Here is a 56,596-nt window from a genome sequence, read left to right on the forward strand (position 1 = left end):
GGGTGTTGACATGGGTCGGTTGCTCTGAGATCGGTCGGTTGATTGACCGATCTCAGAGCAACGGACCGAAGTCGCGCAGCCGGGCCAGCAAAGGACCGAACTCAGCACCTGCTCACCCGCTCCGCGTCAGTCGCGGTGCCGGCGCCAGGCCTCCCACAGCCGGGCGTAGCTGCCGCCCGAGGCCAGGAGCTCCGCGTGCGTGCCCTCCTCCGCGATGCGGCCGCGCTCCATCACGACCACCCGGTCCGCCGCGGCGGCCTGGCTCAGCCGGTGCGCGACGACGAGGGCAGTACGCCCGTCGATCACCGCCTGGGCAGCACGCTCGAGGCGGCCGGCGTCGCTCGAGCCCGCCTCGGCAGTGGCCTCGTCGAGGACCACGACGCCAGGATCGGCCAGCAGCACCCGGGCAAGGGCGAGCTGCTGCGCCTCGGCCGGAGTGAGCACCGAACCGTCGAGGCGGGTGTCGAGTCCGTCCGGGAGCCGGTCCACGAGCGGCTGCGCGCCCACGACGCCGAGGGCTTGCCGCAGCGCCGCGTCGTCGGCGTCCGCCCGCGCGAGCGTGAGGTTGTCGCGCAGGCTGGCGTCGAACACGTGCACCTCCTGCGTGACGAGCACTACGCCGTCCGGGGTCTCGACGATGCCCGACGTCGCATCGTGCACTCCCGCCGCGAGCGCCGCGAGCGTGCTCTTGCCCGCACCCGAGGCGCCGACGACGGCGACCGTCTCGCCCGGCGCGACCTGGAGGTCGACGTCGACGAGGACCGGGTGGTCGGCCGAGTACGAGTGACCGACGCCGCGCAGGCCGATCCCGGCGTCGTCCGATGCGCGACGCCACGACCGGGCGCCGTCCTCGCCCGAGTCCTCGCCCGCGGTCCCGCGCCCGGCCCCGACGACACCGGTGATCCGCGCGAGCGACGCCAGTGCCGACTGCATGTCGTCGATCACGAACAGCAGCTGGCCGATGGGGTTGAACAGGCGCAGGAACAGCAGCATCGCCGCCGTCGTGCCGCCGATGGTGCCCCCACCGTCCCGCACGACGAAGAACCCCACGACGAGGAGCGCGGTCATGCCCGCGAGCTCTGCGGCGTTGATCCGCCCTGAGAACGCGTTCTGCACGGCGCGGGCGTGCATGGTCCACCGCACCACCGCCCAGGACGCCGCACGGATCCGCACCAGGTGCCGGCCGGACAGGTCGAAGGCGCGCACCGTCTCGATCCCGCGGAGCGAGTCGAGCAGGTGCTGCGCGCGGTGCGCCATGGCGGCGCGCTCGCCCGCGTACAGCCGCGGGGCCCCGCGCAGGTACCGGCGCACCGCGAACGCGTGCACGGGCAGGATGACCAGCAGCGCCAGCGCGTAGCGCGGGTCGATCACCGCCATCCCGCCGAACGTGACGACGATCGTGAAGAACGATCCGGTGAGCGCGGGTACGACGGCGGGGATCGCCTCGGCGACCTCGGCGACGTCGTCCCCCGCACGGGAGATGAGGTCGCCCGTCCCGGCGCGCTCGACCTGCGACTGGGGCAGCCTCAGCGCGGCCGTGACCATGTCCTCGCGCATGCGGGCGAGCATCCCCTCGAGCAGGCGGGACGCCCCGATCATGCCGACGGCGGCGAGCACCGCGCCGGCCACCACGGAGCCGGCCATGATCGCGCCGGCGACCCAGACGGTACGCGCCTCCCCGCCGGCGGTGACGGCGTCGACCAACTCGCCGATCGCGAGCGACGGCAGGACCCCGGCCGCCGCAGTGGCGAGGAAGACGACCACCAGTCCGGCCATGCGCCAGCCGCGGCGGTCCAGGGCGCGCCACATCTCGCGCAGCACCGTGCGCCCGTCGGCGATGGGCAGGCTGTGGTCGGTACTCATCGGTGCTCCCCCGCTGCTGCGTGCTCTCTGGGCTCTACGGGCTCCACCACCCGGTCGGCGACCTGCAGCAACGCCGGGGACCGCGTGAAGATCACGGTCCGCCGGCCCCCGCGCACGCGGCGCAGCCCGTCGGCGATGGCGGCCTCGGTGACGGCGTCGACGGCGGTCGTCGGATCGTGCAGGACGAGCAGCGGGGCGTCCGCGGCGAGCGCGCGGGCGAGCGCCACCCGCTGGCGTTGTCCGCCGGAGAGGGATGCGCCGCCCTCGCCCACCGGGGTGTCCCAGCCGTCCGGCAGGATCTCGGCGAGCTCCCCGCATCCCGCGGCGTCGAGCGCGGCGGTGACCCGGGCGACGTCGGCTCCGGGGAGCGCGACGTTCTCGCGCACCGTGCCGGCGAACAGGTGCGCCTCGTGCGGCACGACGAGCGCGTCGGGCCGTGCGGCGCGGATCGTGTCGAGCAGGGCTCGGGCGGTACGCGCGTCGGCGGCTACGACGACGAGCTCCCCGCCGGGCACGTCCTGGGCGAGCTCAGCGAGCAGGCTCTCGGCAACCTGGCGGTCGGCACCGGCCGGGGCAGCGACGTCGTCCCGCTGCGCCGGTCTGGGCTCCTCCCGCAGCAGATCGAGAAGCCGTGCGGCCGACGCGTTGGCCGACGCCCACAGCGTGCCCGCGTTGCGGGCGAGCGACTGCAGCGGCTCCAGGAGGAACTGCGTGAGCCCGACGACCGTGACCAGCTCGACGATCCCGATGGCGCCCCGCACGGCAAGGATGCCGGCGGCCACCGTGATCGCCGTGACGAACAGCCCGGTGGTGAGGTCCATCGTGCCGACGAACAGCCCCTCGGCCCGGCGCGCCCGCAGGGTGCTCCCGAGCGCCACGCCGCTCGCGCGCCGGTAGCGGCGCCCTGCCTCGGCCTCCGCGTGGACACCCTTGAGCACCCGGTAGCCGGACATGAGGTCGGCGGCCTCGCCCGCGGCGGCGGCAGCGGCCTCCTGCTCGTCGCCGCTGCGGCGGCGCAGCGACCCGCCGGTCCGGTCGGTGAGCCACAGGACCGCCGGTGCGCCGAGCAGGACGGCGAGGCCGAGCGGCCACGAGATGACGAGCAGCACCGTCCCGCCGAAGACGACCGCGGCGAGCTGCCCCACCGGGTACACGCCGATCGCCACCGCGGACGAGAGCCGGCTCACGTCGGAGGTCGCCAGCGAGAGCGCGACGCCGGGTGACGCCGACGCGCCGCGCGACGGCGCCCGGGTGAGCAGGTGCGCGCTCACCATCGAGCGCAGCTGGTGCTGCACGACCAGCGTGCCGAGCTCGGCGAGGCGGGAGCCGAACCGCCAGGAGAACGACAGCAGCGCGAAGTCCGCGGCGAGCAGCGCGACCCACAGCACGAGCTGCGCGACGTCGCCGGTGCTGACCGCCCGCTCGATGGCGACCCCCATGAGCACCGGGACGAGCGCCTCGCCGAGCTGATGGGTGACGCTCAGCGCCGCGGCGGGCACCGTGTAACGGCGCGCGCCGGTCATGACGCGCAGGGTGAGACGGCGGGGCGTGGTGCGCTCGTCGACCCGGATGTCGCGCGTGCGCACGGGTTCGGCGGGCGTCTGCAGCCAGGTCCGGCCCCGGCCGGTGCGGCGGCTCATCGGGCAGTCGGCCCCGTCGAAGCTGCGGGGGCACGGTGGGAAGGCTTGAGGTTCATGAGATCTTTCGGCCGTCAGAGCAGGTGGAGCGTGCCATATTAGGCTTACCTAACCTACACGTTCCGGCACTGGAGGGTGCACGCGCGACTGCACGACGGTGAGCAGCTTCATCGCCGCGTTCCGACGACGGTTCGGTGTGCCTCCCGCGCGGTATGCCGCGGACCTGAGCCGTCCGACCCCCAGTGGCTACGACCGAACCGTGAGGACCCCCTGCCTCACCTCAACAGACGTTCCGGAACTGCGAGATCCTCATGGAGCGACAGCTGGGCGATCGCCGTCGCATCGCCCTGAGCGCAGGTCTCGGCCAGCGTGTCGATGAGCTGGTCGTAGTCGGGACCGGTCTTGCCGGCGTAGGCGTCGGTCATGCGGCCCCACTCGTCCCAGGGCAGCATCTCCTGGTTGCGCAGCGCACCAAGATCGCGGACGGCGTTGCCGCTGATCTCGGCCGGCCCCCAGGCATGGTCCGTGCCCACGACGCCGAACATCTGCGCGTCGACCAGACCGCCCCGGAACCGGGCCCACGCCTCACCGCCGGTCAGGAATTCGTCCGGGGCGAGATCCTCAGGGTGCTCGACATAGCCCTTGCCGAGATGCTCGGTGTCGACGCGCACCCAGCGGTTCTCATCGGCCGCCCAGTACTCGGTGACCCAGTGATCGAAGCCCCGCCCTTCGACGAAGTACGTGCCGAAGCCGCAGCGTGCCCGAGCGGGTATGCCCCGCGCCCGCAAGAACGCACAGGCGAGGACCGTGAAATGCCGGCACGTCCCGACCACCCGCTCTGCGGGCTTTCTGGCGTGGTGCAGCGGAGAGTCGTCGAGAGCCGCGAGCACGGCGACCAGGCCGCTCGCCGTGCGGATGTCCTTCTCCGCGATGCGGTCCGCGCCGAGGCCTGCCGAGGTGGCGTCATGAGGCTGGATCACGAGCCCCTGGGCGACAGCGCAGATCCCGACAGGATCGTCGGGCAAGCCGTCGAGCAGCCGGAGCTGCACCGCATCGAGGGTGGTGAAGAGCCCAGGACGGGAGTAGTCGAGCACGCCATCGGCCATGATCCGGATGCTACGCGGGACCACTGACAGTCGATGTGCTGGTGAGCTGCGGGGCCTTGGCCCGATGAGATGAGCGTTCCACGCCGGGGACCAAAGGGGCGATCATGCGTCGGTGCTGCAGGATCGAGTGGCTGATCCACCGCCCCCACCCGCTGCGCAACCCAGCCGGTCGAGTCCGGACGCATCTACGGATCAGAAGGGTGGCTCGTCGGGGTGGGCCTGAGACGTCGGGGCGGTCGGACTCGCCGGCTCGACCTGGTTGATCAGGTTGGTCGGCCGGTCCGGTTGGGTGGGTACGGTGCCGGGTTCGGTGGTGGTGTAGGCGCGGGGTAGACGTTGTCCGGTCAGGGCTTGGAGGGACAGGTCGTGGCTGGTGTCGGGGTCGATCTCGTCGAGGTCGATGTGGGTGTCCAGGACAGTGGGTGGTCGGGTGTGGGTGCGGCCGGTGGGTGTGGTCCAGGTCGTGATCCCGGTGTGTGGGTCGCGGACGATGTTCCAGTCGGCGTGGGTCTTGAGCAGGTGGTGCTTGCGGCACAGGGCGTGCAGGTTGAGGGCGTTGGTCTGCCCCGGTCCGGCGGTCGCGCTCCCCTTAACGCTGTTGGTGTTCTCGCGGTCATGGTCGAAGGGTTGGATGTGGTCGAGATCGCACCGCTCGGCCGGGATGTCGCAGCAGGGGAATGTGCACGCGACATCTCTGGCCTCGATTCCGCCGCGCAGGGTCTTGCCGGGCTGGTAGGCGGTGGTCGAGTAGTCGGTCAGGATCCCGGTGGCGGGGTCGGTCAGCAGGCGTTGCCAGGTCGCGTCAGCCGCGATGATCCGTGCGGTCTCGGCGGGGACCGGCCCGAATCCTGCGAGCTCGCCGGGCGCGTTGTCCAGGCCGAGCAGCGCGGTGGCCGGGATCGTGACCCGGAGCACGGGGCGGGTCGGGACGATCCGCACCGGCCGCACGACCTCCTGCACCACAACCTCCTGGACAACCTGCTGCACCGGCGCGCGGCCGCCACACGTGCACACGGGCTCCGGGTCTCTTTCAGTGGCTCCGGTGGTCGCCGTGCTCTCGTTGGTCGCGGTGTTCCCGGTGGTCGTCACGTCGACTCGCATGCCAGTGTCCGCGTCCGCGTTTCCAGCAGTCGCCGTGCCAGTCGCCGTGCCAGTCGCCGTGCCAGGATCTGTGTCGGAGTCGGTGTCCGAGTCGGTGTCCGAGCCGGTGTCCGAGTCGGTGTCCGAGCCGGTGTCCGAGCCGGTGTCTGTGTACCGGTCCGCGGGGAGTAGCCGGCCGGTGACGATCCCGGTCAAGGAGTCGGCACGTAGCTGGCTCAGTGTGCGCTCCTCGCCCGTGACATGGCGTAGCCGGTGGGCCATGTCGTCCACCACGCCCCACACCGCTGCGGCATCCACGGCCGGCAGGTACGCGGACAACCAGCCCATGTCGTTCTCCGCCCGGTCCACCTGCACCGAGCGGCGTTGCGCTTCGGCCTGAGCGGTGACGGAGGCGCCGTGCAGGTTCTTCGCGAACGCGAGCATCCGGGCCTGCAACCACTTCCACGTCCGCGCCGGCGCCTGGGGCAGGAACCGGCGGATCGCCTCGGCGCGCTCCGCGACCGTCAGCCGGGACGCGGAACGCAGCAGCGTGTGCGCCTTGCGGGTGTCGATCCTGCCCTTCAGCAGGGCAGCGATCACCGTCGGGTGCTGGCTCCCGGACTCAGCGCGCACCACCACCTCGGTCGCCTCCGGTGCCGTCACCACCAGTTCACCCGTGACCTGCCCGACCAACGAGTTGTGCGCCAGCGGGTGCGACTCCCGCGCAGCACGTTCCGCCACGACCCGGGCCTGCACACCCGCTACCCACGACTGCAGCCGGCCACACGCGACAACCACGTCGGCCAGAGCCTCGTCCGACAGGTCGGCCAGCACACTGAAACCCACACCCACGCTCGGGTCCCGGTCCGGGTCCGCGGCGACGGGCATACCGACCTCCAGGTTCCCGTCCACGTCGACCGCCTCAGCGACCACCCGAGCCAGACGCGCACCGGGCGCGTCCTGCAAGGCTCGGCGCAGGACGTCCTCCGGCCAGAACGCGACCGGCACGACCTCCGGAGGCCATTCCGGTGCGAAGTCCTCCGAGACGTCAGGCGGCATGGCAGGCGGCACTTCCTGCCTGTCGCTCGGCGTCTTCACCGGCGGCACCGCATCCGGGTACGCCCCGGGCATGCGGTCGTTGAACAGCCCTTCGAACATTCCAGCCCACCCCCTGTGGCTCATTGCTCAAGAAGAGTAAACTCAAGCCGCCATCCATTCGGACCTTTGTTCGATTCTATGTGCAGCCACTGACACGGGCTCGTTCTTCTGCCGTCTGCGTAGAACGCGCAGACGCGCCCCATGACTCCCACCACAAGACGTAGCGCAAAGGACCAGGGCAAAGGACCAGCCCAGAGACCCAGCCAATCCCCAGCTGCCCACCGACAGCTCCCGCTCAGAACGCCCGGTAGTCCGCGATCGGCAGCTTCGGCCCGCGACGCGGCGCCTTGGCCCGCCCGTCGATCATGAGCAGCCGGACCACCCTGTGCCGGTGCGGGGCGTACGGCGCCAGCAGCCGCAGCATCCCGGCGTCGTCGGTGCGTTCGCCGGACAGCGCCCAGCCGACCGCCGCGGGCAGGTGGAAGTCGCCCACGGAGACGGCGTCCGCGTCGCCGAACGCACGCTGCGCCACCTCCGCCGAGGTCCACACCCCCACGCCCTGCACCTTCTCGAGCCGTGCACGAGCCTCGGCGGGCGCCATCGCACACGCCTCCTCGAGGCGCGGCGCCACCAGGGCACACCGCATCACCGTGCGCGCACGTCCGGGGTCGACGCCGGCGCGATGCCAGTCCCACACCGGCACCCGCGTCCAGGTCTGCGCGTCCGGGACCACCCGCAGCCCGCCCCGCAGCCCCTCGGGCGCCGGCCCGGGGGCCCGCGTGCCGTACCGCCGCACGAGCCAGTTCCATGCCCGGTGCGCCGTCACAGTCTGCACACGCTGCTCCAGGACGGCGGGCACGAGGGCCTCCAGCACCCGGCCGCTGCGCACCATCCGCATCCCGGCCGCCCGGCGGTGGGCGTCGCGGACCTGCGTCGGCGGCTCGAAGCCCGTGACGTCGTCGTCCTCGCCGAGCAGCGTAGGGAGCGTCTCGGCGGCCTCCCTCGCCCCGTCACCCCAGAGCTGCACCACCACCTCGTGCGGGCCCGCGGGCACGAATCGCTGCGTCACCGGGCCCGTAGCCAGGAGCGACGTCCGCCAGACCGCGCCGTCCGCCGCCCGGTGGAACGTCGGGTCCGCGGGCCCGTGCCCCAGCGGTCCGAGCGTCAGGGCGACGTCGGTCCGGCGCGGCGAGCTGTGGCGGACGGTGAGCACATCCCAGTTGACCACGGGCGCCCCGGCGAACCGGAATCGCGCGCCAGGACCGCACGCCGGTTCACCCGCGCCAGGACGCCAGAGCCCGGCTCACCGGACCGCATGCTCGGACTCCACCCGCGCCACCTCGCGCACCACGGTCCTCACGAGCAGGGGGTGTCCCAGCGGCCGGAAGTGCCCCGACAGCGGCAGCTCGAGGTTCCGCGCGCCCTCCAGGCGACCCGTCTCGGGGATGTGCGGGTCGAACCGCGGGTAGACGGCGGTGATGCACTCGTTGACGAGCAGCTCCCCGGCGAGCGCCAGCAGCACCGGGTCGCGGGGGTCGAACGAGCGCAGGGACCGCGAGAGCATGTACCGCGCCCAGCGGGAGCCGGTGAACGGTGTGGCGATCGCGACCATGCCGAGCACCCGGTCGCTCACCCCGGAGAGCAGGACGCGCTTGCCGATCAGGCCTCCCTTGCTGTGCGCCACGAGCACGACGCCGCTCAGCCCGGTGCGCTCAAGGTGCTCGACCACGACGTCGGCCGACTCCGGGACCGGCCGGGCGTTGTACCCGAGGCCGGGGACCGTGTGGATCGGGTGGCCCACGCGGGCGAGCGCCGTGGCCACGGGCTGAAGGAACTCCCACGTCTCGTAGATGCCGGGCAGGAGCAGGACGGGCGCCCGCGATCCCGCCGCCGTGCCAGGCAGGCGTGGCGGTCGGACGAGGTGACGCAGCTGCCGCTCGGTGGCCCATGCGTAGTCGGCACCCCACGCCGCGAGCCGGGCGAGCGCTCCGCCGGGCGAGCGCCGTCGTTCGCTCACCCGATGCCCCGTTCCGCCGCCAGCCAGGCCTCGAGCACTGTCTCGGCGACACCCGCGGGGTCCGCGTCCATGGCGTGGTGCCTGCCGCGCACCGTGCGGTGCGCCCCGAACGGGGCGCGCGCCGCGAGCATCTCCACCCAGTGCGCCGGTGCGACGGGGTCGCGCGCCCCGCGCACCACGACGACCGGGACGGTGGTGCGGGGCAGCACGTCCTCCAGCCGGTAGTCGACGACGTGCCGCAGCTGCCCCAGGTAGTACGGGACGCTGCACCGCACCAGGGCGTCGACGATCAGCACGCCGATGGTGCGCGGCGGCTCGCCCACGGCGTCCACCGCGAGACGCACCGCCTGCCGCGGGATGGTGCGTGTGCCGGGCTCCGCCGTCGGGCCCACGAGGACGCCCGCGGTGGCGACGTCGGGGTGGTCCGCGAGCATCTGCCCCACCACCTGGGCACCCATCGAGTGGCCGACGACGACCGGCGCGGGCAGACCCGCGTCGAGCACGTACTGGCGGATGTACCGCGCGACGGCGCTCGCGTGCTCGCGGACCGTGACGTCCCGGCGCAGGTGCGGTGAGGCGCCGAAGCCCGGCAGGTCCACCGCGTGCACCTCGCCCTGTTCCACGAGATGTCCGGCGAGCTTGGCGTAGGCGCGCGACGAGGAACCCACGCCGTGCACGAGCACGACGGCCCGGGCCGCGCCGGGCGGCGCCCACACGTGCCCGACGACGGTCAGGTCGCCGTCCTCTGACCGGTTCGTCCGTTGCGAGATGGTGTCGGGCATACCGTCAGCATGGTCGAACACCCGTCGACACGCGAGGCGCACAGCGCCGTCGGATGCGAGTATCCCCGCCGGGTGTGACGGTGATCTCATGCGTGTAGTCGTCGTGGGAGCCACAGGGAACGCCGGGACCGCGCTGCTGCGGGCGCTGCACGCCGAGCCGCGGGTCACGTCCGTGCTCGGCATGGCCCGGCGGTTGCCCGACCGGAACGCCGAACCGTACCGGTACGCCGAGTGGGCGCCGGTCGACCTCTCGGCCGAGGACAGCGCGGCGGACGGCGCCGAGGCGGTCGTCGACCAGCTCACCGAGCACTTCCGCGGCGCCGACGCCGTGGTCCACCTCGCGTGGCTCGTCCAGCCCAACCGCGAGCGCGACCTGCTGCGCCGCACCAACGTGGAGGGCACCCGCCGGGTGGCCGAGGCCGTCGCGAGGGCGGGCGTACCGCACCTGGTGGTCGCGTCGTCGGTGGGTGCGTACTCCCCGGCAGACGACGACGGTCCGCGCAGCGAGGACTGGTCCACCGGCGGCATACCGACGTCGCACTACAGCGTGGACAAGGCGGCGCAGGAGCGGGTGCTGGACGAGCTGGAGGCCGAGCACCCCGAGGTCACCGTGGCACGCCTGCGCCCCGCACTGATCTTCCAGGCGGACGCCGCCCAGTCGGTGGTGCGCTACTTCCTGGGCCCGCTCGTGCCGACGCAGCTGCTGCGGCACGGCCGGCTGCCCGCACTGCCGCTGCCCGCGGGCCTGCGCCTGCAGGCGGTGCACGCGGACGACATCGCCGATGCCTACCGGCGCGTCGTCGTCGAGCGGGCCCGCGGCGCGTTCAACGTCGCGGCGGACGACGTGCTGCGCGGCGCGGACCTCGCACGGATCGTCGGCCACGGGCGGCTGGTCGAGGTGCCGCCCGCCGTCGTCCGCGCGGCGCTGGCCGCCGCCTACGACGGCCGGATCGTCCGCGCCGACCCCGGCTGGCTCGACATGGCGATGACCGTGCCGGTGCTGGACACGTCCCGGATCAGGGCCGAGCTGGGCTGGGCGCCACGCCGCACGGCGGCACAGGCCGTGGAGGACCTGCTCGACGGCATGGCGGCCGGGCAGGGTGCGGGCTCGGCCCCCCTGCGCCCTGCGAGCCCTCGGCCGGCGGGGGCGTCGGTGCTGCCGCTACGGACCCGGGGCGACCTGCGGATCCCGGACACGATGGACCGCTACCTGTTCGGCCTCTACCTCTCCGAGCACTTCACCGCCTCCACGGCCGGTCTGGGGCGCCTGGAGCGTATGACCCGCGCCTTCCGGGACACGCCCTTCCACGCCGAGCTGGCCGAGGTCACCGAGCAGCTGCGCGGCGAGCGGGAGCTCTACCGCGACCTGCTGGACCGGCTGGAGGTGCCGCGCCGCCGGTACCGCCAGGTCGCGGCGTGGGCGGGCGAGAAGGCGGGCCGGCTCAAGCTGAACGGCCGGATGGTCGAGCAGTCCCCGATGACCATGGTGTTCGAGCCCGAGGTGATGCGGGCGGGAGTCCTCGCCAAGATCGGTGGCTGGCAGACGCTGCTCGAGCACGCCGACGAGATCGGCCTGGACCCCGCGCAGCTCGACGAGCTGATCGCCCAGGCGCACCAGCAGATCGACGTCCTGGCGCGGTTCCACGCCTACGCGCGCGAGCGGGCGTTCCGGGTCCAGCGCTAGTCCGTCGAGCGGTAGCCGTTCACCTTGTGCGTCCCGTCGCACCACGGTGCGATGGCGGTGCCGCCGCAGCGGCACAGCGCCACGGTGGCCCGACGGCGCTCCACGGGCTCGCCGTCCGGACCGAGGATCGTCGCCGGACCGCGCAGCAGCAGCGGGCCGTCAGGGCAGGCCGTGACCGTGACCTCCGGGGCGGCGCCGCCGGTCGCCTCCTCCGTGCGGACTGTCAGGGACTCGTCGAACGTCGTCATGCGGTCCCCCTCAGGCTGGGTGGTCGGTGCGGTCGTCGGTGCGCTGATTCCTGCTCGCGCCGTTCTTGTCAGTGCCCTCCTTGTCAGCCCCGTCCCGTTCGGCGGCGAGCCGCAGCTCCCGGCCGCGCTCGACCTCCTTGAGATGCTTCGCCTCCCGCTTCTCGCTCGCGCGGGCGTCCTTGGGCGGCAGCTGCACCGTCTCCTCGGCGGCGATGCCGCCCTGGAGCTCGCGTCCCCGCTCGAGCTCGGCGTCCAGCTCCGCGCCGAACAGCAGCGCGAGGTTGGTGATCCAGAGCCACAGGAGGAACACGATGATGCCGGCGAGCGACCCGTACGTGGCGTCGTAGTTCGAGAACGTCGCCACGTACAGCGCGAACGCGGCGGACGCGAGCACCCACACGAGGATCGCGACGAACGCACCGACACTGAGCCAGCGCATCCTGGGCTGCCGCACGTTCGGGGTGACGTGGTAGAGGATCGCCACGAGCACGACGACCAGCAACAGCACCACCGGCCACTTGGCGATGCTCCAGACGGTCACGGCGGTCGAACCGAGGCCGACGGCGTCACCGACCGCCTGCGCGACCGGCCCGCTGAGCGCCACCGCCGCCACGATCAGCGCCGCTATGACGACGGCCACGAGGGTGACCAGCAGCATCACGGGGCGGAGCTTCCAGACCGGCCGGCCCTCGTCGATCTCGTAGATCCGGTTCATCGCCCGCCCGAAGGCGCCGACATACCCGGAGGCGGACCACAGGGCCAGCACCACACCGAGGAGCAGAGCGAACCCGGCCTTGCCGCCACCACCGGCGGCGTTCTGGACGAGCGGTTCGACCACGGACAGCACGTCGGGCGGCAGCACGCCGTCCATCGTGCCGATCACGCGCTCGACCGCCTGGCCCCCGTTGCCCACGAGACCGAGCACCGAGACCAGCGCGAGCAGCGCCGGCGCCGCCGCGAGCACCGCGTAGTAGGTCAGCGCCGCGGCCAGGTCCGTGCACTGGTCACGCGAGAACTGCCGCACGCTGTTCCGCAGGACGTACGTCCACGTCCTGCCGTGCAGCGACGGCGGGGACTCCGGCTTGCGCCGGTCGTCGGGCGCCGGAGCGGCGGTTCGCTCCGCCGTGTCGGTCCGTTCTGCCGGGTCGGTCCGAGATACCGCGTCGTTGGTGTCGCTCATGTCATCTCCCAGGACGAGGGCCGGCCGGTGCCGACCGGCAGCACCGGCCGGCACCGACCGTCAGCAGGGTCAGCCGTTGCCGGTCGCCCGCGAGCGGACGTCGGAGACGGCCTCCCGTCCGTGCTCGCCGACCGCCTGCGCCGCATCCTTCGCGGCGTCCCTGACGGCCTCCATGCTCTCCCTCGCCGGCTCCTCGAGGTCGTGCACGACCTCGCTCGCCGTCGACTTGATGTCGTCGACCAGCGGCGCCGCCTTCTCCTTCGCCGCAGTTGCCGCGCGCTGCTCGGCGCGGGTCGTAGGAAGCAGCGACGCGACCACGAGCCCGACGCCGAAGGCCACCAGGCCCACGGCGAGCGGGTTGCCCTGCGTCCGCTCCCGCACCGCACGCGGCGCCGACCGGACGGAGTCGGCGGCGGACGAGGCGGTGTGCCGGGCCGAGTCGGCGACCGATGCCGCCTTCTCACGCCCCCGGTCCGCCAGGTCGTGCGTCGTGCCACCCGCGGAGTCCATGGTGTCGTGCGCCTTGCCCATCACCCGCTCCTTGACGTCGGTCACGCGCTCGCGCACCTTCTCCTTCTGCCGCTCCACGACGTGACTGGGCGTCACCCGGTCGCCGAGCGTGTCGACGTCATGGCTCAGCTCCGCGCGCGTGCGCTCGATGTTCTCCCGGATCTCGTCGGGGTCGCTGGTGCTCATGAGTTCCTCTCCTCGTGTCCTCGAAGTGCGTCGGGGATCTTCTTGACCGAGTCAGCGGTCTGCGGCAGCCCCTCCACCGCCTTGATCTCGCGGCGCCCGCGCGCGGCGAGCACCGCGGCGACCACTGCCCAGAGGGCGGCGACGATCAGTCCGGACCAGCCCCCGCCCATCACGGTGCCGAGCGCCCACCACAGGGCGAGCGACAGGAACAGCAGGACCATGTGGCCCGCCACCCCCGCGCCGCCGAACATCCCGGCGCCCTTCCCCGCACGCTTGGCGGACTGCGTCGCCTCGGCCTTCGCGAGCTCGATCTCCTGCCGGATCAGCGTCGAGAGGTCACGGCTGACCTCGCCGACCAGCTCGCCGACGCTCCGGTCGTCCCGGCCGGTGGTGGCCTGCGGTGCCACGCTGGACGCGGCGAACGGGTCACGGGAACTCGACATCGCGCTCACCCCCGAGGGTCTGCGGACGGGTGGCCTGCGGGTGGACGCCCTCGGCGGCCGGCGACGCGAAGGCCGGCGGCGGCTCGCTCACGTTCGTGGCGGGCGACTGGCCGACGTTGTACTCGGCCGCCGCACCGGCACTGCCGGTCGCGGCGCCACCGGGCGCCTCACCGCTGGACGCATCGCTGCTCGGCGCGTCCTTCGCACCGCGCAGGAACCTCCCGACGAGCAGGCCGGCGCCTGCCGCCATCAGGATGAACATGCCCGGCCGGCGCCTGGCGAAGTCCTCGACCTCGTGCAGGATGTCGCCCGGCTCCCGCTCCTCGAACCACTGCGCGACGTGGCCGGTGGCCTCCCCGGCGCGCTGCACCAGGTCCGTCGCGTAGCCCGGGTCCTGGGTCCCGCTGGACATCTGGCTCAGCTCGTCGCCCAGCGCGCGGAGCCCGCCCGCGAGGTGCTGCTGCTGCGACGCCACCTGGGAGCCGAGCTCGTTCCTGGTGCGGTCGACCAGCCCACGCGTCCGGTCGCCCGCCTCGTGGGCGACGTCGCGCGCCCGCTCCTTCGCGTCACGAACCGTCTCGCGGCCCGCCTCACCCAGCTGAGACGCTGCCGCGCCGGCCCGTTCCTTGACGCCTGACGTCTCCGTGCTGGTCGGCTCCGTGCCGGTGCTGCTCTCCTCGCGACCTGGCTCCCAGGTTCGCTGCGAACCAGCCCCTGTACCGTACGGAATGTCCGTTCCACTCATGTCGGACTCCTGTCGTCGTCCTCCTCGCCCGGAGTGCGTCCGGGCGAGGCGAGCACGAGCCTCGGCGGGTCCGTGCTCGACCGGTGCGGCCTCTTCCTGACCTCGGCCCCAACGTAGGACGGTGAGTCGCACTCGCAACCCGAAGCCCGTCCGGGTGCACACCTCGCGAGTCGGCAGCATCATGCGCACTATGGGCGCGGCGTCGAGGAGAGGCGCGGCCGGTGCACGACGAGGAGCCTCGACATGACCTCTACCCCCGTGCGGGACCACACGAACACGAACGACGCCGGCCGGCATGCGGCGCATGCCACGTCCGAGCCGCCTGCGCAGCCTGCCGCACGCACGGCCGGCCGCCTCCGCCTCCCGCGGCCGCGCGGCCCGGTGAGCTCCGCGCTGATCGCCACGCTCGTCGCGGGACCGCCCGCCGACGACGCCCACGCCCAGCTGGAGCCGCTGCGCGCCGCGGCCGCCGACGCGCTGCTGGACGCCGAGCGCACCGACCCCGCCGACGAGCTCGCCGTCCTGCACGACGGGGACCTGCAGCTCGCCCTCACCGTCATGTACGAGCTGCACCACCGCGGCGTCGGCGGCGTCGACGACGCGTGGGAGTGGGAGCCGGCGCTGCTCGCGGTGCGCCAGTCGCTCGAGCGGCCGTTCGAGGCGGCGGTCCGGGCGCGCGCCGGGCGGCCCGTCTGCGACGAGACCGACGCCGCAGGCGTCGCCAAGCGACTGTTCGAGCTCGCGGAGGCCGACGACGGCCCCAGCCTCTCGCGGTACCTCGCCAGGCGCGCCACCGCCGAGCAGGCCCTCGAGTTCCTGGCCCTGCGGTCGATCTACCAGCTGATGGAGGCCGACCCGCACACCTGGGCGATCCCTCGGCTGTACGGCGCGCCCAAGGCCGCGCTCGTGGAGATCCAGTCCGACGAGTACGGCGGCGGCCGGCCGGGCTACCTGCACTCCGAGCTCTTCGCCGCCACCATGCGCCGCGCCGGGCTCGACGACACCTACGGCGCCTACCTCGACGTCGTGCCGACGCCGGTGCTCGTCTCGGTGAACACCATGTCGCTCTTCGCGCTGCACCGGCGGCTCCGGGGCGCGATCGTCGGCCACCTCGCCGCGTACGAGATCACGTCGTCCATCCCCAGCCGCCTGTACAGCACCGGCTTCCGGCGCCTCGGGCACGACACCGACACGACGCGGTACTTCGACGAGCACGTGGAGGCCGACGCGGTGCACGAGCAGATCGCCGCGCGTGACCTCGCGGGCAGGCTCGTCGAGCAGGACCCCGCGATCCGCGACGACGTCCTCCTCGGAGCCGCCGCCTGCCTTGCCATCGAGGGAGACGTCGGCGCGTACGCGCTCGGCCACTGGGAGGAAGGTACGTCCGCCCTGCTCGCACCCCTGGAGAACATGCCCTCAACAGGGGCCTGACCTGCGGTTTCGGTAGGAACCTAGAGGCCTCGACTGTCCGAATCGTCCGAACCCCTCTATACTCTGGGACACGGGGTCATGAAGCGGCTCCAGATCCGCAGGGGATCTGGGAGGTTCATATGTCAACCGTCACTCAGCTCGAGACGGACTTCGCCGAAGAGGCCGGGAACGACGCCGGAGCCAGCACGCAGGGCTTTTCCGCGGCAGATCTGACTCGCGCCCTCGGCCTGGGAACCAATCTTCTGGTCGGCCGGTACAGCGTCGACCTCGCCTCGGGTACCTGGTGGTGGTCCGACGAGATCTACACCATGCACGGATGGAAGCGGAACGAGGTCGAGCCGGGCCTCGAGGCTCTGGGTTCCCGCAAGCACCCCGACGACCGTGCCCGCGTGGTCCGGGCGGCCGGGGAGGCCCTTCGACTCGGCAAGCCCTTCGCGTGCGCGCACCGGATCGTGGACCGGAGCGGCCGGACCCGATCCGTGGTCGTCACCGGTCAGGGCTCGCAGAGCGCCCGCAGCCGGTCGCCACAGCTGGTCGGTTACGTCGTCGACGTCACGCCGGTCCAGAAGGAGGCGCTCGACCGCCGGTCGGAGTCCGTGGTGAACCGCGCCTTCGTCAGCCAGGCCACGATCGAGCAGGTCAAGGGTGTCATCGTGGCGGTGCGGGGGGTCGACGAGACCAAGGCCACGGAGATCCTGGTCGGCGCAGCACGAGACGCCGGTGTGTCACTGCGCCTGGCGGCCGAGCAGGTCATGACGGCGCTCCAGGCCCGGAAGGACGGCGCGGGCACGACACCGGACGTCCTGGACGAGGCGTTCGCCACCATCCACCCCGTCAGCCGGCCGCGGGGTCACGACCCCCTGCTGACCCGGCGGCCGCGCAAGACCTCGAGCAAGACCCAGAGCTGACCCGGCCTTTCTGCCGAGCTCTCGCAGGCAACCGGCCCGCCGCCTTGATGGGTGGCGGGCCGGACTTGCCCGCAGCGCAAGGAAGGGCCGTGAGGAGAGCCGCCCAAAACACCGCGATCACACTCAGGACGCGTCGGCGAGCAGATCACGAAGCCGCGCGGAGTGGAACGAGTACCGCGCGACCTCACCCAGCCAGGGGCGGTAGTCGGCTGCAGGCCTCGGCACCACGTTCCTCCTCAGCAGGGCCTCGATCTCCGTGCCCAGCCGGTCCAGGTCGGCGCACGGGCCACACCGCTCAGGCCCCTTGAGATCGTGCTCGTCCTCGGAGCGGTGGCGGGCTTCGGCCGCGGCGAGAGCCTCCGGCAGCGTGCCCTGACCGGAGGACAGGGCGGCCAGCAGCCTGGTAGCGGCCGCCGGCATACCGACGACGGCCGCCAGGAGCAGCGCGACGGCGCGGCCCGCGCCGAGCCATGGGTCGGCGAACTCAGGATCGGCGAGCGCCTGCGGCCCCACCCGGACGAGCCGGTACAGGTTGACCAGCTTCTTCACGCCCCGCGGAGTGCGCACGACAGCGGATACTGCGGCCAGGAGGCGCTCCTCGCTGGGGACGAGACGCATGCTCCTGCCACCGAGGTCGGGCTCGTTGTCTTCTTCGTCCGACGCACCGGAGGTTCGCTCGACGGAGTCGTCCGACGGAGCATTCTCCGCCGCGTTCTCCCGTCCCCCGGTAACGCCGTCAGCCGTGTTCTCCGGTGTCCCTTCGACGAGCGCCTGCACCAGTCTGGCGGCACCCTTCCGTCCCATGGGTGGCAGCGAGTACGGAATCTGGAAGATCTTGTCGAGGTAGTCGAGCGGATCGCCCACCCGCGCGCCCAGCACGCTCGAACCGTCACCGAACATTGCGCGGTCATGAAATGCGAGGGACCTGCGCAGCCACTGCGCGTCCACGCCCACCACTGCCACGAACAGTGGCAGTACCTGCAGCAGGTTCACCGCATGGAGCACCTCGACGACCCGTTCCGGTGCGCACCGGTCCAGGTCGTCGACGTACAGCACGATGCGGTCGATCGAGGCAGCCGACCTCCGCTCTTCGCCGTTCCGTGCGCGCTGTCGGACGTCCTCGGCGATCTTCTCTGCCAGCACCTCGAGGTTCCGATACACAAGGCCGACCGCACCGCGATAGCTCTCGTACTGCGCGCTGTCTCGTTGCTGATCGAGGAAACCAGCCAGACGCGCCGTAGCGTCTGCTTCCAGGTACGCGCGCTCCGCGTCGTCCCGCTCATGGCGCAAGGAGGCGACCCTCTGCTTCAGAGCGGTGGCGGCTTCCTTCTTCACCGACGCTTGCCACGTCCGGTACCCAGCCAGCCAGCCTTCAGTCGTCTTGATCGCGCCCAAGACACCGAGGCCCGCAGCCATGACCCACCGGGCGATCTCCGCGCCCCTTTCGGGTAGCCAAGCGAAGACCAGTTCGCCCTGCCACGCTACGAGGAGTGCGACGAACACAACGAGCAACCACCCGAGGCGTGGCCGACCTCGGCGCCCCGAGGTAACGATCGACCACAGAGAACGTCGCACGCCCTTGTCGGCCGCCTGCTCGTACCACTCTGCCCACTTCAGATCGTGCGCGGCAGCGTCTCTGGCCGCCCGTAACCTTGCGATCTCAGCCTGGGAGCGACGTCGCATGCGCACACAACACGCGGGCCAGCCGATCGACCTCGCCACCGATGCCAATCGTGTCCGTCGTGGTGGCGCTGTCGGTGGTGGCGCTACCGACTTCCGACGGGCCAGTCCCTCGTGGCACCTGACTATCGGGATCGAGACGGGCCGTCGGCTCAAAGGCCGAGGATGAATCGTCCGATCTCGCGGAACTGGAGGTCCGACCTGACTGCTCGCGCGGTTCGGAGAACGCTCTTGGGTTGTTGAGGTCATTGAATATGGCGCTGCCGTGATACGAGCCGGGAACGTAGTCGGTCTCGTTCACACGCTCCTGCAGGAGGCCGAGCCTGGTCACGGCGTCGCGATTCCCGTCGGCTGCCGCTCTCTCGAACCATTGGCGAGCTGCTGGCAGGTCACCGGCCGACTCCTCCAGCTCCGCGAGGCGGAACATGGCGTCGGAGTCGCCCGACAACGCGGCCTTCAGGTACCGGTCGCGGACGGCCTCGACATCGTCCGGTTGAACCTCCGACATCAAATCCACCTCAAGCCAGAGCGGGTACGTCTACGTGACCGTACCGGGAACGAACGAGGACCACGCGGGCTGGGTGCGGGTGAACATGCCTCGTTACTGCCGCGGCCGGAGGCGGCGCGCCAGAACCAGGGACAGCACCACCAGCACCAGTCCCGCCACCGGCGCCTGCACGAGTGCTCCCGACGGGCCCCAGGCGTCAGCGGCCCGTCCCGCCAGGGCCGCCGCGAGCGCCGACCCCGCAGCGCTCGCGGAGTTGTTCCAGGTGAAGGCCTGGGTGAGCATCGTGGGCCGGACGGCCCGCTCGGTCAGGACGGTCAGCAGCACCAGGGTGGGCGGGATCGCGGCCTCCGTGAGCACCACGCCGACCCCGAGCCAGAGCGCGGACGGCGCGAGGGGTAGCAGCGCTGCCGTCGCCGTCAGGTAGATCGTGGCGAGCACGAGCTGGCGGTGTGCCGGGGTGGGGTGTTTGCGCAGCCCGTAGAGCCAGCCGGTGAGCAGTCCGCTGAGGCTCGCGGCGGCGATGATCGGCGTCGCCACGGCGGGGGTGCCCTGGCCGACGGCGAACGCGGTGACCGCAACGCCCATGGTGCCGAAGTAGAGCCCGATCGCGAGGTTGAGCAGGGCGAGGAGAAGGAACGCGGGTCGCAGCAGGGCGGACCGTCCGCGCGACTCCCCCTCGGCGTTCCCACGAGCTGGAGGCGGCGCGGTACCGCGTTGGAGGGCCAGCGCCGCTCCCCCGCCGAGAATCAGTGCGGCGGCGATGGCGGTGGCCAGCGCCGGGTGCCCTGCCGCGCCGAGCGCGGTGACCAGCACCGGGCCGACGAGGAACGCTGTCGCGTTGGCCAGCGACTCCAGGGAGAAGGCGCTGGGCAGCTCGTCGGCCCGCTCGGCCCGCAGCAGGTGCGCCCAGCGCGCGGCGGACAGCGCGCCGAGCTGTGGCACCGCGGCGCCGGCGCAGGTGGCCGCGACGACGGTGGCGGCGGGCGTCGTCGACAGGAGCAGGCTGGCTACCGCCGCGCCGTGTCCGAGGAGGTAGAGGGGCAGCATCCGGGTCTGGCCGAACCGGTCGACCAGGCGTGCCAGGTGCGGGCCGACCAGGCCCTCGGCCAGGGCGAACCCGGCGGCGGCGAGGCCCGCCGTCGCATAGGAGCCGGTGCGGTCGTGCAGCAGCCAGACGAGGCCGAGGCCCGTCATGGCGATGCCGACGCGGCCGAACGCGGCGGTGAGATAGAAGGCGGCTGCGCCGGGTGTGCGCAGCAGGGGGCCGTAGCCGGTGGCGGCTCGGGGCATGAGGTGTCCTCAGCGCCGCCCGGCGGGGACGGGCCACCGAGGTGGCCGGCGTCTGACTGCCGCACCGAGCGGGGTGACGCGGCCCAGGACAAGGCGGACCTGGACGAGTTCCTTGAACGTAGCAGGGCCGTGGGCTGGGCGTCGAGGTCGACCCAGAGCGGGTCGAGGAGCTCCACGAGCGTTTCGTACGGTCGGGCCGCGGTGCGCGGAACGACGGCGGCTACATGTGCCGTCGGGACCCTGCGTTCACGGACGCGCTGCCGCGGTACTGAGCGCGCGCCGGCGCGCCCGGCAGGTGCCGGGCGCGCCTTCAGCTCACGCTGCTAGCTGATGTGGTCGAACATCCCCCAGCCGTTGCCGATCTGGCGCGCTTCACCGTAGGGGTCACCGTTGTCGCGCTCGATGTTGTTCGCGTACAACCACAGGGTGCCGTCGGTCCTACGACCCACGAGGTCGGTGTAACCGTCGCCCGTGACATCCGCCCCGACGATCGCGTTGATCGTGTTCCAGCCGTTGCCGATCTGGCGGGCCTCGCCGTAGGGGTCTCCGTTGTCACGCTCGATGTTGTTCGGGTACAGCCAGAGGGTGCCGTCGGTCCTGCGTCCGACAAGGTCGGTGTAGCCGTCCCCGGTGACGTCGGCTCCGACGATCTGGTTGATCGTGTTCCACCCGTTGCCGATCTGGCGGGCCTCGCCGTAGGGGTCACCGTTGTCACGCTCGATGTTGTTCGCGTACAACCACAGGGTGCCGTCGGTCCTACGGCCGACAAGGTCGGTGTAGCCGTCCCCGGTGACGTCGGCTCCGACGATCGCGTTGATCGTGTTCCACCCGTTGCCGATCTGGCGGGCCTCACCGTAGGGGTCACCGTTGTCACGCTCGATGTTGTTCGGATACAGCCAGAGAGTTCCGTCGGTCCTACGGCCGACGAGGTCCGTGTAGCCGTCCCCGGTGACATCGGCGTTGACGATCGCGTTGATCGTGTTCCACCCGTTCCCGATCTGGCGCGCAGCGTTGTAGGGCGCGCCGTCGTCACGGACGAAGTTGTTCGCATAGAGCCACAGGGTGCCGTCCGGCTTGCGGGCCACGAGGTCTGCGTACGAGTCGCCCGTGACGCTGTGCCGGCCGCGGGGTTCCTCCTCGTCGTCGACGCCCGCAGGAGACGTGTACCCGACGATGTCACCGTTCGTGCGGGCGTAGTCGCGTCGGCTCACCGTGTCGCTCTGGTTGCCGCCGATCGTGTAGACGCGGGTGCTGGTGACGCTCGTGACGATGGCGACGTGATCGATCGGGCGGGAACCGCCGTCGCCATCCCAGTCGAAGACGATGGCGTCACCAGGCTGGGGCGTGTAGCCGCTGCCGCTGGAGTGGTAGAGACCCCGCTCCTGCCCGTACGTCGTGAACGACTGGGCCCAGCCGTCCAGGCCGCTCCGGTCGGTCACACCGGCCTGGGCCCATACCCAGCGGGCAAACTCCGCGCACCACTCCATGTCGCAACTGTTGAAGTAGCCCGGGTTGCACTCCGTGCCGCCGATCTCGGCAGCGGCGATCGCCACGATGCGCTCTCGCGTCGTGGCGGCAGTCGCAGGGGGCGCCGTCAGGGAAAAGGCGCTCATCATGGCAAGCACGGCGACGAGTGCCGTGCGGCCGAGCCTCCGCCATCCGACCTTTGCGGGTACCGCGGTCGGGGCAGCAAGCACCCCGCCCGGCTTCCCACGGTGGATCTCCAGCCTGTTCATGCGATCTCCTCAGCTCAGGTGTGAACGGCGACCCGGTCCGGCCGGGTGCCGCGCACTGAACCTAGGGAGATGCGATTGCAAGATTCTTGAGAAATCCTTGAATGAATTTCGGTAGAACGGTAGGTGAATTCAGACTACTAGCCGTGCTGAGCGAGACGGGCGCCGCTCAGTCCCGCCGCCGCGAGATCGTCCGGCCCAGCCAGACCAAGGGGTCGTACCGCCGGTCCGCGACGCGCTCCTTCATCGGGATCAGCGCGTTGTCGGTGATGTGGATGCCCTCCGGGCAGACGTCGGTGCAGCACTTCGTGATGTTGCACCGGCCCAGCCCGTGCTCCTCCTGCGCCGCGGGCACCCGGTCGGCGACGTCGAGCGGGTGCATCTCCAGCTCGGCGATCCGCATCAGGAAGCGCGGCCCGGCGAACGACTCCTTGTTCTCCTCGTGGTCGCGCACCACATGGCAGGTGTCCTGGCACAGGAAGCACTCGATGCACTTGCGGAACTCCTGCGAGCGCCCGACGTCGACCTGCGCCATCCGGTACTCGCCCGGCGCCAGGTCGGCCGGCGGCGCGAACGACGGGATCTCGCGCGCCTTGGCGTAGTTGAACGACACGTCGGTCACGAGGTCGCGGATCACCGGGAACGTCCGCATCGGCGTGATGGTCACCACGTCGTTCCGCTCGAACACCGACATGCGCGTCATGCACAGCAGGCGCGGCTTCCCGTTGATCTCCGCGGAGCACGACCCGCACTTGCCCGCCTTACAGTTCCACCGCACCGCGAGGTCGGGGGTCTGCGTGGCCTGCAGCCGGTGGAGGACGTCGAGCACCACCTCGCCCTCGTTGACCTCCACCTCGAAGTCGGCCAGCGCGCCGCCGTCGGCGTCACCCCGCCAGACCCGGAACGTCCCCGTGTAGCTCATGCGGTGCCTCCCAGTGGATCTGGATCTGGACCTGCCGGTTGCCCGGGGTGCGCCGCCAGCTCGGCCGGCGTGTAGTACTTCTGGAGCTCGGCGAGGTCGAAGAGCGCGAGCAGGTCCTCGCGCATGGGCACCCGTTCGGCGGGCTCGACGACGACGCGCGGCACCACCTCGTTGCTGTCGGCGCAGCGCGTCACCAGCACCCGGTGGCGCCACTCGGCGTCGAGCCCCGGATGGTCCTCGCGGGTGTGCCCGCCGCGGCTCTCGGTGCGCAGCAGGGCCGACGCTGCCACAGCCTCGCTGACCATGAGCATGTTGCGCAGGTCGAGCGCCAGGTGCCAGCCGGGGTTGTACTGCCGGTGGCCCTCGACGAACACCTGCCGGATCCGTGCGCGGAGCTCGCCGAGCCGCCGCTGCGCCTCGGCCACCTCCGACTCCGTACGGATGATGCCCACCAGGTCGTTCATCATCCGCTGGAGCTCGGCGTGCAGGGTGTAGGGGTTCTCGGCCCCGCCCTGAGCGTCCGACGGCGGGTCGAACGGGGCGAGCGTCATCTCCGCCGCCGCGTCGACGTCGGCCGCGCGCACGGCGGGCCTGCTCGCCAGGCCGCCGACGTAGTCGGCCGCGCCGAGCCCCGCTCGCCTGCCGAACACCAGCAGGTCGGAGAGCGAGTTGCCGCCGAGCCGGTTCGAGCCGTGCATGCCGCCCGCGCACTCCCCCGCCGCGAACAGGCCAGGAACGCTCGACTGCCCGGTGTCGGGGTCGACCTGGATCCCGCCCATCACGTAGTGGCACGTGGGGCCGACCTCCATCGGCTCGGCGGTGATGTCGACGTCGGCCAGCTCCTTGAACTGGTGGTACATCGAGGGCAGACGCCGCTGGATCTCCTCCGCGGGCATGCGGCTCGCGATGTCGAGGTAGACGCCGCCGTGCGGCGAGCCGCGCCCCTCCTTGACCTCGGTGTTGATGGCGCGGGCCACCTCGTCGCGCGGCAGCAGGTCAGGTGTGCGGCGGTTCTTCTCCTGGTCGTCGTACCAGCGGTCCGCCTCCTCCTCGGTGTCGGCGTACTGACCCTTGAAGACGTCGGGCACGTACTCGAACATGAACCGCTTGCCCTCGGAGTTCTTGAGCACCCCGCCGTCGCCGCGCACGCCCTCGGTCACGAGGATGCCCTTGACGCTGGGCGGCCAGACCATACCCGTCGGGTGGAACTGGACGAACTCCATGTCGATGAGGTCCGCGCCGGCGCGGAGCGCGAGGGCGTGGCCGTCCCCCGTGTACTCCCACGAGTTGGACGTGACCTGGAACGACTTGCCGATGCCGCCCGTGGCGAGCACCACGGCGGGCGCAGAGAACACGACGAGCCGCCCCGACTCGCGCCAGTACCCGAGGGCCCCGGCGATCGCGCCGTCGGCTCCCGGGTCCTTGAGCAGCTCCGTGACCGTGCACTCGGCGAACACCCGCAGGCGGGCCTCGTAGTCGCCGGTCTCCGCGAAATCGTCCTGCTGCAGGGCGACGATGCGCTGCTGCATGGTGCGCAGCAGCTCCAGCCCGGTCCGGTCGCCGACGTGCGCGAGGCGCGGGTAGGTGTGCCCGCCGAAGTGGCGCTGGCTGATCCGGCCGTCCTTGGTGCGATCGAACAGCGCGCCGTAGGTCTCGAGCTCCCAGACCCGGTCGGGCGCCTCCTTGGCGTGCAGCTCCGCCATCCGCCAGTTGTTCAGGAACTTGCCGCCGCGCATGGTGTCGCGGAAGTGGACCTGCCACGAGTCGTTCTCGTTGACGTTGCCCATGGCCGCGGCGCACCCGCCCTCGGCCATCACGGTGTGCGCCTTGCCGAACAGGGACTTGCAGACGATCGCCGTCCGCAACCCGCGTTCCCGCGCCTCGATCGCGGCCCGTAGCCCGGCACCCCCGGCGCCGATGACGAGGACGTCGTACTCGTGCCGTTCGATCTCCGTCAAGACGGGACTCCTGTCCAGTTAACCGATGAGCCGCAGGTCGGTGATGGTGCCGCTCGCGACGAGCGCGACGTACAGGTCGGTCAGGATCAGGGAGGCGAGCGTGGTCCACGCGAACTGCGCGTGCCGCGTGTTGAGCGCCGACACCCACGTCCAGAGCCGGTAGCGCACTGGATGCTTCGAGAAGTGCGTGAGGCGGCCGCCCATCACGTGCCTGCACGAGTGGCACGACGCCGTGTAGCCCCACAGCAGCACCACGTTCACGAGCAGCACGAGGTTGCCCACACCCACGACGAACCCGTCCGTCGGATGCCGGAACGCGACGAGCGCGTCGTAGGTGTTGATCACCGAGATGACCACCGCGACGTAGAAGAAGTACCGGTGGGCGTTCTGCAGGACCAGCGGGAAGCGGGTCTCGCCGTGGTACGTCGCGTGCGGCTCCGGCACCGCGCACGCCGCGGGCGCCAGCGCGAACGACCGGTAGTACGCCTTGCGGTAGTAGTAGCAGGTCAGCCGGAACAGCAGCAGGAACGGCAGGCTCAGCGCCGCGTACGGCAGCAGCGGGTGGTCCGGGAGGAACATGCCGAAGTGCGACGAGCCCGGCTCGGACGCGCACCCGAACGAGACGCAGGGCGAGTAGAACGGCGTCAGGTAGCGCTCGTCCGCGAAGAAGTACTGCTGCTGGAAGGCCCGGACCGTGGCGTAGACGAGGAAGATCAGGATGCCGACAGTGGTCGCCAGCGGCGGCAGCCACCACCGGTCGGACCGCAGCGTGCGCGCCTCGACGGCGGCCCGGCCCGGGCTGTCCACACCTCGCGCGCCGGTCCTTCGCCCTCCGACGCCGCGTGCGGTGGTCGTCACGAGCGGTCGCCGTGGTAGCCGCCGAGCCCTTCGTCGTCGGCATCGCTGAACATCGTCTCGTCCAGGGGCGTGTCAGGCACGACGACGTGCTCCGGCACCCGCCCCGAGGCCCTCACCTGCCGCAGGGGCTCCGCCGACAGGAGCTCCGCCGCGTCGATCTCCAGCCGCTCGAGGTCGTTCACGAGCCGGCGTACCTCCGGCGCGTCGCCGAACGCGCTACGCACCACGGCCACGCTCTGGCGCAGCTGCTCGATCGAACGGCGGAGCGTGGCAATCTCGGTGGTCGTCATCGGGCACCTCCGTTGGCGACGCGCCCCACGACGGTGTGAGGTGCGTCACCACAGACTCTGCCGTGAACGCGCTGGTTAGGCAAGGGCGGCGCGCGCGTCGACGCCATCTCCGCACGTGAGAGGCTGGCGGCCATGTCCCGCACCGCCCGTCTCGCGGCCCACGGCGCCGCGTCCACAGCCCTGTCGCTGTACAGCGACCGCGGGTTGCGCGAACTCCTGGACGCCGCCACGCCCATCGGTTCCGGCATCGGCGGGCAGACGCTCCTGCTGGACGTCGAGGGCACCCCGGTGTTCGTCAAGCAGGTGCGCCTCACCGACCTCGAGCTCCGGCCTGAGAACGTCCGCTCGACCGCCAACCTCTTCGGGCTGCCGACCTTCTGCCACTACGGCGTCGGCACCATCGGCGGACCGGGGTTCGGGGCCTGGCGGGAGCTGGCCGCGCAGATCATGACGACGAACTGGGTGATCGCGGGAGATCACGAGGGTTTCCCCCTGATGCACCACTGGCGGGTGCTGCCCGACCGGGGCCGGCCACTCCCCGAGGAGCTGGCCGACGTGGACCACGCCGTCCACTACTGGGGCGGCGGACCGGAGATACGGCGCCGGATACAGGCCCTGCAGGAGTCCTCGGCGAGCATCGTGCTGTTCCTGGAGTACATCCCGCAGAACCTGCACGACTGGCTGGGCGTCCAGGTCGAGGCCGGCGGCGAGGTCGCCGAGCGGGCCTGCGCCATGGTGGAGGACGAGGTGGACGCCGGCATCTCGTTCATGAACGCCCGCGGGCTGCTGCACTTCGACACCCACTTCCAGAACATCCTGACCGACGGACAGCGGCTCTACTTCGCCGACTACGGGCTCGCGATCTCGTCCGGCTTCGAGCTCAGCCCCGGTGAGGCCGCCTTCTTCGACGAGCACCGCGGGTACGACCGGAACCTCGCGCTCACGCACCTGGTGAACTGGCTGGCCGTCGCGCTGTACGGCTACGGGCCGGAGGAACGCAGGGAGTTCGTGCGCTCCTGTGCCGAGGGCGTGACCCCGGAGGGGACGCCGGCGGGTATCGCGGCACTCCTGGTCAAGCACGCGCCGGTCGCCGCGGTCATCGGGGACTTCTACCGCCGGTTCCAGCGGGTGAGCCGGGAGACGCCGTACCCGCTGGTCCCGTAGGGCCCGATCATTGCCCCGGCAGCCGAGCTGGTGTGGGATAGAGCCTCTGCCCCGGCCTCAGACGACCGGTAGCCAGCGAGGAGGACCGTGCCTGGTACATCCCAGCCTGTGGAAGGGCCAGAGGGCGGCGACGCGGCCTGCTGGCTCTCCGAGATCTGCGCGGAGTGCGGTGCCCTCAACGAGTCCCCGACGGGACCCTGCTGGCGCTGCGGAGCCGCCCGTGACAGCGACGTAGGAACGGGGTCCTGAATCCTTTTGCCCTCGTACCGACTCTTATAGGCGCCGGGACACGCTCGGCACTCGAGGAGGTCACGGTGAACGTCTGCACAGTGAGGCCGAGGCATGGCTGAGACCACCTGGCCCCGGGAGTCGCTGATCGTCGCCGCACAGGGCGGGGACACGGCCGCCATCGCCGCACTGGTCTCGGGATCGCACCCGCACGTGCAGCGGTTCGCACGCACCCTGTGCGCCTCGCCCGAGGACGCCGAGGACTCCGCGCAGGAAGCCCTGATCATCCTGTACCGCAAGATCGGGACCCTGCGGGCCTCCGGTGCGCTCGTGTCGTGGATGTTCCGGATCGTGCGCAACGAGTGCCTGCGGCGGGCCCGCCAGGCGCTGCGCGGCGACCCGGAGCTGGTGCCGCCCGGGACCACGGTCTCGGCGGAGGACGACGTCCTGCAGCGGCTGGAGGCGGAACGCGTGGCTGCGGCCGTCGCCCAGCTGCCCGCCGACCAGCGCCGGGTCCTGATCATGCGGGACGTCCAGGGCTACGCCGGCAAGGCCGTCGCCGACACGCTCGGTCTGAGCACTGCCGCCATGAAGTCGCGCCTGCACCGGGCCCGGACGACGGTCCGCGAGCTGCTGCTGCACGGCTGACGTCATAACTGACGAACGACCCCGGCCATCTCACACCACCTCACCTGGAGTCCCCATGCTCGAAATCGGATCCGTGCTCCCCGACCTGGAGCTCGAAGACACCGCCGGGCGCCCCGTCCGCCTCGCCGACTACCGCGGCACGGACAATGTGCTGCTCTACTTCATGCGCTCGGTCACCTGCCCGGTCTGCGCCATGCACGTCAAGGACCTCGCCACCCGGGCCGCCGACCTGGCAGCGGCCGACGTGCGCGTGCTGATCGTCGTCCCCGAGGGCCGGAGCGAGGCGGCGGTCTGGGAGGCACGCCGTGAGCTGCCGTTCCAGGTGGTGACAGGCAGGCACGGCTCACCCCACGAGGCGGTGGGGCTGATGCGGAAGGTGTTCGGCGCCATGCAGCAGTCGGGCAGCCTCCTGGTCGACCGCGACGGGGTCGTCCGCCACGCGCGGGCGGCGACCATGCCGACCGGCAGCTACGACCGGAAGGGAATCACCGAGGCGATCGCCGACCTACGGGTGGCGGACCCGCGCGGCTGACTCGGCTGCCGGGTCACCATCGACGCCCCTCCCGGGAGACGCCGTCCATGCCCCAGCGGACGGCCCGGACGGCGACTCCCCCGGCGGGGCCGCCCAGGACCCGGCTGAACCGGGTGTCCACGCCGAGCTCGGCGCGGGCCCAGTCGGGCAGCAGCGCCACGGCCCCCGCCGCGAGCAGGCGGTAGGGAGCGCGCGCCGACCAGGGCAGCGGCGGCTCGCGCAGCAGGAACCGCGCCGTGTCGAGCGCCGCGGGCGTGGCCTCCAGCTCGTCGCGGTAGGACGCCAGGCGGTCGGCCAGCTCGGCCACCGTCTCCGGGACGTCCTCCGCGCCGAGCGCCCGCGCGACCCGGCCCGACTGCGCGACGTACTCGTCCGCCTCGGCCGGGTCCAGCGGCCGCACGCCGTAACGCTGGTGGGCGGTCAGGAACGAGTCGGCCTCCGCGACGTGCACCCACGTGAGCAGGTGCGGGTCGCTCGCTCGGTACGTGCGGCCGTCCGGCGCCTTGCCCCGTACGCGTGCGTGGACGGCGCGCACGCGGTCGACCATCTCCTGGGCGTGCTCCGCCGTCGCGAAGGTCGTGTAGCCGAGGAACGTCGAGGTGCGCGCGAGGCGCCCCCACGGGTCCCCGCGGTAGCCGGAGTGGCCGGCCACACCCGCCATCGCCAGCGGGTGCAGCGACTGCAGCAGCAGCGCCCGCAGCCCGCCCACGAACGTCGCCGAGTCGCCGTGGACCAGCCGGATGGGACTGTCGGGCGGGAACCAGCGGGGTCCGGGCGTGAGGTGGATCCGGTCCCGCGCCTCGTACCCGCCGGGCCCGGCGACCCGCATGAACAGCGCGTCCCCCACCCGGGCGCGCAGGCGTTCGACGGGGTTGGTGACAACCGACATACCGCCAGTATCCGCCTCCCCGGACGGGGGTGGGTCAGACCAGCTCGCGCTCGCGTTCCGGCGTCGGTTCGGCCGCGGTCCCGACGAGCGCCACCGGACGTCGGTCAGGCGCCGTCCGGTAGTGCGTGGCGTACAGGACCAGCCCGACGAAGGTGAGCCCGCCGACCAGGTTGCCGATGACCGTCGGGATCTCGTTCCAGACCAGGTAGTCCATGATCGTGAAGTCGGCACCGAGCAGCAGACCGGACGGGAACAGGAACATGTTCACGATCGAGTGCTCGAACCCCATGTAGAAGAACAGCATGATGGGCATCCACATCGCGACGACCTTGCCGATCACGCTCGTGGAGATCATCGCGAACACGACGCCCGTCGACACCATCCAGTTGCACAGCACGCCGCGCACGAACAGCGTGAGCATGCCGGCCGCGCCGTGGTCGGCGTAGCCGACGGTCCGGCCCTCGCCGATGACCCCGATCGCCTGGCCGACCTCGCTGGGCTCGGTCGAGAAGCCGTACGTGAAGTAGATGGCCATGAGGACGGCGACCATGATCGCGCCCGCCAGGTTCCCCACGAACACCAGGCCCCAGTTGCGCAGCACCGCGCCCACGGTGACCCCGGGCCGCTTGGCCAGCCACGCCAGCGGTGCGAGCGTGAAGACGCCGGTGAGCAGGTCGAACCCCAGCAGGTAGAGCATGATGAAGCCGACCGGGAACAGGATCGCGCCGAGCAGCGGCTCCCCCGTCTGGGTGGACACCGTCACGGCGAACGCAGCGGCGATCGTGAGCAGCGCCGCGCCCATGAACGCTCGGATCAGCGTGTCCCTGGTCGACAGGTGCACCTTCGCCTCGCCGGCGTCGATCATGCGGGTCACGAGGTCCGCGGGCTTCACGTGGGTCATGGTTCTCCCAGTTCCAGGGGCGGCTGCCGCGCTCGGGGCAAAGTTGGTCAGAGCGCCACCATGCGGTGGCGCCCTTCCCCGGAAGGGTCGCGAACCCGCGTTTCGCCTCGCGAGCCGCGGCGTTACGTTCGCGGCGCTTTTTCCTCACCGCCTGCTGCCCGACGCCGAGAGCCGTGCGCCCGGTGCCGGTGGACGCTCCCGTCTAGCCGACGCTGATGTGCGGCATCTGGTCGAGCCGCTGCAGGATCACGCCCTCGCGCAGCGCCCAGGGGCAGATCTCGAGCTCGGTCAGGTCGAAGACGTCCATGCACGCCTCCGCGACGAGCGCACCGGGCACTATCTGGTGTGCCCGGCTCGGCGAGACCCCGGGCAGCCGGGCCAGGTCGTCCAGGCTCGTGCGCGTCAGGTCGTCGATCCGGTCCCGCAGCGCGTCGAGCGACAGCACCCGGCGCACGAGCGGACCCTCCGCCGCCGGCGCCGCGCCGCAGATGCGCGCCAGCGAACGGAACGTCTTGGACGTCGCGGCGGCGCGGTCGGGCCGTCCGGCCCGCAGCAGAGTCCCGGCGTTCTGCGCTATCTCGGCACGGAGGTCACGGCGCAGGGCGCGCAGCGCGTCGGCGTCGGGCGCCACGCGGAAGTGGCTGCGGGCCAGGCGGGCCGCCCCGAGCGGGAGCGACCACGCGGCGCCGGGCGCCTCGTCGGCGCCGCCCGCGATCTCGAGCGAACCGCCGCCGATGTCGAACACGGCGAGCCGCCCGGCCGACCAGCCGAACCACCGCCGCACCGCCAGGAACGTCAGCCGGGCCTCGTCCTCGCCGCTCAGCACCTCGAGCCGCACCCCGGTGCGCTCGTGCACCGTCTTGAGCACCGTCTCGGAGTTCACCGCGTCGCGTACCGCCGACGTCGCGAACGCCAGCGTCTCGGCGCAGCCCCTGTCCTCCGCCAGGCGCACGGCCTGTGCGGTGAACTCCACGAGGGCCTCGACGCCCGCCGGGCTGACGGCGCCGTCGTCGTCCAGGTGCTCCGCCAGCCGCAGCGGCTCCTTGTACGAGGAGGCAGGGAGCGGCGCCGCGCCACCATGGGCGTCGACCACCAGCAGATGTCCTGTGTTGGACCCGATATCGAGAACGCCCAGACGCATGGAGCAGACGGTACCCCGACGGACGCCGTCCACCTGGTGTGCGCCCGCCGTCCGCCCACCTGAATTACCTTCGGCGGCCTGCCCGCGCCGGACCTACGCTTGCCGCGACGCAGGTGAGACGTAGGTGTGGTGCAGGGGGACGCCAAAGGAGGCGCGCAGTGGTCCGACACACGGTGGGCCGACGCGAGGACGTCGCACGCCTCGCGGGCGTGTCGGCCCGCACCGTGTCGAACGTCGTCAACGGCACCGTGCAGGTCTCCCCCGCCACGCGCGAGCGGGTGCTCGCCGCGATCGAGCAGCTGGACTACCGGCCGAGCGAGGTCGGGCGGATGCTGCGGTCCGGGCGGTCGGGCATGGTCGCGCTGGTGGTCCCCGACCTGGACAACCCGTACTTCGCGGAGCTCGCCCGCAAGCTCGGCGAGGAGGGCCGCCGCCACGGGTACACGCTGATGATCGAGCAGACCGCCGGCGTGCGGGAGCGCGAGCGAGAGCTGCTCGCGCGGGCGGACACGAAGGCGGTGTTCGACGGGCTCGTCGTCAGCCCGCTCGCGCTGACCGACGGCGACCTGTCCAGGGCATCCAGGACGCGGCGCCCGGTGGTGCTGCTCGGCGAGGAGCCGCACCCCGGCTTCGACCACGTCCAGATCGACAACTCGGCGGCCGCCCGGGACGCCGTCCGGCACCTGCTGGCCACCGGCAGGGAGCGTGTGGTGGCCGTCGGCGCGCAGCGCAGCCAGGCGTCGTCGAGCTCGCTGCGGCTGGCCGGGTTCGAGGAGGCGATGGCGGGCGCGCCGTGGGCCTCGGCGGACGTCGCCTACGTCGGCTCGTTCACCAGGCGCGCCGGGGCCGAGGCGACGCGGCGGATCCTGCGCGGGCGCACGCTGCCCGACGCCCTGTTCTGCTTCTCGGACCTGCTCGCCCTCGGGGCGCTGCGCGCGCTCCACGATGCGGGCATCTCGGTGCCGGAGCAGGTGGCAGTCGTGGGGTTCGACGACATCGAGGACGGCAGGTACAGCACGCCCGGCCTCACCACCGTCTCGCCCGACAAGGCGGCCATCGCCAAGGATGCGATGGCCGCCCTGGTCGGACGGATCGGCGGGGACGACGGCGAGCCGCGCCGGATCCTCGCGCCGCACCGGCTCGTCGTCCGGGAGAGCTCAGGTCGGGGAGCTCAGGCCGCGGGAGCAGCGACGCTCGTGTCCAGCCGTAGCGCCGCGACGAGCTCCCGGTAGAGCTCGTCCCGTTCGAGCAGCTCGGTGTGCTGGCCGACCGCACGCACGCGGCCGCGTTCGAGCAGCACTATCTGGTCGGCGTCGATGACCGTCGAGATCCGGTGCGCGATGGTCACGACGGCGCCGGTGCTCGCGACCTCCCGGATCGCCCCGGCGAGGGCGGCCTCGGTCAGGCCGTCGAGCTGTGCGGTCGCCTCGTCGAGCAGCAGGATGTCCGGCCGGGCGACCAGCGCCCGCGCCACCGCGACCCGTTGCCGCTCGCCGCCGGAGAGCTGCGAGGCGCTGACCTCGGTGTCGAGGCCGTCCGGCAGCGCAGCCACCCGCTGGCTGAGCCGCAGGGCGTCGACCGCGGCCCAGATCTCGGCGTCGGTGGCGTCCGGGGCGGCGTAGGCGAGGTTCTCCCGCAGCGTGCCGGGCACTATCGGGGTGTCCTGCTCGACGTACGCGATCCGGGAGCGGATCTCGTCGGTGGTCAGCTGTGCGTACGGCAGCCCGTCGAGCTCGACGCGCCCCTCGTCCGGGCCGAGGAACCGGAGCAGGAGCGACATGATCGTCGTCTTCCCCGCGCCCGACGGCCCGACGATCGCGGTGTGCCCGCGCCGTGGGACGTCGAGGCTCACGCCGTCGAGCGCTGGGGCGGCAGCGACGTCCGAGCCGGCGTAGCGGTACGTGACCTCGTGCAGCCGCAGCACCGGGGGCGCGTCGGCGTCGGCGGGCACGTCCGGGCCGGGGCGCGGTGTGCCACCGGCGGAGGCGACGTCGTCGGTCTCCAGCTCCATCTCCTCGACGTCGGCGATCCGGGCGGCGGCCGCGAGCCCGGACTGCAGCGACGTCAGCGACATCGTCAGGAGCATCACCGGCATCATCAGCTGGAACACGTACAGCAGGAAGGCCACGAGCGTGCTCACTGTGATCGCGTCGGTGGAGACCCGCCATGCCCCGACGCCGAGCAGCAGCATCACCGCCAGGTTGACCGCGACGCCGGTGATCGTCCACGACACGTTCTCGAGCTTGACCGCGCGGATTCCGCTCCGGGCGGAGGCCTCGGCATGGCCGGAGACCCGGTCGGTCTCGCGCGACTCCGCCCGGGCGGACTTCACGGTCCGCAGCGCGCGGACGACACCCTCGAGGCGTCCGCCGAGCGCACCCACGTGCTCCTGCGCCTCCTGCTGGGCCTTGGACAGCCGCGGCATGAGCGCCACGACGCTGATCCCGGCGATGAGCAGGACCACTACCGTCACGCCGAGCAGCACGGCGTCCAGGTAGGCCATGAGCACTATCGCGCCGACGAGGCCGATGATCCCGTTGACGAAGTTGACCACGCTGGACGTCGTCGCCTCGCGGATGAGCAGCGTGTCCGAGGTGACGCGGGTGACGAGCTCGCCGGGCGCGCGGGACGTGACCTCGGGGACCCGGGCGTGCAGCAGATGGCGGACGAGGCCGGTGCGGGCCGCGAGGATGATCCGCTCGGCGAGGGTGCCGAGCATGATGCCCTGGACCAGCCCCATGACGGTTCCGGCCACCAGCAGGATACCGAGGATCGTGATCGGGGTGCGCAGGGAGGCGGACGTCTCGAGCCCGTCCAGCACCGCCTTGGTCACCAGCGGCGTCACCAGCTCGGCAGCGGTGCCCAGCGCGCCGAGGATCAGGGCGACGACGAGCACTGCCTTGTGCGGGCGCGCATAGGCCCAGAGGATGCGCACCTTGTCCTGCGTGGTCCGGTCGTGTGTGGTCCGGTCGTTCGTCGCTCGTTCGGTAGTCCCGCCGTCTGGCACGTCACCGCTCCATCTGCTCGGTTCATCTGGTCGATGTGGACTGCTGCACATCCGCGACCCATCCTGCGACACCACTGTCGCATTTAGCAACTGAATTGTTTCTTCGGGTGGGACCACATACTCTCGGCCACGTGACGACGGAGCAGACAGAGCGAGGGGCGCGCGCACGGACCCGGCAGGCGGTGCTGGACGCGGCCGCATCCGTGTGGGCGCGTGACTTCTCCGCGTCCCTGAGTGCCATCGCCGAGCGCGCCGAGGTCAGCCGCTCGACGCTGCACCGCTATTTCACCGACCGCCAGGCCCTCGTCGACGCCCTGCTGCTCGACTCGCTGGCGCGGCTGGAGACCCTGGACGACGGCGCGTCCGCGCCGGCCTCGGCGATGGACACCCTCGAGCAGTACCTGCGCGCGGGCGTCGCGATGGGCGACCGCGTCATCTTCCTGTTCTCGGACCCGAACAGGTTCGACGGCAACCCCCACTGGTCCGCCGAGGACGGCGACGACGAGATGCGGGCGCTGATGGACAGCGCCCGCACCGAGGGGTCCATCGCGCCCGGGATCCCGACGTCGTGGGCGGTCTCGCTCTACTACGCGGTGCTCTACACGGCCGCCGAGGTCAGCAACCAGGACCTGCCGCGGCACCTCGCCGCCGACCTCGCCGTGCAGTCGTTCCGGCGCAGCGTCGCGCCCTGATCCTCCGCCCTGCTCAGCCCTTGCGGATCCCGCCCGGCGCGTCCGACAGCGGAACGGGTGCGGGCCGGTCGCACGTGCTCTCGACGGTCACGGCGGTCCCGCTGCCCGCCGACGCGAGCAGCGACGTCATGATGTCGAGCACGTGGTACGCGACGTCTCCGTTCGCGCGGGCGGGTGCACCCTGCGGCGTGGTCGCGAGGTCGGCGACGCCGTAGCCGCGCCCCGCGTCGCGATACCCCGCGCTGGGCGGCAGGGTCTGCCACTCACCGTCGAGCTCGTGGAGCTGGACGTCGCCGTCGAACCTGTTGGGGTCCGGGACGATCAGCGATCCGGCCTGGCCGTGGACCTCGATCTCGGAGGCCCGGGTGGCCACGGAGTCGAAGCTCATCACGAGGGTCGACAGCACGCCGGACTCGTGCCGGAGCACGCCGGTGACGTGCGTGTCGACGTCGACGGGGATGACGGCGCCCTGGCGCGGCCCGGAACCGATGGTGCGCGTGGCGCGGGTATGGCTCGCGGTGCCGACGACCGACGCAACCGGACCGAGCAGCGTGACCAGCGTCGTCACGTAGTACGGCCCCATGTCGAGGAGCGGGCCGCCGCCGGGCTGGTAGTAGAAGTCGGGGTTCGGGTGCCAGCGCTCGTGGCCGGGCGTCATCATCGTGGCGGTGGCGGCGACCGGCTCGCCGATCGCGCCCCCGTCGATGGCCGCCCGCGCCGTCTGCACGCCGGTGCCGAGCACGGTGTCCGGCGCGCAGCCCACCCGCACCCCCGCTGCCCGGCCGGCCTCGACGACGACGCGCGCGTCGTCGAGCGTGGCCGCCAGCGGCTTCTCGCCGTACACGTCCTTGCCCGCGGCGATCGCCTTGAGCGCGATCTCGGCATGGGCGGCCGGGATCGTGAGGTTGAGGACGAGGTCGACCTCGGGGTCGGAGACCAGCTCGTCGACCGTCAGTGCCCGCGCGCCCTGCTCGGCGGCGACCGCCTCCGCGCGGGCCGCGTCGAGGTCGGCGACCGCGACGACCCGCACGGCCGCGAGCCGCGCGAACGCGGAAAGATACTGGCCGGAGATCGCGCCGAGGCCGACGATCCCCACTCTCAACGGCTGGCCCACAGGATGCCCCTCTCGATGATGGTGCGGACGTTCGGGTCGCTGACCGTGGCGAGGTCGTGGCCGGGCGTGGAGACGAAGACACGCCCCTGGCCCCACCGGCGGGTCCAGACGGCCGGGCTCGTGACCGGCCGGTGCCACGCGTCGAAGTCGCGCGCGGCGACGGTGGTGGTCGCGAGCACGTCGTTGTAGTCGTCGGACAGCACCCAGTACTGCTCCGTCGTGAGCTCGAAGCTGGAGATCCCCGCGACGATCGGGTGGTCCGCCCGCTCCGGCACGATGTCGATCGTGTGCCGCAGAAAGTTGTCGGCGGCCTCGCCGGCCAGCTCCTCCGGGGGAGCCTTCGGCGGGTGCGTGGCGAACTGCCCGCCGATCAGCTGGAGGTAGTCGGAGCTGCTCCGGTACGAGTCGGCGATCCCGCCGTGCCACCCTGCCAGCCCCGTGCCGTTCCGCACGGCGGCGATCAGGCCGCGCAGCTCGTCACCCTCGATGGTGTTCATCGTGTTGGTCTGGACGACGACGTCGACGCCCGCCACGTAGTCGGCGTCGGCGTAGACCGCAGTCGTGTCCTCGATCCGCACGTCGTACCCGTGCTCCTTCAGGAACGGGACGAACGAGTCGGTGGTCTCGACGGGCTGGTGCCCGTCCCATCCCCCGCGCACGATCAGGGCGCGCTTCGTCGAAGTGTTCATGTACAGCTCGCTCCCATAGTTGCGCAACATTGAGCCCGGCGGAGTGCCACATCGCTTCGCCCCCTTTGATACAGCAACCGTCAGGCCGGATCAAGAGGCAGAATGTTGCGCAACTTGCGCGGGCCTGGCTAAGGTCACCGCATGCAGAGCTCACGCCGGACGACCCTCGCGGACGTCGCGCGGGCGGCCGGCACGACGGTGCCCACCGTGTCGAAGGTGCTGAGCGGCCGGTCCGACGTCTCCGCCGAGACCCGCTCACGGGTCATGGGCATCGTCGCGGAGCTCGGGTACCGCGGGCGGTCCGGCCGGGACGCGGCGACGCGCGGGGCGCAGTCCCCGTTCGTCGACCTCGTGCTCAGCGGCGTCGAGGGCACGTGGGCGAACCGCGCGCTGAGCGGCGTCGAGCACGCGGCCGAGGAGGCAGGGGTCGACGTCGTCGTCTCCGTCGCCCGGCCGCCGGACGACGCCTGGCTCACGCGCCTGCTCGCGCGGCGGCTGCGGGGCGCGGTGCTGGCCCTCGTCGACACCACGAGCGAACAGCTCGCGACGCTCGCCGCGGCGCGGGTGCCGATAGTCCTGCTCGACCCCGTGTCGCAGCCGCCCGGCACCGTCGCGAGCGTCGGGGCCGCCAACTGGGCAGGGGGCCGCGCCGCGGCGGAGCACCTGCTCTCGCTCGGCCACCGGCGCTTCGCCGTGCTGGCCGGACGGCGCACGCACCTCTACAGCCAGGCCCGCATCGACGGGTTCCGCTCGGCGGTCACCCAGGCCGGCCACGAGCTGCCCGACGAGCGCATCGCGCACACCGACTGGCAGCGGGCGAGCTCCGCCGCGCAGGCGACGCAGCTGCTGCGGGACGCCCCTGGGCCGACGGCCGTCTTCGCCTGCTCCGACACCATGGCGCTCGGGGTGTACGACGCCGCGGCGGCCCTGGGCCTGCGCATCCCCGAGGACGTCAGCGTCGTGGGTTTCGACGACTCCCCCGAGGCGCAGTGGGTGACTCCCGCGCTCACGACCGTGCACCAGCCCATCGCGGAGATGGGGTCGGCCGCGCTGCGGATGCTGCTGCGCCTGAGCGCCGAACCACCGGACGCCGAACCGCCGCACGTCGCGCCGCGCGAGGAGCTCGCCACGCGGCTCGTCGTCCGCGGGTCAAGCGCCCCGGTGCCTGAACGGCGGTGAATCCCCGGGAGAAGGTACGAATTCGAGGTCGCTTGCTGTCAGTAGACGTTGTCTACACCGAGCAACACACTTCGGATTCGCACAGTTCCCCCGGCCCACATCAGCCCGGCCCGGATCAGCGCTCGCTGACCGGCGCGAGCCGGACCAGCGGGTCCGGGCTGTGCACGCCGCGCGGCCGGTAGCCGAGGTCGTCCGCGAGGCCGAGGTAGTCCGCCAGCAGCCAGACGATGCTCAGCCACATCTCGGTGCCCTGGAGCCCGGCCACGGCGTCGGCGGCGTCGCTCGCGGGGGCGAAGGCGAACCCCGCGCCGTCGACCCAGCTGCGCAGCGCCCGCCGCAGCTGGCCGCGCGCCCACGCCTCGCCCTCGGCGCGGCGGTGCCCGGTCTGCCTGGCCGCGAGCCAGAGCGGGTGGATGACGTCGAGGACGTTGCAGGCGGTGTACCCGTCGGGCGTCGCCAGGTAGGGGTCGGCCGCGTGCTCCAGCACCGTGTCGACCGCGGCCTCCGGATAGGGCAGCGGCAGCCCGAGCTGAGCGTACGAGCCGCGGGTCAGCCGGTAGAAGCCGTTCACCGCCTGCAGCCAGCGCGGCGCGGGCTGGGGTGCGCCCCACATGCCGGTCTCCGGGCTCGCGGAGGCGGACAGCCAGCCCATGAGCCCGTGGAGCGGGCCGACGCCGCCGTCGGCGAGCTCCGCCGAGAAGTCGGCGATGTTGAGGGCGCACGCCGTGGCGAGCGCGTCGACGGCCGCGCCGCTCCCCCACGCCTGCGCGCCCCAGTCGCGCGCCTCGAGCGCGCTGACGACCTCGCGGTCGCTCAGCGCGTGCACCGCACGGATCGGGTGCGGCAGCCGCCCGCCGAGGAGCCGGACCGCGTAGCCGACGCTGAGGACGTGGTAGCTCGCGGGGCCATCCATGGGGTCGAGCGGCTCGTCGGACACCGTCGACGGTGCCGGACCGGACAGGCCCTCGTCGGAGAGGTCGCCCGCCGGGATCAGCCCGGTCGCCGGATCCTGCCGGGCGGTGAGGCGGCGGACCAGGTCCGCGGCGGAGAAGCCCGGCGGCGGCGCGTCGAGCAGCAGGTCGGCGATCTCGACGGCGTCGGCCCAGGGCCGGACGGCGGGCTCGAGCGCCCCTGCGAGCGCCGTCGGCCGGTCGATGAACCGGCCGTCCTCGAAGCAGCGGGCGAGCAGGGCGCCGGCCTGTGCACGCGCCCGCCCCGCGAACGCCCGCAGCTCCGTGGCGAGGTCCGTGGCGAGGTCCGGCGCCGAGTCGCCGCGGGTGTCCGTCCGACGGTCCCGCAGGACGCGTGCCGGGTTGCCCGCGACGACCGCCCAGTCGGGCACGTCCTTGGTGACGACGGAGCCAGCGCCGATGATGACGTGGTCACCGACCGTCACGCCGTCGAGGATCGTGGCGTTCGAGCCGATCCAGACGTCGTCGCCGAGGGTGATGCCCTTGCTCCAGGTGCCCTGCTGGTGGATCGGCCGGTCGGTGGCCATGCTGTGGTTGAACCCGAGGATCGACGTGTGCGCGCCGATCCGCACGCCGTCGCCCATCCGGATCTCGCCGCGGACCACCGCGTAGGGGTTGATCGAGCAGTCGGCGCCGATCGTCAGGTCGCCCGTGACGTAGGCGAGCGCCGCGATGTAGGTACGGTCGCCCACCGTGAGGCGGTCGCAGAAGACCGCCGCGTTCGGCGCGACGAAGACGCCGGTGCCGATGTGTGCGCCGTCGGCGACCAGCTCGCGCCGGCGTGCCTCCTGCGCGACGCCCTCCTCGGACGTCGGGTCGTACTCCCAGGGGAAGAAGTCGATTCGTCGGACGCCCTCGGCCGTGGAGTGATGCACGACCGCAACCCTATCCTTGGGCCGGCCTCAGGCCGCGGGCGCCTCCCAGGTCTCCTCGGCGGCGGTCAGGAACTTCAGGAGCGCGCGCTCGTCGGCGTCCATCCAGCGCGACCCGCGGGAGGCGTTCGCGCCGGACCGTTCGATCAGCTCGTCGAGCTCCGCGCGGTCGTCGGCGAGGATCGCGGGGTGGATGTAGCTCTTGCGGCACACCGCAGGGGTGTTGTGCAGGTGGGCGGCGGCGATCCGGACGGCCTCGGCACGCTGCGCGTCGTGCTCGCGCCGGGTCGCCGGTTCGAGGTGCCGCAGGTGGCCGAAGGCGACGGCGCTCGCGCCCCACGTCCGGAAGGTCTTGGCCGTGTAGTCGGCCGACGTCACCCGGCCGAGGTACTCGTTGACGTCGCGTGACCCGATGCTCCGTACCTCGTCGCCGTCCACGTACTGCAGCAGCCGCTGACCGGGCAGCTCCCGGCAGCGGCGCACGATGTTCGCCACCCGCCGGTCGTGGACCACCACGTCGTGCGGCGTGCCCGACTTGCCGCGGAAGCGGAACCGCACCTCGGCGCCCTCGACGGTGGCGTGCCGGTTGCGCAGCGTCGTCAGCCCGAACGACTCGCCGGACCGCACGTACTCGTCGTTGCCGACCCGGATCAGCGTCTCGTCCAGGAGCCGGACGACGGTGGCGAGCACCCGGTCGGCGCCGAGCTGCGGTGAGCGCATGTCGGCGTCCACGCGCTTGCGCAGGTCCGGCAGCATCGCGCCGAACTCCGCCAGCTCGTGGAACTTGGCGGCGTCGCGGTACTCGCGCCACCGGCGGTGGTAGAGGTACTGCTTACGGTTCTTGGCGTCGCGCCCGGTGGCCTGGATGTGCCCGGCGGGGTCGAGGCAGATCCACACGTCGGTCCACGCGGGCGGGATGACGAGCGAGCGGATCCGCTCGAGCGCCTCCGGGTCGGTGACCCTGGCCCCGCTGTCGTCCACGTACGAGAACCCCTTGCCGCGTCGCCGCCGCCGGATGCCGCCGTCGGCGTCACAGCTGTGGGTGAGCAGCTCGTCGATATCGCCCATCGCCTCCCCCTCCTCGTGCCTCCAGCCACTATGGACCGGTCGGCTGCCGCTGGCATCCCGCGCGTACGCTGCCGCCGTGATCGATACAGACAAGCCGTCCGGTGAGCACTGGACCAACGCGTTCCCCCAGGTAGCGGAGCGTGCCGCGGCGCTACTCGGCGTCGATCTCGCGACGGTCGCGCGGCATCAGCGTGTGGTGCCCGGCGGCTTCCACGTGTGGACCCCGGGCCGGGGCGGTGCGCAGACGATCGTCGGGTTCGACGGCTCGGCGATCGTGCGCGAGTCGGCGTTCACCGGCCAGGAGCTCCTGGCCGGCTTCGCGGCAGGCCAGCGCGACGACGCGGCCATCGGCGAGACCCCGATCAACCATGCGGCGTCGGCGGTCGCGGCCATGATCGGCGTGCTGCACGGGGAACCCGGGCGCACGGCGACCCCGTCCGGGCCGAGCGAACAGGAGCTCGCAGGCCTGATCGGCGCACCGTTCCACCAGACCACGCCCGAGGAGCTGACCGCGCGGCTGCGCGCCCGCGGCGCGGGGGCGTACTCGGTGGTGGGCATCGATCGCGCGCACGGCCCGGGCCACTGGTACGTCGCACACTTCGACGGCAACGACGTCCGGCTCCTCGACCCGATCGCGAACCGGAGCGTCGACTGGCCGTCGGCCGGCACCGACGTCGTCCGGTGGTGGGCCGACGGCGAGCCGACGACGCCCCCGGCGACCGTCGTGCTCGACGCACGCTCCGCCCACGGCCGGCGCGTCTGGCTCCGGACGACATCCTTCCTCGCTCCGCAGGCCCGCGGCCTCGTGGACTGGTTCGCCGCGCAGCCGCCCGAACGCGTCACCAAGGGCCTCGGGGTGTGGCACGGCTTCTGGTGGTCCGCCCTGTCGCAGGACGGCGACGACCTCCGGGTCGCCGCGACCGACCTCACCAAGCCGGGGATCGAGACCATGACGTGGGACGTGGACCCGATGCTGGAGGCGCTGCGGCACCAGGCCGAGATGGCGGCGTTCTGCAAGGTGACCCGGGAGTCGATCCGCTTCACCGCGAACGTGCGCGTCTACGACGGCGCGTTCGACGCCCCGGAGATCCACGTGCGCCGCTACACCCCGTCCGACGACGCCTCCGGCTGGGTCATCACGCCGTTCGCCGAGCAGCCGCGCGGAGGCACCACGCTCGTGCCCGCGCACGAGGTCTGGCGCAGGGCCCCGCACCTCGTCCGCTACCTCGGCCTGCCCACCGGGTTCCATGCCGTGTGGTCGAACGGCGGCACCAGCCGCATCTGGGACCCGGCCGGCGCCGTCGTCTGGGACGCCACGGCGCGCGCCGCCACCTGACCTGCGCCGGGGTACGGTCGTGTCCGAGAGCACGACGGAAGGCAACGATGAGCACCGAGACCCCACGCCACAGCGTCACCGCGACGACCCACATCGCCGAGCCGCCCGAGCGCGTCTGGGCCGAGCTCATGCACCCGGGTGCGCGATGGATGCTCGGCGCCAACATCGAGACGGACTTCCAGCCGGGCAGCCCCATCACGTTCGAGGGCCACTTCTTCGGCCGCGTGTTCGCGGACAAGGGCACGGTCATCGCCGTCGAACGGCCGAGACTCCTGCACTTCACGCACTTCGCGCCGCTGAACGGCCTGGACGACGTCCCCGAGAACTACCACGACATCCGCATAGTGCTGGAGCCCGACGACGGCGGCACGCTCGTCACCGTCGTCGAGGAGAACATCGACACCGAACGGCACGCGAAGGCCGCCGAGGGGTACTGGAAGGACGCGCTCGCGACGCTCGCGCACCGCGACGGCGGGACCCGCGCGTCCCACGACTAGACCGCCGGCGCACGACTTCGGTCGCTTGCACTGAGATCGGTCGGTTGATTGACCGATCTCAGCGCAAGCGACCGAAGTCACGTAGCGCACCCAGCGACCGACCGAAGTCGAACGGCAGCTGGGCGAACGCCCTACCGCTGGAGCGTCAGCAGGCCCGGCCGGTACGGGAGCAGGCCGTAGTCCACCCCGTCCGAGCTCGGCGAGCGGCCCTGGTACAGCAGCTGCAGGTTGCAGGGGTCGACGGTCATGGTCTGGTCGGCGTTGGTGCGCAGGAGCTCACCGTGGCTGATGTCGTTGGTCCAGGTGGCCCCGCTGTTGGCCTTGCCGGCGAACGGGTTGCTCTCCGTGGCGGCCTGCGGGGTCCAGGAACCGGAGAGGCTGGTCGCCGTGAACGAGCGGAAGTACCGCCCGTTGGAGCCGATGGCCTCGACGATCATCAGGTACTTGTTCTGGTCCTTGAGCTTGTAGACCTGAGGGGCCTCGAACAGGTTGTTCGTGGTGTCGCTCATGATGGTCTGGTAGTTGCTGCCGAAGTTCCCCGGGAAGTTCCCGATCGACATGCTGGCCCGGTAGATCTTCCCGTTGTCACCGGCGAAGAACAGGTACATGTTCGTACCGTCGCCGATGATCGTCTGGTCGATCGGGCCCGTGCCCGAGCCTGTGATGGACCCGGTGAACAGCGGGCTCGCAGCCGACCAGCCGTTCGGGTTCGTGGGGTCGCTCGAGGTCCGGTACATGAACGGCGACGGGCCCCACTGGTAGGTCAGCACCCAGATGTTCCGCGGGGCGAAGTAGAAGAGCGACGGTGCCACCGTGCCGGAGGACATGGCGTTCTGCGAGGCGCTCCCCATCTGCGAGTAGTTGGAGAAGAGGCTGAAGTTCATCGAGCCCCAGGACGTGCCGAAGTCGTGCGTCGTGGCGTAGACGAGCTGCTGGCCGTTGTACGGAGCCACGGTGAAGTCCTTGAGCGAGACCCAGCCGGACCTCGGGTTCGCCAGGACCCCGGTGGACGACCAGCGGTAGCTGGACGGCAGGTCGCAGGACGTCCCCGTGTTGCTGACGAGCGAGGCGTCGTCGATGTAGAGGTTGTCGGTACCGGCGGCCGTCTCCACGTAGTACGTGGCGGACGACAGCGTCCCGGACCAGGACACCGTCGTGGTGCCGGTCAGCTGCGTCCAGCCGGACGAGTTCACGTTCCCCTGGGCCAGGTTGACGTAGCTCGTCGTGCCGCCCGCGGTCAGCGCCAACGTGATCCGGCCGGTCGGGGTCCCGCTCTGGGAGCGCACCCACACGCTCGCCGTATAGCTCGTGTTGTTCGTCAGCGCGGACGTGACAGTCTGGGCGGGGCCGTTCCACGCGGCGGTCCGGCCCGTCCGCGACAGGGCGCGGGCGCCGCCATGGACCGGGCTGGTGGTGGACGCCACCGTGCCCGCGCCGAAGGCCGACCAGCCGGTCGTGCCGTTCTCCAGATCGCCGTTCGTGAGCAGGTTGGCGCTCGCGGCGGCCGCCGGGGCGACCTCGGACGGCAACGCCGCCGCCGGGGCGAGCACCAGGGCCGCGGTCAGTGCCAGTGCAAGTCGTGCGATGGACTTCCTCATCCTTCGCTCCTCTTCCGTGAGAGCGCAGCCTGCGAGGACTGCGCCTGGGCAGTACCGGTCATGCCGGTCGATGCGGTCAGCGTTGACGGCATCCACCAGCGAGCAGTGCCCCTACCTGCGGCGCGATCAGGACCGCGGCTCATCGGGAGCCGCCTGCGTGGAGCGAATCGGTGGAACGAATCGTGTGAGCGCTAACATCATTGTCGCGGGGAGTGCTCTCACGCAGCGGTAGATTGTCGATAACGTTATCGAAGTCCCACCTGGCACACAAGACATATCTCACCCAGAAATGTGTCGTAAGATGCGCACTGCGAGGGGAGTACTTCCCTAACATCGTCCGGTCATTACGGCGCACCATGCGACCTCGGGCGGCGACCTTGCTCGGCAAGGTGAAGGAGACCTCGGAGCCGTCTATTACGGAGACTCCTTGCTCGCCATCACAGGTACTGCTTCTGCTGCCCTGACCTCTGTCGCCACTCCCACCATGTGGGCGGTGACCATCCTCGCCGTCCTGGCCCTGATCGCCGTGGACTTCCTCATCACCAGACGCCCGCACGAGGTGTCCATGCGTGAGGCCCTCGGCTGGAGCGCGTTCTACATCGCCCTCCCCCTCGCCTTCGGCGGCTGGATCTGGGCCACGTTCGGCTCGGACATCGGCGTCCAGTACCTCACGGGGTACCTCGTCGAGAAGTCGCTGTCGGTCGACAACCTGTTCGTGTTCATGCTCCTGCTCACCGCCTTCGCCGTGCCGGCCGCGCTGCAGCAGCGCGTGCTCCTGCTCGGCATCGTCGGGGCCCTCGTGCTCCGCGGCGTGTTCATCGCGCTCGGGGCCGCGGTCCTGGCCAACCTCAGCTGGGCGTTCCTGCTCTTCGGCGGGATCCTCCTCGCGACGGCGGTCAAGATCCTCGTCGACCAGATCCGCGGCAGCTCGCACCACGTCGAGGTCTCCGAGCTGCGTTCGGTCCGGCTGATCCGTCGCTTCATGCCCGTCACCGACGACTACCGCGGCTCCAGCCTCTCGGTCCGCGAGGGCGGCCGGCGCATGCTCACCCCGCTGGCGGTGGTGGTGGTCGCGGTCTTCGCCGCCGACGTCGTCTTCGCGGTGGACTCGGTCCCCGCCGTCTACGGCATCACGAGCGACCCTTACCTCGTCTTCGCGACGAACGCCTTCGCCCTGCTCGGCCTGCGCGCCCTGTACTTCGTGCTCCAGGGCGCCCTGAGCAAGCTCGTCCACCTCGGGTACGGGCTCGCGACGATCCTCGCGTTCATCGGCGTCAAGCTCGTCCTGCACTGGGCCCACGGCATCTGGGCGGGCGTCCCGGAGATCCCCACGCTCGCCTCGCTCGGCGTCATCATCGGTGTCCTCGCCGTGGTCACCGCCACCAGCCTGTACGCGACGCGCGGCTCCGGCGACAAGGACCCGGAGGCATCCGAGCCCGTCGCCCTCTCCGAGACGGAATCGCGATGAGCCAGCGGGCCGCCCGGTAGCCCGGGCGGCCCGTAGTGCGTTCTCGGCCCCCCGAATCGTCACAAATCCGCTTTGATGGGTGGACACCACCGATTCGACGCCAAGGAGACCTACCCGATGAGCCAGGTAGCCCAGGTCGGCACCGTCTACCAGACCAGCCAAGAGCTTCTCGCGGCCGACCTGCCGCACCTCAGCGTCGCGCTCGACGCCAGCGGGTACGCGGTCCAGCGCGACGTGGACGGGAACTGGTACAGCGTCTCCTCCGTCGGGCCGACGGACCTCGCGGAGATCTACACCCTGATCCATCTCCCCGCGCGGCCGCTCCCTACGACCTACGGGTCTGTGGTCATCACCGACAACGGCACACCCTTCATGCGCCGCTGGGACGCCGCGACCGACGAACGGTTCGGCACCGAGCACTGGATAGGGCCCGACGGCGCCACGGTGACCGGCGAGCACCTGCGCCGCCTCGGCATCGCACGAGCATGGGACGCGGGCACGGGCGCTGGTGCGCACACGGGCTCGGCGTCGAGCAACGGCGTCTCGAACGGCGCGGGCACCCGCACCCGCTCCCGCGCGACCCACCACTCCCCCACCCGCTGACAGGACGCCAGGCGGAGCCCGTCAGGTTGTCCTCGGGTGGTCCGCCATGAGGTCGTGCGTCAGCTGCTCCACGAGCTGCGCGACCTCCGGCTCGTCGCCGTCGGGCCACTCGGCGACGTAGCGCCGCAACCGTTCCCGCTCCGCCTCGCGGATGGTCTCGGCGACGGCGTCCGCTGCGGGCAGGGCCCGGACCGTGTCGCCGTCGACCTCGACGAGCCCGCGGGCGGCGAGCGCGCCCGCGACGTCCCGCACGACCTGCTCGGAGGTCGCCGCCCGCTCGGCCATGAGCCGCACGGACCGCGTGCGTTTGAGGGAGACGCGCGTGACCATCCACGCCTCCGCCGGGGACAGGCCGACCTCCTGCGCCGTCATCTCGTAGACCCGCAACGGGTCGCGTCTGCCCACGCGGCGCCACAGGATCATGCGCAGCTCCTCGAGCGAGGTGCGGGACGACGGGAGCGCGAACGACGCACCCGCGGCATGCCCCGCCGTGGCGCCGTCGCCGCCCCGGGTCGCGGTGCGCAGCTCGACCTCGGGCAGCAGCCAGGTCAGGACGAACGCCAGCGCCGCCACGGGGACGGCCCCGAGGAAGACCACGTGCAGGGCCTCGGAGTAGGCGTCGAGGAACCACGCCTGCACCTCGGGCGCGCACCGCGCGAGCGTCTGGGCGGACGCCGCGAGCGCCTCCGGCTCGCAGGCGCCCTGAGCGCTGTCGGGGACGTCGTCGGTCAGCTCTGCGGTGAGGCGGCCCGAGAAGACGGTGCCGAAGACCGCCACGCCGATCGACGCGCCGATGGTGCGGAAGTAGGTGGTGCCGGACGTCGCGGTGCCGAGGTCGCGGTAGCCGACGTCGTTCTGCACGGCGATGACGAGCACCTGGGTGACCATGCCGAGGCCGGCGCCGAACACGAACATGCTCAGTCCGGCCTGGAGGGTTGTGGTGTCCTGACCCATGAGGGAGAGCAGGTAGAGGCCGACGGCGGTGATCGCGGTGCCGAGGATCGGGTAGATCTTGTAGCGCCCGGTGCGGGTGATGAGCTGTCCTGAGCCGATGGACGTGATGAGCAGGCCGAGCATCATCGGCGTCATCTCGAGCCCTGACTCGGTGGGCGTCGAGCCCTTGACGGTCTGCAGGTACAGCGGCAGGTAGGTGATGGCACCGAACATCGCGAAGCCGACCGCGAAACCGATGACCGCCGCGACGGAGAAGACCCTGCTGCGGAACAGGTGCAGCGGCAGCACGGGTTCGGGGGCACGCCGCTCGACCGCGATGAACGCGACGAGGGAGCCGACCGCGAGCGCCGCCATGGCGTACACGGGGGCGGAGCTCCACCCCCAGGTGGTGCCACCAAGGCTGGTGACGAGCACTATCGCCGTCGAGAGGGTGGCCAGCAGGATGATGCCCGCGTAGTCGATGCGTGGCCTGGCGCCCGCGGCGATGCGCGGCAGGACGGACGCGACGACGACCAGCGCGAGGGCCCCGACGGGGATGTTGATGTAGAAGACCCAGCGCCAGTCGAGGTTGTCGACGAAGAACCCGCCGAGCAGCGGTCCGGCGACCGACGAGACGCCGAAGACGGCGCCGAACAGGCCCTGGTACCTGCCGCGTTCCCGCGGCGGGACGACGTCGCCGATGATCGCCTGGGACAGCACCATGAGCCCGCCGCCGCCGGCGCCCTGGACCGCGCGCCACGCGATGAGCTGGCCCATCGTCTGGGACGTGCCGGCCAGGACGGAGCCGGCGAGGAAGATGACGATGCAGGCGATGAAGAGGGTCTTGCGCCCGAAGAGGTCGCCGAGCTTGCCCCAGAGGACGGTGGTCGCGGTGCTTGCCAGCATGTAGGCGGTGACGACCCACGACAGGTGCTCCGCGCCGCCGAGGTCGGAGACGATGGTGGGCAGCGCGGTGGCGACGATGGTCTGGTCGAGGGCGGCGAGCAGCATCGCGAGCATGAGCCCGCCGAAGATCGCCCAGACCCTGGTCCGGGGCAGCGCCTGCGGTCCGGCCTCCACGCTCGGTGTGGTCATGCGGTGTCTCCCAGCGTCCGGCGGACGGCGAGGTCCGCGCCCGCCACACACACTGGCACGGCACGTTCGGGTCGGCGCGGGGAGCGCGCTTTCACTGGCCGTCGGGTGAGATTTGCCGTGCCGTGAGGAGGAGGAAAGCCCGGGTTAACGACCGGGCGGCAGCGTGATGGCCGACCGGCCGGAGGGCCGGCTCGCGATCACGACAGGAGAATTCTGTGAAATCGACTGCCAACCGATCGACCACACGCCGGCTCCGGGTGCTCGGCCTGACCGGCGGAGGCCTCGCGCTCGCGCTCACCGGCGCGCTGCTGCCGCCCGCCGTCGCCACGCCCGGCACTGCCCCGGCCGACGGCGGGTGGGCCACCACTGCCTACCGCGGCGCCGTCGACGTCGTCCCCGGACCGGACGCGGACCAGGAGACCATCGACGGTGTGGTCTTCGTCGACCGCGACAGGGACTCCGAGCAGGACCGCCACGAGCGGGGCCTGCGGGGCGTCACGGTCACGAACGGCCGGGACGTCACGACGACGGACCGCCACGGCCGCTACGAGCTCCCGGCGTTCGACAACATGACGGTCTCCGTCACCCAGCCGCGCGGGTACCAGGTGCCTGTCGACGACGACAACGTCGCCCAGTTCTACTACCACCACCTGCCCGAGGGCTCCCCCGAGCTGCGCTACGGCGGCATCGAGCCGACCGGGCCGCTCCCCGACGCGGTCAACTTCCCGCTCGCGACGAGCAGGCTCACCGGCTCCGCGAAGCAGCACTGCCTGATCGGAGGCGACATCCAGCCGTACGACCAGGACGAGGTGGAGTACGCGCGCAAGGGCGCGTTCACGGACCTCGCGGCGCGGACCGACTACACCGGCTGCGGCGCGCTCTTCATCGGCGACGTCGTGGGCGACGACCTGTCCCTGTACCCGCAGATCCGCGAGCTCACGGGCATGCTCAACGGCCCGGCGCGGTTCCTGCCGGGCAACCACGACCTCGACTTCGACGCCGAGAGCAGCGAGCACACATTCGACACCTACCGGGCCCACCTCGGCCCGGAGTACTACTCCTACGACGTGGGTCGGGCACACGTCGTCGCGCTGAACACCGTCGAGTACCGCTCGGGAACCACGTACACGGGCTCGCTCGACGAGCGCCAGCTCGAATGGCTGCGCAACGACCTCGCGCGGGTGCCGCAGGACCGGCTGATCGTCATCGCCGCCCACATCCCGCTCCTCGACTATGCCGACCAGGACAGCACCCGGCACCAGGTCGCACAGGTCAAGGAGGTCTACGAGCTGCTCGAGGGCCGCGAGGCGATAGCTCTCGGCGGCCACACGCACAGCCTCGAGAGCCTGCGCGCCGGCGACAGCCTGCAGGGCTGGTCGGACGTCATGGGCGTCGACGAGCTGCCGTTCACGCATATCATCGCGGGCGCGATCTCCGGTGACTGGTACTCGGGCGTACTGCTGCCCGAGGGCTACCCGGCGGCGCTGCAGCGCGACGGCGGCCAGCCCGGCGTCCTGACGCTCGACATCACCGGCACCCGGGTCAAGGAACGCTTCACGGTCCGCGGCGAGGACGACGACCACCAGATGGCGCTCGGCGTGAACACGCCTCGCTACCGCGAGTGGTTCGCCGCCCACCGGGCCGACGCCGGCTCCGCGCCGGAGTTCACCGACCCGCTCGTCGTGTCGCGCGCCGACCTGGCGAACACCACCTGGCTGACCACGAACTTCTGGATGGGCAGCACGGGCTCGACGGTCACGGCCACGCTGGATGGCGGCGAGCGCCTCGACGCGGTGCGCACGCAGCCGATGCGGGGCGAGGCGCCGCGCATCGGCGCCGAGTGGTCCGACCCGGTGGCGGTGCAGCAGCAGCTGGTGCACGGCGGCAGCATCGCCGAGCGCTCGATGCACCTGTGGCGCCTGGAGCTGCCTGCCGACCTCGCGACCGGTACGCACATCGCGGAGGTCACAGCCACGGACGTCCACGGCCGGGAGTTCACGGAGACGCTGACGTTCGAGGTCACCGACTGACCCGAGCTCGGCGGCGCAGACAGATCGGGGCGAGGCCGCGGGTCGCGGCCTCGCCCCGTGGAACCACTACCTGTCGAAGGCGGTTATCTGTCGAGTGCGTCCTTGGCGTCCTTCGCGGCGTCCTTCATGTTCTCCCCCGCGTCCTTCAGGTCGGCCTTGGCCTGGTCCGCCCGGCCCTCGGCAACGAGCTCCTCGTTGTCCGTGGCGTCCCCGACGGCTTCCTTCGCCTTGCCCGTGGCCTTCTCTGCTGCGTTCTGGACCTTGTCTCCGGCGCTCATCAGCTCACCCTTCTCTCGGTACCCCCAGGTTCACCCGGACCCGTCCCACTCGCACGCGGTTCGGGATCAAGCCGTTCGGGACAGGGCGCGAGATCGGTCATCAGACCCGCGTGGTCGCTGGCCCAGACGCCGTCCACCGCCTCGACGCCCACCCGGTCGCACGCGACGACGTCGACCGGCGGCATACCCGTCGAACCGCAGCGGACCAGCAGGTGGTCGATCCGCCGGTACGGCCACCCCGGCATCGTGGCGCTGACGATTCCGTTGGCCGGGTCGAGGGTCCAGCCCGGTTCGCCGGGATGCGCCACCTCCCAGGCGTCGCGGTAGCACACGCTCCATCCGTCCAGGGACTGCTTCCCGGTGAGGAACCGCAGGCTCGCCGCGTCCGGGTCGGCGTCCAGGTCACCGCCGAGGACGACGAGGCGGTCGTCGTCGCCCACCAGCTCCTCCACGGCTCGCGCCACCATGACCGCCTGTCGTTCCCGGTCCGCCTCGCGCGGCGCGGCCGCCTCCGGGAAGTGGTTGACCACCAGCGTGCGGCCGAAGGGTTCCGGCGCGTCGATGCTGACCAGCAGCGCGGCCCATCGGAACTCGTAGACCGGCGGCCCGTCGGCCATCAGGTCGAGCTCGCGGTGGTCCAGGACCGGCCACCGGCTCGCGACCGAGATGCCGCTGCGCTCCTCGTCGGACCGAGCCTGCGAGTGCACGACCTCGTATCCGTCGCCGACGAGATCGGCGGTCTGGTCGTACTCGTCGGTGACGATCTCCTCGGAGAACAGCACGACGTCGGGGGCGGAGCTGCTGACGATCTGCCGCAGCAGGAGCCGCCGCGCGTCCCAGCCGGCCCGTCTGCCGAGGACGTTGTGGTTGTAGAGCCGCAGGATCGGTCGGCCGTCGGCCGCTCGGTGCGCCGTCATCCCGCCACGATAACTTCCCAGGTGCGAGGCCACGCCTCACGGTGGAGCATCGGAGGAACCGTCGTAGAGGAGGCCCGGATGACCACCGCACACGCCACCCCGCCCATGGATCCCGGTTCGTCGGAAGCCGACGAGCGCCAGCTGCGGCTCGCCGTCGAGCAGGGTGATGCCTACCGCAAGGCCCTCGACCACATGGCGCAGGACGTCGCCAAGGACGGCGGCACCCAGCAGGTCGGCGACTACCTGATCGGTTACGCCATCGAGGACGCCGAGGGCATGTACCACCTCCAGGACGGTGAGCTGGTGTGGCACAACCCCGGCGACTCCAACGCGCACGTGGAGGTCGTGGTGTGCGACGCGGCCGACGGGCGCTTCGTCCCCGGCCTCAGCGTGACCGCGACCCTCGTGACGCCCAGCGGGCAGGAGCTCGGGCCGTACCCGCACGAACTGGTCTGGCACCCGATGCTCTACCACTACGCGCGCAACTGGGACCTCCCGGAGGACGGCGGGTACACGCTGCGTGTGCACGTGGACCCGCCGACCTTCATGCGGCACGACGAGATCAACGGACGGCGTTTCACCGAACCCGTCGACGCCGAGTTCACCGGGGTGCGCATCGAGCGGGGCGCCGAGCCCGTCGACCCGCCGGAGGCCGACGGCTAGCTCGCACCGCCGACGGCGTACGCCCGGATCACCGTCTCCCTGACCGTCGAGCCCGCCGCGTCCCGTGCCTCGGCCCGCAACGAGACGTACTCGGTGCCGCGCGGCATCCGCACGGCCGCGGTGAACTCGTCCGAGCCACCGTCCGTGACCACTACCGGCTTCCAGGTCTTCCCGTCGTCGGCAGACGCCCAGAGCTTCATCTCCTCCACCGCCGACGGCGTGGAGCCGGCCTGCTGGGCGGCCGACAGGCGGAGCACCTCGCGGAGGTCACCGCGGTTGCGGTCGTCGAGGGACAGCCCGTAGTCGATCTGCAGCAGCGGCAGCACCACGCGGTCGTCCGCGAGGCCCGAGGTGAACCGCCACTCGGTCGCCACGCGGGTGGACAGCTGCCACCAGGGCGTGGACCGTGCGACGTCGGCCCGCAGGCGGTACCGCTTCGGCTCCGGCGGCAGGTCGAAGACGTAACCGGAGGTGTGGTCGTTCTCGAACACCAGCTTGTCGTCCTGCCACAGCCGGAACCGCACGTTGGCCTCCTCCTCCCACGTCAGGGCGAACGGCACCGAGTGCCCTGCGTCGTCGACCCAGAACGGCAGCTCGAACGCGAACGAGTCCCAGTCGCGGACGGCGGACGCCATGCCGGTTTCCCCGTACCCGGCCACGCCCGGTGGCGTGAACCCGCCGTGGTGCACCTGGGCGAGCCAGACCTCACTCGCCGTGTCCCCCGGCTCGAACTCGCGGATCTCGGACGCGAACCCGCTCGCCAGCAGCGCGTCGCTGTGCCGCGGCATCACCTCGTGGTACCAGCGGACGCCCTCGGCGGCGGTCACGTACTCGGTCCGATCCAGCGGCGCGACGAGCCTGTTCATGAGGCCGTAGATCGCCTGCCGCCCGGCCCGCTCGATGACGGGCGTGACCTGGACCTGTCCCTCGGCGCCCAGCGCGCGATAGTCCATGTCGAGCGTCGCGAGGTTGCGCGGCCCGGCGCGCAGGGTGAGGTCCTCGTCGGGTACCTGCCCCTCCCGCTCGACCACCGTGTCGTAGGTGTAGGCCGCCTGGTCGCGCCCGACGACGCGCAGCTTCACCGGTCGGCTGCCCAGCTCGCCGCGGAGGCGCTCGCCGGTGTCCCGGTCGGTGGCGAGCACCGGGATGCCCACGCCGTCGGCTACGCCTGGAACTGTGCCGAGCCCGTCGCTGCGGACCAGCAGGCCCGCCGCGCCCGAGGCCTCGGCGGCTGCGGCCTGCGCCGCGACGTCGCCCTGACTCACGAGCGCGAACCGGCCCCGTGCGCCCGCGGCGGCCAGCTCCGCGGCGGACCCGTCGCCCGCGTCGATCAGGCCCACCCGCTTCGTGCCGGTCACCGGCGAGGACCCGGGTACGGTGGTGGCGGGCACGTCGCCCGTGCCGCCGTCGGCGGTGAGCTGGAGCACCGGCTGACGCTGCTGGGTGGCGGACACGAACTCGAACTCGATCCCCTCGCCCACCTGCTCGGTCGGCAGCACGTAGAAGTCGGGCGCGGCGACGTCGTCGGCGTACCCGCCGTACTGGGCGCTGACCGTGCTGTTGTACTCGCCGTCCACGAGCCGGTAGAAGAGGAGCTTCTTGCCGGCGTCGTCGGTCGCACGGTGGGTGGTGACGTCCAGGGGCCGGGCGTCCCGCGCGTCCAGCTCGATGGTCGTGCTGCCGTCCACCTGCACCAGCGGGTCCGACATCGCCGTGACGGCGGTGGGCCAGGACGAGCCCTGGTCGCGCGCCTCGAAGAACCCGGCGAGGTAGTACGAGCCGGGTTCGACCCGCACGGTGGCCACGCCGTCCGTGAACTGCGGCTCGATCCACATCGGGTCCCAGGGGTCCGCCGCGTTCTGCAGCACCAGGTGGTCGTCCGACGTCGCCGGCGAGCCGTCGACGTCGGTGGCCCGGATCGTCAGGTCGTACTTCTCGCTCTCGTTGACGAACCCGACGGCCGTGCGCACCTGTACACCGCCCGGGGCCTGCGCCACCAGCCCGCCGCCGTACGCGCCGGGTGGCGCGGCAGCCGGGTCCAGGGTGAGGTCGACGCTCGCGGTGCCGCCGGCCGGGACCGACAGGCTCGACGCCGACGCCGTGACCGTGCCGTCCGGGGCGGGCTCGCCCGCCTCGTCCCGCACCGCGAGCGCCAGGTCGAGCGCCACCGCGGCCTTCCCGGGGTTGCGGTAGGTGACAGTGCGGGTCAAAGGGTCTGCCTCGTCCTGCGGGTAGCTCTGGATGCCGAACGAGAGGGACGGCGGGTCGGAGGTGACGCTCTGCTGCAGCGCGCGCGCGATCCAGACCCGGCCCGTGCCCTCCTGCCAGACCGAGTTCGGCTGCGTGTGCTGTGTGGACGCCATGAGCACGTCCTTGAGCTCCTGGCCGGTGAGGTCGGGGCGGGCCGACTGGAGGACGGCGGCGGCGCCCGCGGCGTGGGGCGCCGCCATCGAGGTGCCGCTGGCCGCGACGTGCAGGTCGTCGACCGGCTCGTCGAGCGTGGTGCCCTCGGCGCGCGCCGCCACGATGCCGACGCCGGGTGCCGCGATGTCGGGCTTGAGGGCGCCGTCGACCCGGGGGCCGACGCTGGAGAAGCCGGCGACCCGGTCGTCGTCGTCCACCGCGGCGACCGTGAGGGCGCGCGAGGCGGTGCCGAACGTGGGGATCGTGCCGTGCTCCGGTCCCTCGTTGCCCGCGGCGGCGACGGCGAGCAGGCCGTACCGCTCGCTCAGGGCGTCCACGGCGAGCGACGCCGGGTCGGTGCCGTCCGTGTAGTTGCCGCGCTGGCCCAGCGAGAGGTTGAGGATGTCGGCGCCCTGCCCGGCCGCCCACTCCATGCCGTCGATCACCCAGGACGTGTCCCCGCCGTCGGGCGTGAGCACCTTGGCGTCCAGGACGCGCGCGCCGTACGCCACGCCGCGGTTCACGCCGTCCGACGCCTCGCCCGAGCCGGCGATGATCGAGGCCACGTGCGTGCCGTGCCCGACGTCGTCAGTGGTGCTGTCCGGGTCCTCGCCCGAGCCGGTGAAGTCCCGCGCGGCCGCGACCACGCCGTCGTCCAGGTCGGGGTGGGCGTCGTCGACGCCGGAGTCCACGACGCCCACCGACACGCCCTCGCCGGTGTGCCCGGCTGCCCAGGCCTGCGGGGCGCCGATCTGCGGCGTCGAGTCGGCGTCCTGGGGCTCGACCCGGCGGTCCAGCCACACCTTGGCGATCCCGCTGCCGGACGGCGCGTCCTTGGCCGCGGGACCTGTCCCGTGGGCGCCCAGCGCGCGGAGCAGCGCCCAGGACGACGCCGGCTCACCGGCTTCCGCCGTCGTCTCCAGGTCGCCGGCCACCGCGCCGATGGACTCCAGCGTGCGCTCCGTGTCGACGCCGAGCGCCGCCCAGTCGGGCCGCGCCGCGCGGGCGTCGCCGCGGCCGCGGGTCTGGATGATGACCGGGAGGTTGTCCGTGCGCCCGTCGGCCACGAGCCGCTTGACGTCGAACAGGTCGCGGTCGAGCTTGTCCGGGACGAGCGAGAGGACGTCGGTCGGGATGACCAGGTGCCGCTCCTCGCCGGCCACCTCGTGGAACGCGACCGGCGCGCCGTCGGGGCGCTCGGCGGGCAGGATCCGGACGAGGTCCTCGCCGTCCCGCTCGGTGACGGCTACCTGGTCACCGGTGACCAGGGTGACGACCGTGGTGGTGGACCGCTCCGGCGGCTTCGTGCGATCCGGCGCCGCGTCGTCGCCGGGCGCGAGCGCCGCGGCGGACGTCGCCACGAGGGCAGCGGCCGACGCGGCGGCGACGACGATCTTGCTGATGGTCCGGCGGGCGGGCCTGGCCGTCCGGCGTGCACGAGCCTTCATCACTGAACCCCGATCTGCGGTGAGAGACGCCTCTACCTGCTGTGACGCGCCTCGAGCCGGATCAGTTGGGTATCG

At 71.9% G+C, this 56,596-nt stretch carries 48 protein-coding genes; 15 read left to right on the forward strand and 33 right to left on the reverse strand.

Going from position 1 to position 56,596, the window contains the following annotated elements:
- Positions 1-126: 126 nt before the first annotated feature.
- From AB0I32_RS02970 to AB0I32_RS03000, 7 genes are all read right to left on the reverse strand, one after another.
- Complete coding sequence (locus AB0I32_RS02970) at positions 127-1,863, reverse strand: ABC transporter ATP-binding protein (protein WP_357502710.1); 1,737 nt, start codon at positions 1,861-1,863, stop codon at positions 127-129.
- Positions 1,860-3,503 carry an ABC transporter ATP-binding protein gene (locus AB0I32_RS02975; RefSeq protein ID WP_357502712.1) on the reverse strand — a complete coding sequence of 548 codons (1,644 nt, stop codon included), beginning with the start codon at positions 3,501-3,503 and terminating at the stop codon, positions 1,860-1,862. The genes AB0I32_RS02970 and AB0I32_RS02975 overlap by 4 nt, the downstream gene beginning before the upstream one ends.
- Before the next feature lie 272 nt (positions 3,504-3,775).
- Positions 3,776-4,606 carry a transglutaminase-like domain-containing protein gene (locus tag AB0I32_RS02980; RefSeq protein WP_357502714.1) on the reverse strand — a complete coding sequence of 277 codons (831 nt, stop codon included), beginning with the start codon at positions 4,604-4,606 and terminating at the stop codon, positions 3,776-3,778.
- Between the two features lie 192 nt (positions 4,607-4,798).
- Positions 4,799-6,844: an HNH endonuclease gene (locus tag AB0I32_RS02985; RefSeq protein ID WP_357502716.1), complete on the reverse strand. Its 2,046-nt coding sequence runs from the start codon at positions 6,842-6,844 to the stop codon at positions 4,799-4,801.
- A gap of 235 nt (positions 6,845-7,079) precedes the next feature.
- The gene (locus tag AB0I32_RS02990) at positions 7,080-8,012 is read right to left on the reverse strand and encodes a DNA-3-methyladenine glycosylase 2 family protein (protein WP_357502718.1); all 933 of its coding nucleotides are present in this window, start codon (positions 8,010-8,012) and stop codon (positions 7,080-7,082) included.
- Positions 8,013-8,087: 75 nt separating this feature from the next.
- Positions 8,088-8,801 carry an alpha/beta fold hydrolase gene (locus AB0I32_RS02995; RefSeq protein ID WP_357502720.1) on the reverse strand — a complete coding sequence of 238 codons (714 nt, stop codon included), beginning with the start codon at positions 8,799-8,801 and terminating at the stop codon, positions 8,088-8,090.
- Positions 8,798-9,583 (reverse strand): alpha/beta hydrolase, encoded by a 786-nt coding sequence (locus AB0I32_RS03000; RefSeq protein WP_357502722.1) that lies wholly within the window; start codon positions 9,581-9,583, stop codon positions 8,798-8,800. Before AB0I32_RS03000 ends, AB0I32_RS02995 begins: the two co-directional genes overlap by 4 nt.
- A gap of 88 nt (positions 9,584-9,671) precedes the next feature.
- Between AB0I32_RS03000 and AB0I32_RS03005 the strand changes: the two genes are divergently transcribed.
- The gene (locus AB0I32_RS03005) at positions 9,672-11,267 is read left to right on the forward strand and encodes an NAD-dependent epimerase/dehydratase family protein (RefSeq protein ID WP_357502724.1); all 1,596 of its coding nucleotides are present in this window, start codon (positions 9,672-9,674) and stop codon (positions 11,265-11,267) included.
- Here AB0I32_RS03005 and AB0I32_RS03010 read toward each other — a convergent pair.
- The 5 genes from AB0I32_RS03010 to AB0I32_RS03030 form a co-directional block, all read right to left on the reverse strand.
- The gene (locus AB0I32_RS03010; protein WP_357502726.1) at positions 11,264-11,515 is read right to left on the reverse strand and encodes a CDGSH iron-sulfur domain-containing protein; all 252 of its coding nucleotides are present in this window, start codon (positions 11,513-11,515) and stop codon (positions 11,264-11,266) included. The two genes, AB0I32_RS03005 and AB0I32_RS03010, sit on opposite strands and share 4 nt — an antisense overlap.
- A gap of 10 nt (positions 11,516-11,525) precedes the next feature.
- Complete coding sequence (locus AB0I32_RS03015; protein ID WP_357502728.1) at positions 11,526-12,695, reverse strand: YihY/virulence factor BrkB family protein; 1,170 nt, start codon at positions 12,693-12,695, stop codon at positions 11,526-11,528.
- A 69-nt stretch (positions 12,696-12,764) separates the two neighbouring features.
- The gene (locus tag AB0I32_RS03020) at positions 12,765-13,391 is read right to left on the reverse strand and encodes a DUF3618 domain-containing protein (RefSeq protein WP_357502730.1); all 627 of its coding nucleotides are present in this window, start codon (positions 13,389-13,391) and stop codon (positions 12,765-12,767) included.
- Positions 13,388-13,834, reverse strand: coding sequence for a phage holin family protein (locus tag AB0I32_RS03025; protein ID WP_357502732.1), 447 nt, complete (start codon positions 13,832-13,834; stop codon positions 13,388-13,390). The genes AB0I32_RS03020 and AB0I32_RS03025 overlap by 4 nt, the downstream gene beginning before the upstream one ends.
- Positions 13,818-14,579 (reverse strand): hypothetical protein, encoded by a 762-nt coding sequence (locus AB0I32_RS03030; RefSeq protein WP_357502733.1) that lies wholly within the window; start codon positions 14,577-14,579, stop codon positions 13,818-13,820. Before AB0I32_RS03030 ends, AB0I32_RS03025 begins: the two co-directional genes overlap by 17 nt.
- 243 nt (positions 14,580-14,822) lie before the next feature.
- Between AB0I32_RS03030 and AB0I32_RS03035 the strand changes: the two genes are divergently transcribed.
- Together AB0I32_RS03035 and AB0I32_RS03040 are read left to right on the forward strand one after the other, a co-directional pair.
- A complete protein-coding gene (locus AB0I32_RS03035; protein ID WP_357502735.1) occupies positions 14,823-16,010 on the forward strand; it encodes an iron-containing redox enzyme family protein in 1,188 nt (395 codons plus the stop codon).
- Positions 16,011-16,129: 119 nt separating this feature from the next.
- The gene (locus tag AB0I32_RS03040; protein ID WP_357502737.1) at positions 16,130-16,918 is read left to right on the forward strand and encodes a PAS and ANTAR domain-containing protein; all 789 of its coding nucleotides are present in this window, start codon (positions 16,130-16,132) and stop codon (positions 16,916-16,918) included.
- 123 nt (positions 16,919-17,041) lie between these two features.
- Here the strand turns inward: AB0I32_RS03040 and AB0I32_RS03045 are convergent, their stop codons facing one another.
- From AB0I32_RS03045 to AB0I32_RS03080, 8 genes are all read right to left on the reverse strand, one after another.
- On the reverse strand, positions 17,042-18,421 hold the full coding sequence (locus tag AB0I32_RS03045) for a P-loop NTPase fold protein (protein WP_357502739.1): 1,380 nt from the start codon (positions 18,419-18,421) through the stop codon (positions 17,042-17,044).
- A 157-nt stretch (positions 18,422-18,578) separates the two neighbouring features.
- Complete coding sequence (locus AB0I32_RS03050) at positions 18,579-19,106, reverse strand: hypothetical protein (protein WP_357502741.1); 528 nt, start codon at positions 19,104-19,106, stop codon at positions 18,579-18,581.
- A gap of 93 nt (positions 19,107-19,199) precedes the next feature.
- Positions 19,200-20,396: an MFS transporter gene (locus tag AB0I32_RS03055; RefSeq protein WP_357502743.1), complete on the reverse strand. Its 1,197-nt coding sequence runs from the start codon at positions 20,394-20,396 to the stop codon at positions 19,200-19,202.
- A 323-nt stretch (positions 20,397-20,719) separates the two neighbouring features.
- Entirely contained in the window at positions 20,720-22,132 is a 1,413-nt protein-coding gene (locus tag AB0I32_RS03060; RefSeq protein WP_357502745.1) for a CHAP domain-containing protein, read from the reverse strand.
- Between the two features lie 166 nt (positions 22,133-22,298).
- Positions 22,299-23,051, reverse strand: coding sequence for a succinate dehydrogenase/fumarate reductase iron-sulfur subunit (locus AB0I32_RS03065; protein WP_357502748.1), 753 nt, complete (start codon positions 23,049-23,051; stop codon positions 22,299-22,301).
- Positions 23,048-25,009: a fumarate reductase/succinate dehydrogenase flavoprotein subunit gene (locus AB0I32_RS03070; RefSeq protein WP_357502750.1), complete on the reverse strand. Its 1,962-nt coding sequence runs from the start codon at positions 25,007-25,009 to the stop codon at positions 23,048-23,050. Before AB0I32_RS03070 ends, AB0I32_RS03065 begins: the two co-directional genes overlap by 4 nt.
- Positions 25,010-25,027: 18 nt before the next feature.
- Positions 25,028-25,867 (reverse strand): hypothetical protein, encoded by an 840-nt coding sequence (locus AB0I32_RS03075; RefSeq protein WP_357502752.1) that lies wholly within the window; start codon positions 25,865-25,867, stop codon positions 25,028-25,030.
- Positions 25,864-26,157 (reverse strand): hypothetical protein, encoded by a 294-nt coding sequence (locus tag AB0I32_RS03080; RefSeq protein ID WP_357502754.1) that lies wholly within the window; start codon positions 26,155-26,157, stop codon positions 25,864-25,866. The genes AB0I32_RS03075 and AB0I32_RS03080 overlap by 4 nt, the downstream gene beginning before the upstream one ends.
- 132 nt (positions 26,158-26,289) lie before the next feature.
- Here AB0I32_RS03080 and AB0I32_RS03085 point away from each other — a divergent pair, with 132 nt between their 5' ends.
- The 3 genes from AB0I32_RS03085 (at position 26,290) to AB0I32_RS03095 (ending at position 28,729) form a co-directional block, all read left to right on the forward strand.
- Positions 26,290-27,321: a protein kinase family protein gene (locus AB0I32_RS03085; protein WP_357502756.1), complete on the forward strand. Its 1,032-nt coding sequence runs from the start codon at positions 26,290-26,292 to the stop codon at positions 27,319-27,321.
- A 342-nt stretch (positions 27,322-27,663) separates the two neighbouring features.
- A complete protein-coding gene (locus AB0I32_RS03090) occupies positions 27,664-28,197 on the forward strand; it encodes an RNA polymerase sigma factor (protein ID WP_357502758.1) in 534 nt (177 codons plus the stop codon).
- 55 nt (positions 28,198-28,252) lie between these two features.
- The gene (locus AB0I32_RS03095; protein WP_357502760.1) at positions 28,253-28,729 is read left to right on the forward strand and encodes a redoxin domain-containing protein; all 477 of its coding nucleotides are present in this window, start codon (positions 28,253-28,255) and stop codon (positions 28,727-28,729) included.
- A gap of 13 nt (positions 28,730-28,742) precedes the next feature.
- Here AB0I32_RS03095 and AB0I32_RS03100 read toward each other — a convergent pair whose 3' ends face one another.
- The 3 genes from AB0I32_RS03100 to AB0I32_RS03110 form a co-directional block, all read right to left on the reverse strand.
- Positions 28,743-29,618, reverse strand: coding sequence for an oxygenase MpaB family protein (locus tag AB0I32_RS03100; RefSeq protein ID WP_357502762.1), 876 nt, complete (start codon positions 29,616-29,618; stop codon positions 28,743-28,745).
- A gap of 34 nt (positions 29,619-29,652) precedes the next feature.
- Complete coding sequence (locus AB0I32_RS03105) at positions 29,653-30,519, reverse strand: formate/nitrite transporter family protein (RefSeq protein WP_357502764.1); 867 nt, start codon at positions 30,517-30,519, stop codon at positions 29,653-29,655.
- A 202-nt stretch (positions 30,520-30,721) separates the two neighbouring features.
- Positions 30,722-31,660, reverse strand: a complete 939-nt coding sequence (locus AB0I32_RS03110) for a Ppx/GppA phosphatase family protein (protein ID WP_357502766.1) — start codon at positions 31,658-31,660, stop codon at positions 30,722-30,724.
- Between the two features lie 158 nt (positions 31,661-31,818).
- On the opposite strand from AB0I32_RS03110, the gene AB0I32_RS03115 reads away from it, so the two are divergent.
- Entirely contained in the window at positions 31,819-32,892 is a 1,074-nt protein-coding gene (locus AB0I32_RS03115) for a LacI family DNA-binding transcriptional regulator (protein WP_357502768.1), read from the forward strand.
- Here the strand turns inward: AB0I32_RS03115 and AB0I32_RS03120 are convergent.
- Complete coding sequence (locus AB0I32_RS03120) at positions 32,832-34,667, reverse strand: ABC transporter ATP-binding protein (protein WP_357502770.1); 1,836 nt, start codon at positions 34,665-34,667, stop codon at positions 32,832-32,834. The two genes, AB0I32_RS03115 and AB0I32_RS03120, sit on opposite strands and share 61 nt — an antisense overlap.
- A gap of 131 nt (positions 34,668-34,798) precedes the next feature.
- On the opposite strand from AB0I32_RS03120, the gene AB0I32_RS03125 reads away from it, so the two are divergent.
- Entirely contained in the window at positions 34,799-35,359 is a 561-nt protein-coding gene (locus AB0I32_RS03125; protein ID WP_357502772.1) for a helix-turn-helix domain-containing protein, read from the forward strand.
- Between the two features lie 13 nt (positions 35,360-35,372).
- Here AB0I32_RS03125 and AB0I32_RS03130 read toward each other — a convergent pair whose 3' ends face one another.
- Together AB0I32_RS03130 and AB0I32_RS03135 are read right to left on the reverse strand one after the other, a co-directional pair.
- Complete coding sequence (locus AB0I32_RS03130) at positions 35,373-36,473, reverse strand: Gfo/Idh/MocA family oxidoreductase (protein ID WP_357502774.1); 1,101 nt, start codon at positions 36,471-36,473, stop codon at positions 35,373-35,375.
- Positions 36,458-37,162 (reverse strand): ThuA domain-containing protein, encoded by a 705-nt coding sequence (locus AB0I32_RS03135; protein WP_357502776.1) that lies wholly within the window; start codon positions 37,160-37,162, stop codon positions 36,458-36,460. The genes AB0I32_RS03130 and AB0I32_RS03135 overlap by 16 nt, the downstream gene beginning before the upstream one ends.
- 141 nt (positions 37,163-37,303) lie before the next feature.
- Between AB0I32_RS03135 and AB0I32_RS03140 the strand changes: the two genes are divergently transcribed.
- Entirely contained in the window at positions 37,304-38,341 is a 1,038-nt protein-coding gene (locus AB0I32_RS03140) for a substrate-binding domain-containing protein (RefSeq protein ID WP_357502778.1), read from the forward strand.
- A gap of 115 nt (positions 38,342-38,456) precedes the next feature.
- Here the strand turns inward: AB0I32_RS03140 and AB0I32_RS03145 are convergent, their stop codons facing one another.
- Both AB0I32_RS03145 and AB0I32_RS03150 read right to left on the reverse strand, forming a co-directional pair.
- Positions 38,457-40,187: an acyltransferase gene (locus AB0I32_RS03145; RefSeq protein WP_357502780.1), complete on the reverse strand. Its 1,731-nt coding sequence runs from the start codon at positions 40,185-40,187 to the stop codon at positions 38,457-38,459.
- 27 nt (positions 40,188-40,214) lie between these two features.
- The gene (locus AB0I32_RS03150) at positions 40,215-41,252 is read right to left on the reverse strand and encodes a DNA topoisomerase IB (protein ID WP_357502782.1); all 1,038 of its coding nucleotides are present in this window, start codon (positions 41,250-41,252) and stop codon (positions 40,215-40,217) included.
- 76 nt (positions 41,253-41,328) lie between these two features.
- On the opposite strand from AB0I32_RS03150, the gene AB0I32_RS03155 reads away from it, so the two are divergent.
- Together AB0I32_RS03155 and AB0I32_RS03160 are read left to right on the forward strand one after the other, a co-directional pair.
- Positions 41,329-42,588: a hypothetical protein gene (locus AB0I32_RS03155; protein WP_357502784.1), complete on the forward strand. Its 1,260-nt coding sequence runs from the start codon at positions 41,329-41,331 to the stop codon at positions 42,586-42,588.
- A gap of 47 nt (positions 42,589-42,635) precedes the next feature.
- On the forward strand, positions 42,636-43,085 hold the full coding sequence (locus tag AB0I32_RS03160) for an SRPBCC family protein (RefSeq protein WP_357502786.1): 450 nt from the start codon (positions 42,636-42,638) through the stop codon (positions 43,083-43,085).
- Between the two features lie 131 nt (positions 43,086-43,216).
- Here AB0I32_RS03160 and AB0I32_RS03165 read toward each other — a convergent pair whose 3' ends face one another.
- Positions 43,217-44,683, reverse strand: coding sequence for a non-reducing end alpha-L-arabinofuranosidase family hydrolase (locus tag AB0I32_RS03165; RefSeq protein ID WP_357502788.1), 1,467 nt, complete (start codon positions 44,681-44,683; stop codon positions 43,217-43,219).
- Between the two features lie 484 nt (positions 44,684-45,167).
- Between AB0I32_RS03165 and AB0I32_RS03170 the strand changes: the two genes are divergently transcribed.
- Both AB0I32_RS03170 and AB0I32_RS03175 read left to right on the forward strand, forming a co-directional pair.
- Positions 45,168-46,151, forward strand: a complete 984-nt coding sequence (locus AB0I32_RS03170) for a TerC/Alx family metal homeostasis membrane protein (RefSeq protein ID WP_357503135.1) — start codon at positions 45,168-45,170, stop codon at positions 46,149-46,151.
- A 117-nt stretch (positions 46,152-46,268) separates the two neighbouring features.
- The gene (locus tag AB0I32_RS03175) at positions 46,269-46,754 is read left to right on the forward strand and encodes a hypothetical protein (protein WP_357502790.1); all 486 of its coding nucleotides are present in this window, start codon (positions 46,269-46,271) and stop codon (positions 46,752-46,754) included.
- Between the two features lie 21 nt (positions 46,755-46,775).
- Here AB0I32_RS03175 and AB0I32_RS03180 read toward each other — a convergent pair whose 3' ends face one another.
- Positions 46,776-48,782, reverse strand: coding sequence for an MDR family MFS transporter (locus AB0I32_RS03180; protein WP_357502792.1), 2,007 nt, complete (start codon positions 48,780-48,782; stop codon positions 46,776-46,778).
- Between the two features lie 215 nt (positions 48,783-48,997).
- Between AB0I32_RS03180 and AB0I32_RS03185 the strand changes: the two genes are divergently transcribed.
- A complete protein-coding gene (locus AB0I32_RS03185) occupies positions 48,998-50,812 on the forward strand; it encodes a calcineurin-like phosphoesterase family protein (protein ID WP_357502794.1) in 1,815 nt (604 codons plus the stop codon).
- Between the two features lie 83 nt (positions 50,813-50,895).
- Here AB0I32_RS03185 and AB0I32_RS03190 read toward each other — a convergent pair whose 3' ends face one another.
- Both AB0I32_RS03190 and AB0I32_RS03195 read right to left on the reverse strand, forming a co-directional pair.
- Positions 50,896-51,090: a CsbD family protein gene (locus AB0I32_RS03190; protein ID WP_357502796.1), complete on the reverse strand. Its 195-nt coding sequence runs from the start codon at positions 51,088-51,090 to the stop codon at positions 50,896-50,898.
- Positions 51,090-52,007, reverse strand: a complete 918-nt coding sequence (locus AB0I32_RS03195) for an endonuclease/exonuclease/phosphatase family protein (RefSeq protein ID WP_357502798.1) — start codon at positions 52,005-52,007, stop codon at positions 51,090-51,092. The genes AB0I32_RS03190 and AB0I32_RS03195 overlap by 1 nt, the downstream gene beginning before the upstream one ends.
- A gap of 78 nt (positions 52,008-52,085) precedes the next feature.
- On the opposite strand from AB0I32_RS03195, the gene AB0I32_RS03200 reads away from it, so the two are divergent.
- Positions 52,086-52,670 (forward strand): iron transporter, encoded by a 585-nt coding sequence (locus AB0I32_RS03200; RefSeq protein ID WP_357502800.1) that lies wholly within the window; start codon positions 52,086-52,088, stop codon positions 52,668-52,670.
- On the opposite strand, the gene AB0I32_RS03205 is transcribed toward AB0I32_RS03200, so the two are convergent.
- Positions 52,667-56,521 carry a S8 family serine peptidase gene (locus AB0I32_RS03205; RefSeq protein ID WP_357502802.1) on the reverse strand — a complete coding sequence of 1,285 codons (3,855 nt, stop codon included), beginning with the start codon at positions 56,519-56,521 and terminating at the stop codon, positions 52,667-52,669. The genes AB0I32_RS03200 and AB0I32_RS03205 overlap by 4 nt on opposite strands.
- Positions 56,522-56,596: the final 75 nt, after the last annotated feature.

Origin of the sequence: Promicromonospora sp. NPDC050249 (assembly GCF_040656015.1) — a bacterium.
In the GTDB taxonomy this organism is placed as follows: domain Bacteria; phylum Actinomycetota; class Actinomycetes; order Actinomycetales; family Cellulomonadaceae; genus Promicromonospora.

Excerpts from the sequence above, each read along its gene's own strand:
- AB0I32_RS02970 (WP_357502710.1), bottom strand. The coding sequence starts at position 1,863 with ATGAGTACCGACCACAGCCTGCCCATCGCCGACGGGCGCACGGTGCTG.
- AB0I32_RS02975 (WP_357502712.1), bottom strand. The coding sequence starts at position 3,503 with ATGAGCCGCCGCACCGGCCGGGGCCGGACCTGGCTGCAGACGCCCGCC.
- AB0I32_RS02980 (WP_357502714.1), bottom strand. The coding sequence starts at position 4,606 with ATGGCCGATGGCGTGCTCGACTACTCCCGTCCTGGGCTCTTCACCACC.
- AB0I32_RS02985 (WP_357502716.1), bottom strand. The coding sequence starts at position 6,844 with ATGTTCGAAGGGCTGTTCAACGACCGCATGCCCGGGGCGTACCCGGAT.
- AB0I32_RS03000 (WP_357502722.1), bottom strand. The coding sequence starts at position 9,583 with ATGCCCGACACCATCTCGCAACGGACGAACCGGTCAGAGGACGGCGAC.
- AB0I32_RS03005 (WP_357502724.1), top strand. The coding sequence starts at position 9,672 with ATGCGTGTAGTCGTCGTGGGAGCCACAGGGAACGCCGGGACCGCGCTG.
- AB0I32_RS03010 (WP_357502726.1), bottom strand. The coding sequence starts at position 11,515 with ATGACGACGTTCGACGAGTCCCTGACAGTCCGCACGGAGGAGGCGACC.
- AB0I32_RS03015 (WP_357502728.1), bottom strand. The coding sequence starts at position 12,695 with ATGAGCGACACCAACGACGCGGTATCTCGGACCGACCCGGCAGAACGG.
- AB0I32_RS03020 (WP_357502730.1), bottom strand. The coding sequence starts at position 13,391 with ATGAGCACCAGCGACCCCGACGAGATCCGGGAGAACATCGAGCGCACG.
- AB0I32_RS03025 (WP_357502732.1), bottom strand. The coding sequence starts at position 13,834 with ATGTCGAGTTCCCGTGACCCGTTCGCCGCGTCCAGCGTGGCACCGCAG.
- AB0I32_RS03030 (WP_357502733.1), bottom strand. The coding sequence starts at position 14,579 with ATGAGTGGAACGGACATTCCGTACGGTACAGGGGCTGGTTCGCAGCGA.
- AB0I32_RS03035 (WP_357502735.1), top strand. The coding sequence starts at position 14,823 with ATGACCTCTACCCCCGTGCGGGACCACACGAACACGAACGACGCCGGC.
- AB0I32_RS03040 (WP_357502737.1), top strand. The coding sequence starts at position 16,130 with ATGTCAACCGTCACTCAGCTCGAGACGGACTTCGCCGAAGAGGCCGGG.
- AB0I32_RS03050 (WP_357502741.1), bottom strand. The coding sequence starts at position 19,106 with ATGTCGGAGGTTCAACCGGACGATGTCGAGGCCGTCCGCGACCGGTAC.
- AB0I32_RS03055 (WP_357502743.1), bottom strand. The coding sequence starts at position 20,396 with ATGCCCCGAGCCGCCACCGGCTACGGCCCCCTGCTGCGCACACCCGGC.
- AB0I32_RS03060 (WP_357502745.1), bottom strand. The coding sequence starts at position 22,132 with ATGAACAGGCTGGAGATCCACCGTGGGAAGCCGGGCGGGGTGCTTGCT.
- AB0I32_RS03065 (WP_357502748.1), bottom strand. The coding sequence starts at position 23,051 with ATGAGCTACACGGGGACGTTCCGGGTCTGGCGGGGTGACGCCGACGGC.
- AB0I32_RS03080 (WP_357502754.1), bottom strand. The coding sequence starts at position 26,157 with ATGACGACCACCGAGATTGCCACGCTCCGCCGTTCGATCGAGCAGCTG.
- AB0I32_RS03085 (WP_357502756.1), top strand. The coding sequence starts at position 26,290 with ATGTCCCGCACCGCCCGTCTCGCGGCCCACGGCGCCGCGTCCACAGCC.
- AB0I32_RS03090 (WP_357502758.1), top strand. The coding sequence starts at position 27,664 with ATGGCTGAGACCACCTGGCCCCGGGAGTCGCTGATCGTCGCCGCACAG.
- AB0I32_RS03095 (WP_357502760.1), top strand. The coding sequence starts at position 28,253 with ATGCTCGAAATCGGATCCGTGCTCCCCGACCTGGAGCTCGAAGACACC.
- AB0I32_RS03100 (WP_357502762.1), bottom strand. The coding sequence starts at position 29,618 with ATGTCGGTTGTCACCAACCCCGTCGAACGCCTGCGCGCCCGGGTGGGG.
- AB0I32_RS03105 (WP_357502764.1), bottom strand. The coding sequence starts at position 30,519 with ATGACCCACGTGAAGCCCGCGGACCTCGTGACCCGCATGATCGACGCC.
- AB0I32_RS03110 (WP_357502766.1), bottom strand. The coding sequence starts at position 31,660 with ATGCGTCTGGGCGTTCTCGATATCGGGTCCAACACAGGACATCTGCTG.
- AB0I32_RS03135 (WP_357502776.1), bottom strand. The coding sequence starts at position 37,162 with ATGAACACTTCGACGAAGCGCGCCCTGATCGTGCGCGGGGGATGGGAC.
- AB0I32_RS03140 (WP_357502778.1), top strand. The coding sequence starts at position 37,304 with ATGCAGAGCTCACGCCGGACGACCCTCGCGGACGTCGCGCGGGCGGCC.
- AB0I32_RS03150 (WP_357502782.1), bottom strand. The coding sequence starts at position 41,252 with ATGGGCGATATCGACGAGCTGCTCACCCACAGCTGTGACGCCGACGGC.
- AB0I32_RS03160 (WP_357502786.1), top strand. The coding sequence starts at position 42,636 with ATGAGCACCGAGACCCCACGCCACAGCGTCACCGCGACGACCCACATC.
- AB0I32_RS03165 (WP_357502788.1), bottom strand. The coding sequence starts at position 44,683 with ATGAGGAAGTCCATCGCACGACTTGCACTGGCACTGACCGCGGCCCTG.
- AB0I32_RS03170 (WP_357503135.1), top strand. The coding sequence starts at position 45,168 with ATGTGGGCGGTGACCATCCTCGCCGTCCTGGCCCTGATCGCCGTGGAC.
- AB0I32_RS03175 (WP_357502790.1), top strand. The coding sequence starts at position 46,269 with ATGAGCCAGGTAGCCCAGGTCGGCACCGTCTACCAGACCAGCCAAGAG.
- AB0I32_RS03180 (WP_357502792.1), bottom strand. The coding sequence starts at position 48,782 with ATGACCACACCGAGCGTGGAGGCCGGACCGCAGGCGCTGCCCCGGACC.
- AB0I32_RS03190 (WP_357502796.1), bottom strand. The coding sequence starts at position 51,090 with ATGAGCGCCGGAGACAAGGTCCAGAACGCAGCAGAGAAGGCCACGGGC.
- AB0I32_RS03195 (WP_357502798.1), bottom strand. The coding sequence starts at position 52,007 with ATGACGGCGCACCGAGCGGCCGACGGCCGACCGATCCTGCGGCTCTAC.
- AB0I32_RS03200 (WP_357502800.1), top strand. The coding sequence starts at position 52,086 with ATGACCACCGCACACGCCACCCCGCCCATGGATCCCGGTTCGTCGGAA.
- AB0I32_RS03205 (WP_357502802.1), bottom strand. The coding sequence starts at position 56,521 with ATGAAGGCTCGTGCACGCCGGACGGCCAGGCCCGCCCGCCGGACCATC.